Source organism: Streptomyces sp. NBC_01803, assembly GCF_035917415.1.
In the GTDB taxonomy this organism is placed as follows: Bacteria; Actinomycetota; Actinomycetes; order Streptomycetales; family Streptomycetaceae; genus Streptomyces.
In genome coordinates this window covers 225891-280736 of sequence record NZ_CP109073.1, presented here as the reverse complement: position 1 = coordinate 280736, position 54846 = coordinate 225891, and the positions used below count along the sequence as shown (strand labels likewise).

Genomic DNA, 54846 nt, shown 5'->3' with positions numbered 1-54846 from the left:
GGCCAACGAGGTCATGATCAGCGAGCTCAGCCGTCACCGGCTCACGCTGGTCGACGAGAACCCGCCGACCAATGGATCGCTCTCCATCCGCAGCCTCTCCAAGCTGCGGGTGGCGTTCGAGAAGAGCGCGTAGGACCGCGCGCGGGAAGGGCCGGGGCCCCGGACGGCTGCCCGGTGGGACGGCAGCGTTCGGGGCCGGGGCGTACCCCCGTCTGCCCCGGAACAAGGGCTGGTGCACGCCGAGCACGGCAAGGGCGTCTTGTCCGGCCGGTTCCCGAGACGCTCTCCGAGCGGTGCGCCGCGCGGCTCGACGAAGACGTGTACACGGCGCAGCTCGAGCAGTTCGCCACCGATTCCGGGGAGCTCTCCGTCGAGACCTTCAGCGTGGACGAGATGGTCGGCGACACGGCCCACGTCATCTCCACCGTGGGCATCCCGATGATCGACGGCGGCCTGGGCCCGCATCCTGAAAGAATTCCAGGTCAGGGTGGACGCGGAAGGCTTCATCGAGTGGGAGGTGTCGGTGGACTCCACGATCTGCCGGGCCCATCAGCACGCTGCCGGGGCGGGGAAAGGGGGCTGACCGTCCGGGCCGGCCGGGTGCGGACGGCCTTGCGGCCGAGCCGGAGGACCACGCGCTGGGCCGCTCGCGCGGCGGCCTGACCACCAAGCGCCACCAAGCTCCACCAAGTCCCACTTGGCCGCCGACGCCTCCGGGCATGTCCTGGCGGTGGTGGTCACCGGCGGACAGCGCGGCGACGCGCCACAGCTCACCGAGGTCATGAACGCATCCGCGTGGCTCGTCCGGAGGCGGGCACCCGCGCACCCGCCCGGCTCACGTGATCGCCGACCGGGCGTACTCCTCCCGGGAGATCCGCGCCTACCTGCGCCGACGGCAGATCCCGCACACCATCCCGGAGGAACGCGACCAGGCCGGGCACCGCCTGCGCCGTGGCTCGGCCGGCGGCCGCCCGCCCGGCTTCGACACCGAGCGCTACAAGAACCGCCACAAGGCCGAATGCCGGATCGGCCGCCTCAAGCAGGCCCGCGGTGTGGCCCCCCCCGATACGACAAGCTCGCCGTCCGCTATGAGGCCACTGTCCAACTCACCCTGATACGCCAGTCACTGTGACACCTTGATCAACATTCCAAACGCTGCCCAGATGTCCTCGCAACGCGTCGGTCATGACGGACGGTGCCGCGCCGGCGTGGACCGCTGGCCACCCGCGACGGCGCCTGGCCACTGGCGAGTCGCGATGCCTGATGTTTCGTCGGACGCATCCCCTCCCGGTGGTCCCGGGGGGCCAGTGGTTCGCGGCACGGGGGCGGCCAGCAGATCGACCAGGCGGCTTGGGCTTCCCGGGAAGGGAGGGGGCGCGGAACCGCTCGCGGGCGACGGTGGCCGCCTCCGGCCGGCATGGATACCGCCATGGTGGCCGGGCTGTCGTGGATCCAGCGCCGACGCACTTCAGCGGCCCACACCTGCCCACCGGATGACGGGCGACCAGCCATCCGTTCGCCTCGCGGCACGGCCACCCCGGTTACGCGGCACCTCGCGGACTGGACTTGCCGGTCCACTTTTTCCGGCGCACAGTTGGTCTCGCGGTTCAGCGCGCTGGACCGCCGTCCAGAGCCGGTCGGCTTTTCCGGCCGCAGAGAGCGAGACAAGGGATCGCGCCATGGGTGAACGTCTGCAGAACAAGACCGCGCTGGTAACGGGATCGACGAGCAATATCGGACAGGCGATTGCCGAGCTGTTCGCCGCCGAGGGGGCCCATGTCATCGTGTCAGGGCGAAGCCGGGAGCGGGGGGCGCGGGTCGCCGAGGGGATCCGCTTGAGCGCCGGGCGTGCCGATTTCTTGGTGGCGGACCTCGACGGCAGTGCGGAGGCATCCCGGGACCTGGCCGAACGGGCACGCGGGGCCTTGGGCGGGCGCATCGACATTCTGGTCAACAGCGCCGGCATCTACCCGGCCCCCGGTACCACCGCCACGGACGAGAAGACTTTCGATCAGGTCTACGCGGTGAACGTCAAGGCGCCGTTCTTCCTCACCGCTGCCGTCGCCCCGGCCATGGCACAGTCCGGTGGCGGTGCCATCATCAATCTCGGGTCATGGGTCGCGCGCCTCGGCATTCCGATCGGCGCGCTCTACAGTTCCACCAAGGGGGCTGTGGAGACCCTCACCCGGGCATGGGCTGCGGAGTTCGGGCCGATGGGGGTGCGGGTGAACGCCATCTCGCCGGGTGTGATCGTTCCCCGAGCTGCGGAAGGGAGCGGACCTCATCCGGGCGAGATCATGATGAAGGGGACCCCCGCCGGTGAGATCGGCAGCCCGGACGCCGTCGCACACGCCGCCGTCTGGTTGGCCAGCGACGAAGCCGCCTTTGTGCATGGAACGGTGGTGGACGTCGACGGGGGCCGCACGGGCGCAGCCGTCATCGCCGCGTAAGTCGCCGTGTTGCGACTGTCGGTGCTACTGCCCGGGCTCGACCTGACGGGTCAGAGCTCAGAAGCAGGGAGTCCGGCTGTAGGCCGGGTACTCAATACTACTTCAGCACGGAGCGGGGCCGGCTCGGACTGGAAAACGAGCAGTACCGGCACGACCTGGCCAGGATCGTCTGGGAGTTCAACTCCCCGACCTGGCACTTCGACGACGCCGTCTTCGACCGCACCGCGACCGCCTTCGACAACCCGGACTACGTCAGCATCGTGATCCACAACCATCGCCGGCGCCTGGGCCTGGCCGACGGCGACCCCCGATACACCGCATTCGAGCAGCAGTTGGCCGCGGGCCTCGCCATCGCCGTGCCCACCGTCGCCCTCGACGGCGAGAAGGACCCCTTCACGCCTGCCGGAGACGGCTCCTCCTACCGCGCCAAGTTCACCGGTCCCTACGCGCACCACACCCTGACTGGTATCGGCCACAACGTGCCCCAGGAAGACCCGGACGCTTTCGCCGAGGTCTGTTCTCGAAGCGAACGGACTCAGCCTCTAGTCCACATGCGGTGGCCCCCAATCCACCGCCTGCAGTAACTTCTCGGCCTTGCCTCCAGGGCCGAGAAGTTGACTGCATCGAGGTCCTGCGCGTGGCGTGCGCCGGGCGACCCGGTCGTCGACGGCGGCCTTGGTCACGCCGTCGCCGAGCGCGCTGCCCCAGCCGGTCCCTTCCACGCCCGGGACGAACGAAGCCCACCCATCCGCCGGTCCGAGCTGACGCGCCGCCTGCCTTGGGCCTCGCCGGGACCGGGCCCCGGAGTCGCGAGCTCCGCGATCCGCGACTTCTCCGGCTCTCCCGGCTCTACAACAACGATCGCTCATGTGGTCCGGCACCCCTCTCTCGATCGGCACCCCACACTCATCCCGCATAATGGACCCCAGAGTCCAGAAACCGGGAGGCTGCCCATGCCGACAGCCAAGAGAACTCCATCTCGACTGACCGACAAAGGCGCCGCGACCCGAAACCGCATCATCGATGGCGCGGTGGCCGAGATCCGGGAGCGAGGAGCCGCCACCACCACGTTGGACGACATTCGCGCCCGCACTTCAACCAGTAAGAGCCAGATCTTCCACTACTTCCCCGGCGGCAAAGAGGAGCTCCTGCTCGCCGTCACCGCCCGGGAAGCCGACCGCGTCCTGGAGGACCAGCAACCCCACCTCGGAGACCTGGCCACCTGGCAGGCGTGGCAGGACTGGCGCGACGCGGTCGTTCGGCGCTACGCAGAGCAGGGAATCCACTGCCCCCTCGGTGTACTGATCAACGAATTGGGCCGCAGCACTCCCGCGGCCCGGACGCTCACCGCGCAACTGATCGAGCAATGGCAAGCCGCCCTGCGGGCCGGTGTCCAACGCATGCAGGAGACCGGCGAGGTCGACCAGCAGCTTGACGCCGACCGCACGGCGGCCGCACTCGTCGCTGCGGTGCAGGGTGGCGTGACCATTCTCATGTCCACTGGAAGGATCGCCTACCTCGAAGCAGCGCTGGACACCTCTCTGACGCTCCTGCGCGCCACTGCCCAGCCAAGAGACTTGCGCGCTGACGCCCCCTCACCTGATTAACGACCTCGTGCATGGTTGGGGTGGAGTCGTCTCGGTCGAGGACTTGGCCGACGGTTCATTCCGGTTGTCCGGGCGGGAGTGCGGCGGCAGTGCGGGTGGTTGCCTGCTGACTGGACAGAAGTGCGGCGACGGCTCGGATGGTGTCGGGCAGTTGCTCTCGCCGTCCGTGGTGGCGGGCTGGGGATCGCCAGTTTTTCAGATGCGCGATGCCGTGCTCGACGGGGATGCGGGCGGAGGAGTGGGCGAAAGCGTGCTGCTTGGTGGTGGGCCATGAGCTACTGAAGATGTTCGAGGTGCTTGCCTCGGCGTTCGCGTGGCGGGGTGACCACCTGACCGCAGGTCTGGCCGCCAAGCCCTTGATAGCCGGCATCGGCCAGGATCCGCAGGTGGATGGTGTCGGCGAGCAGGTCGACCAGGCCCGCCTGCCGGGCCTGGGTGATGTCGGCGCAACTGCAGGGCCGTGCCTCGCCGCAGAACAGCAGTCGGCCGGAAGTGTCCGTGAGGACCAGGGCTTTCACGGCGTTCTGCTTGCTCTTGCCGGAGACGAAGCGGTTGCGGTCGGGGCTTCCCGCTGCCGGACGGCGGCCCCGGATCTCGGTGGCGTCGATGATCGCCGTCTGTCCGGTGGTGCCCAGAAGGGCGATGACGTCCGCGGTGGCGGCCACGCAGCCCTCGGCCGCCCAGGCAGGCCACAGGCCCGCTCACGGGCCGCACGTTCGTGGTGGATGCCCTGGCCACCACCGGGATCTTCCAAGAGTGGGGCCTACGCTCGCCGCTACCGATCGGAGACCGAACGACGCGATGCCCTTCCCCGACTGGCCGCACTCCTTGGGGAGGCGGGCGATGCCGAGGATGGCGTGGTGGACGCCGTCGCCTTTGAGGCGGCAGTCGCGGAGGAACTTCCAGATCTTCATGCGGGCGAAGGCGCGCTCGACGCGGGCCCGGACCTTGCGGTGGGAGGTGTTGTGTTCCTCCTTCCAGGCGGGGAGTTCGGCCTGGCCGCGTTCGCGGCGGTCGGGGATGACCAGGCCGGTGCCACGGTAGCCGCCGTCCGCGATCACGGCGGCTGTGCCGACAGCGCTCTTCGCTCCGGACAGTTCCCACGCCTCACAGTCGTTGCGGTTGCCGGGCACGGGCCGCCCGGCACCTGAGGTTCGCACGCCAGTGGCCCTGGACCGGGGTGATCATCGACGCCCTGGCACGACTCGAAGCTCTCCCGAACCCCGGCTGACGAGCACGTTCCCATCCCTACAACCAGCGCCGCCCGACCGGAACGGTGGAGCCCGGCGCCCACCCGACGCGACAGCTGGCCATCAGCCTGCCCACAACCAGTCGGAACAACCGAAACGGCCCCGCCGGAGAAACCCATGGACCGTCACGGAAGATCGAGGCCACGGTCAGACTGCGTTGGAACCCGCTCCCTTGCCGGGGGTCCAGTTCCACTCCACGATCTCCTCAGCGAGCCGCTGCAGCCTGCTGTCGCCGGGCGGGACGTCGATGTAAAACAGCGCCTCATCCGAGTGCTGGTCGTCGCCGCCCCAGCGGACCACGTCGGCACACTCGTCGAGGATGTCCCGGATTCCCGTCAACTGCCAAGGGAAGAAGCCCCCGCGCACGTCGGACGGATAGGAGCCGGGGCGGATCTGCACTGCCGTACCAGACGCCTGGTTGGACTCGGCCAAGCCCTCGGGGAGAGTCGACGGGTGGCGCCAGCCGATCACGTCGCCCCGGCGCAACTCCTCGACATCGTAGTGGAAGCGGCGGACCACATGGAGCAACACGGTTTCGACCTCTCCCATGCGGACCTGCACAGCTTCCACCGGGATGCCCGGTACAGGCCTGGTATAGATGTGGCCGCGGGCGTCCGCGGCATTCTCCGTCTCCCAACCGTTGGGTGACGGGATCCCGCTCAGGATGCGCTCTTGCGCCTCGCGGAGCTGATCGGGTTCCGGGCCTTCGGGCTGCGCGAGAGCGGGGGAGGTGAGCAGCTGAGTGCCGAGGACGGCGCCTGTGACCACGAAGGTGGCGCGGTGAAGTATCTGCCGGCGGGACAGGGGGGTGGTCACGTGTGGGTGCCCTTCGTGTGGCGAGCAATGAGGAGTCCGGTCAGGACGAGCGCGCAGATGCCGAACAGGGCGACTGAAGGGTTGACATAGGACGGGATGACCCCCTCAACTACGCGCCCGTCGTCGGTCACGCAGCCGAAGCCCAGCGGCACGAAAGTCGGCTCGTAGCCGCTGAGGCTGCGTCCGACCGCGTCATTGCACGACCTGGATTGGGCGTAGTCGTCGGTAAACATCAAGAGGATGAGTCCCCAGGTGTACACGCCGGCCGTCGCGCTCCACGCCAGCAGGGCAGCGGCCCCCAGTGGCGTCTTGCCCGTAGCGCCAGCTCCAAACAGTCTTTTGATCCCGCTGACCGTCAGCCATACGAAGGCGACGAGGCCAGTCAAGATCAGCAGGACCAGGAGCGCGCCGTCATGGCTAGGGTATGGCTGGTCTCCCGACATGAGCGGTTCTCCTGTTACATGTTGCGAGAGATGGAGTTGTACTTCTCCATCACGTAGTAGAGCCCCATCCGCTTCTTCGCCTCGCTGAACGCCGGTTCGACGGGGCCCTGGTAGCGGCGAAGGACCTCGTAGATCTCCTGGTCGGTGTAGCCCAGCGTTGGGGGACGCAGCGCTGGTGAGTCGTCATCGCCACCGGGTTTCCCGTCGATGTCCCAGCGGTGGATCAGCGCGACACTGGTAAGTGCGTACGTCTCGCTGTCGTATGCCTGCTTCCACGCGTTGTACTTGTCCTCGTCGACGGACACATCTCGTTGGGGCTGACCCGACCCGTACCCCTTGTCGAGCGCGTGATTCCAGGCTCCGATAAGGGTGACCGCCCGCTGTTTGGCGATGCCGGTAGAGGTATCCCTGATGTACTGCCTTGTTGTGTTGAAGGCCAAGATGACCGCAGCCCAGGCCGCCTCATCGTCCGGGGCGATGTGTCGCATCTCCCAGTAGGCGGTGGTCTGTATGAGCGCCTTGCGCATGTTGTGCCGCAGGGATAGTTCGGTGATCAGGTCGTCGTGCGCCCAGACGGTCCGCTCGAAACACTTCCAGTGCTGGTAGGAGCGTGTTCCCCCATCGAGAGGGAAGCCCAGGGACTCCATGTACTTGCCGACATCGGTCTCCATGGCCAGGGTGACGTCGGGGCTCAGGCGTGTGTCCGGCTTGACGGCGCGGGGTGCGTTGAAGGAGCCCTGTCCGGTGTCCCGCCCGGAGGCGATGTTGACGTCGATGTTTATCGCTCCGCTTCCGGAGCCGACGGTCTTGGTGACGATCTGGTCGTAGGCCCAGTTCGCGGGAAGCGGGTAGCCGAAGTTGCCAGAGAACCCGGACGACATGTCGGACACGAACGACGCCGAAGCATGGCCGGCCTCCGACACGCGGGTGCACACGTTGCGCGGTCCATAGACACCGACTGAATAGCGGCCGCCGTCGTCCCTGATCGCATCCTCGATGCCCTTGAAGTGCGGAAGGATGTTGTCGGTGACCTCGTAGTCGTATGCGTCGAAGTCGACGGCGAAGAAGATCCTTGCGCCCGACTTGAACCCGTGATCGAGAGCGGCATTGATAGCAGCCTGGCCTGCGGCGCGGCCCAGAGGGTAGCTGAAGTCGTCTGCGCCACGGCCGAAAGTTTGGTAGATGGGGAAACAACGCATGCCCTGATCGGCGATGGTCTGCAGCTCCCCGGACTGGATCTCCTTCTCCGGAACGTTGCCACCACCGGGGACCGGATTGGTGAGGTAGCGCCCAACGACGGTGATTCCCTCTGCTTTGAGGCTCGCGGCCCGGTCTGGGGTGATCCGGGTGACGCCGTCGCATGCGGAGCCCTGGCGGTCCTGGTCGCCGTACGATACCAGGAGCGAGGCCCAGGTGGAGAAGTCGCCCTCTCCCGTTACCGGCAGCTTGACGAACGACTGGAACGAGCGGACAGCGTCAGCCAGGGCGGAGGTGAAGGTACCGCTGAACGATACGGACCGCTGGTTGAGGAGCATGCCGGCGGTGAACAACTGCACCCAGGTACCGGACGATCCCACGGATAGCGGGTGTGCCCTGATGCCGGACTTCGTGCCGGGGCCGAAGTTTCCGTTAGCGACGCCGTCGGCCATGCCGATCGCGTACTGGACGGCGTAGAGCATAGCCGTGGCGACAGTCCTGGAGTGGTGGCCGTCACAGGGGACGATGTAGAAGTCGCGGCGGTTGACGAACTTTCCGTTCATCCACTGCTGGACGGCCCTGATCTGCTCGGATCCGCTGTTGACGGTGACGTACGGGTCCATGTTCAACAGGCCCTTGAAGACCTTCGGGACCACGTCGCTGCCAGGATAGGCGATGTCCACGCCCATGTCCGACTTGAGCGAGAGGACCGAGTCCTTAACCCGATCGTGGTACGTGCCGTCGATCCCGCCTCCGTCGTACCCCTTGCAGTACAGACCGGCCTGCACTATCCGGACGATGTTCGCCGGGGCGCTCGACTCATGGATGCTCGGGTACTTCGACTGTAGCGTGGATAATGTCGTGGGGCCGAAGTTGTCCGACAGGCTGGTGATGCCCAGTTCGTACTGAAGGGCTCGGGTGAGGGCGTACATGACGGTCCAGCTCGTCTGGCCGTTCTCGTCCAGCTTCGATATTCCCAGTCTAGCGCCGTCGTCATACGTGGAGTTGATGAAGTGTTGCGCTGCGCGCACCATCTCGTCAGCCATGGAGGTTTCCTCTCGGGCCGGAGGGGCGTCCGTCGTCCAGACCCTCCCCCTAGCAGGTCGGCTTGAGGTCGGGCACGGGTGAGTGCACGCCCGCCGCGCTCGTCTATCGCCGGGATGCTGTTCTGCATGCCTGTGCACCCGCACACTTTGGGCGCATGGCCATCACGCGAACAGAGATCAGTGCAGGGTTGGCTCCAAAGCGATGAGTCACTGACGGTAACAGTGTTCGAATCGCTCCGGGGCAGTGAGGTTTTCTCAGCGGCGTTCATCGCCATGAGTTATTGAGGACGAGTGCGGCTTTGGCGATGGTGCCGATACGGGTGGGGCTGATCGTGACGTGCTGGAGTGCACGCCAGCGTTGTTTGAGTTCTGCCGCTGCGCGTTCACCCAGAGATCGGGTACTGCGTAGGAGCCGGTTGTGGGTGCGGTTGTCTATGGCGAGTGGAGAGGGCATGTCCGGTTGGGGCCGGAAGGGCGTTCGTATGCCGATGCCCGCGCCGGTGTAGCCCGGGTCGGCCAGGGCCGGCAGGCCATCGCGAGCGGCCACGTACAGCGCTGGCAGGGCATGGATGCGGGCTGCGGTCAGGTCGTGCACGCTGCCGGGCTCGACCTCGGACACCCACAGTGGCATGCCGTCCGGAGCGGCGATGAACCGCACGTTCCCGTCGAAGTGCTTGGCCTTGCCGGAATACCACAGATCGTTGCCGCCGCTGTGCTTGCTGGACCATCTCATCGGCCATGGGGCTCTCCTCCTTCTAGTGGACGTGCGCTTGCGTCATGCAGGATCCGCCAGGGCGAGGCTCCGTCATGAGCACCCCAGACGCTTCTTCGACGCATGGTGACCAGGTGAGACTCGCCTGCGGTTTTCCTTGCGAAGTGTGCACGCCGGATCGGCGAGAAACGATCTGAACTGCGAGGACGCGCTTTAGACTGCGTGACCTTCTTACCTTGGTGATCAGCCATGCGACCGCCACCACGGAGCAGCCCCACAGTCAGCTCGACGCCGAAGCCGCTCACGAGGCCAGCACGATCGACCGGGGGCCTTCCGGGCCGGGTTCACCTCCCCGGCCCTTCACCAGTCTGGTGCCATCGGTGTCGCCGACGTGAAAGGCAGTCAATCATCCGCGTACAAAAGCTCCGTGTCTTCCCCATAGACCGCGACACGCACTGCCTGCTCGGAGTTCGATTCCCACTGAGAGAACGCTTCCGCCACGAGCATAGCCGACCCCTCATCCGTCACGTTCGTGGAGATGAACGCCAGACCGGACGGACTTGACCAGTCCCCAGCAATCAGATTGATGTGTCCTTCCACGGCACGCTGCTGCTCCTCCAAGCCCTCGAGTCGAACCCACGACATGAAACTGACAGCCTGGCTGTGGGCCCAACCCTCATCCGCCACTTCCCCTATGGGAAATTCAGGAGGGGCCGTGCGGACACCTGACGCCTCGGTCGTCGTCAGGGAGCACGCCGCAAGTGCTGGTACTACCGCAGCGATGGGCAGACGTAGTCTCATTCAAAGTTCTCCATGTCACATCGTTAGGGAATCGGCCTTATTGTTCCAGTTTCCTCCGTAGGGGTAGCTGATCTTCCCGAAGTCCTCATAGCAGTAGCCGGCCCCGAGATAGAGACTGGGGTCGGGCTGCAGGGTGCGCCAGTCATCGGCCCGGGCGCCACCTTGATCACGGGAGACACAGGCAGAGGACGCCTGGTCGCGAAAATCCCAGTCACCAAGGTTCTTCGTTCCCGACTGGCTCCATTTGAGCATGCGCCCACCACTGTTGAAGTTGGTCCATTCCCACAGACATACCCAACCCCAAGGACAGTCGGCAATGGACTGTGATGTGCTCTCGCCCGCTCGACCGTCTTCGGATATCAGACCGAGACGTGCGAGCTCTCGATCCGATTCCTCGATGCTGTCGTAACAGCGCACATCATCAGCCGCGATCTCCACGCAGGCCGCAGCCCCCTGCCAGCCATCCGCCAGATTGATTTCACGGCCGTTGTACTGCGCGACGACGCCCACGACTGGCGGCTCTGAGATGTCAGCCGCCCGAACCGGCTCCCCCCACACGGACAGCGCGAGCACGAATAACACCGTGATGACAGCACGATTCTTCATGTGTCCCCTCCCCTGCGCGGCACGAAGAAGCCGCAGCCCTATTCCCCAAGGCGACTTTCCCACGCGGGGACACTTGCCGTCAACGGGCAGATATGCGTAGGCGAGCCGACTGCGCCAAGATCGCGACGTTAATGTGCGAGCATGGACCGCCCCGAAGTGATGGAGATCTTCACGCTTCCGCCGGAACTTCCGCACTGGCGGCGCCAGCTGAGCGACCACGTGCGACTCCCCATCATGTCGCCCTGCCGGCGAGCCGCCTACCAGAAAAATATTTCAGGCCGACCTACCTCTTTTGGGTCGTGATGTCCGCCCGAAATGCATCCGGAGCATGGCCGGATCGCAACTCCGATTCCGGCGATGCGGCGCAAGGGCGCCCTTCCAGGGGAGGGCGTGATTCGGCTCACGCAACAGACTCCCGCCTTTCTGGTCGCGACACTCCTAAGACCGTGTCCTACATGGTGTGTTGGCCGTTGTTTGGGCATGGGGAGTTCGCGGTGGGGATGGATCGTTCCAGACGGCCTGTGGGAGGTCGCGCGGCTTTTGCTGCCGCCGTCGCGGGTGCGCCCGCAGGGTGGCGGGAAGCGGAATACGCCTGATGAGGCGGTGTTCGCGGCGATCGTGTATGTGCTGACCAGTGGGTGCGCCTGGCGGCATCTGCCGCCCTGTTTCGGGATTTCGAAGTCCACCGCGCACCGCCGGTTCCTGATCTGGTCCCGGGCCGGGGTATGGGGCCGGCTGCACCGGGCCGTGCTCGACGAACTCGCCGCCGCGGGCCTTTTCGACCTCTCCCGGATCATTCTCGACACAGCCCACGTACGGGCCAAAAAAGTGCCCCGTCCCTCGCACTCACACGCTCGCGGGAGGGGGCGGCGCCCGACTCCGTGATCGGGAGACCGCCACGCCGCGTCTGCCGTGCCATGGACCTTCCCCTCTCCGGGCGGCCACCCGTCGGTGCCCGCAGCGCCTCGGTCAAGGTGCGGCAAGGGGGGGCTGGTCCCCAAATGGTCCCCAAGAATGATCTTGAAGCCGATCGCACCAGGCGGCGTCGGAAAGCGGAAGGGCCCGCTGAGCTGGGGAAACTTCCCCTTCAGCGGGCCTCGCACCGTGTCGGGACGGCGGGATTTGAACCCACGACCCCTTGACCCCCAGCGGCCGAAAGTTGGGCGGGGGAGTGGCGGTCGGTCCAGCACCGCAGGTCAGGGCCCGTGACCGTTGCTCTCTAGTCCGGGTAGGCCGGGGGTGTTTCCGTGAGTCCGTGAGAGATGCGTGAGAAGCGCCGGATACCCGCGATCCGCTCGGCTCCGCTCCCTGAGGCTGGCGTCGCAGTGAGCTGAGCGCGTGGCTGGGTGGGACCCCCGCTTGCATGCTGCACATGCCGTCCCGCAGTACTGAGGAAAGGACTGATGCTCCATGGCCGAAGGCCCGAACCGCGGACGGGCGCCCATGTCCGAGAGGGAACTGCTCGCCCTCCCGCCCGCCATCGATCTCGAAACGGCGAACCGCGCGCTCGCGTTGAGCCGCAGCACGGGGTACGACCTCGCCCGTCGCGGGGACTACCCCTGCCGGGTTCTACGGCTGGGACGGTCCTACCGCGTGATCACCACTGACCTGCGGCGGTTGCTCGGAGTCGAACTCAGGCAGGCCAACAGCAGCGGACCGGCTCAGGACTGAGGCAGAGGACTGCGAAGGCACGTTGCTCACGTCGGCCGTTGTCCACGGGCTGGCCTGCACCATCGCGGTCCCGTGCTTGGGCAGATCAGGAACGTTGACGCGTATGCAACGAGGGACGCAGCAACCAACTCGTCCGGATCGTCGTTAGCAAGGAAACTCGGTCGGCTCAGCGTCAGACGGTCCGCAGCATGATGGGTTCCGTTGCGATGCGCTTCGTAAGGGATCCTGGGAGGGGAGGTGCTGGCCCGCCGCGGCATCGCCGGACCGGATGGGATTGCCTACTACGTCGCCTACGCACCCGCCGGTACCACCGTCGAGAAGCTGGTTCACGATCGCCGGCGCCCGCTGGGCGATCGAGGAAGCGTTCCAGGCCGCGAAGAACGAGTGCGGCCCGGACGAGTACGAAGTCCGCCGCTGCCCGGGCTGGTACCGCCACATCACACTCGCCATGCTCGCCCATGCCTTCCTCGCCGCCATGGCCGCCCAGGACGCCGGAAGGGGGGACGCGGAAACGGTCCCGGCGCCCTCGTCCCGCTCACCGTGGCAGAAATCCGCAGGCTCCTGGCAGTTTGCCGCACTCCGCCAACGCGCATGCGTCGCCCCGGCCACGCACTGAGCTGGTCAAGATGGCGACGACGACACCGGGCCACCGCCCAAGGCAGCCACTACCGCCGCCGCACCCGAGGTCACGACCTCATTCTACCTGACGGCACGTCAGTCGGACAGGCTCGGAAAACACAGCCCTGACCAGCGGGAATAGCGATCTGCGACTGGAGTACTAGCCGCCGGCGACCGGTGGGATCAACGCGATCTCGGAGTCTTCCTCGAGCGGCAGGGAAAGGTCGCGCACGATCTCGCCGTCGAGCCACACCTGACACGTCGCGCTGACCTGCCGAAAGCGGCTCCCGAGGTCGCGTCGGGCGGCCTCGAGCACTTCCTCGATGGTCGAGCCCGCGCATTCGAAGGTCGCGAGACCAGCCGCCTCTCGGGCTATGGAGAAGAGCAGCATCGTTGCCATTTCATCCTCCGATGTAAGACATCTCGATGCGGCGCGAGGACGTCGGGAGCGTCTCGTCCTGTCGCGTCTGCGAGTACTCGTCGTCGCGGCGACGCCAGCGGCCACCGAGCGCCCGCTCCAGGTCACCAGGGGCTCGGGTGCCGCGCAGCAGCGCCCGCAGGTCGGTCCCTTCAGTGGCGAACAGGCAGGTGTACAGCTTGCCGTCCGCGGCAAGTCGTGCGCGAGTGCAGTCGGTGCAGAACGGCTTGCTCACCGACGAGATGATTCCGATCTCGCCCGCCCCGTCCCGGTACTGGTAACGCCGCGCGACCTCGCCGGGATAGTTCGGCTCGAGCGACCGCAGCGGGTGGTGCCGGCCGATGAGGCCGGCGATGTGGTCAGCATTCTTGACCTGGTCGGCTCGCCACCCATTGGTGGATCCGACATCCATGTACTCGATGAACCGGAGCACGTGACCGGTACCGCGGAAATAATCGGCGAGGTCCAGGATGTCGCTGTCGGGATGGTCGGCGCGGATCACCGCGTTGATCTTGAGGCTGGTGAAGCCTGCTCGTTCCGCGGCTGCGATGCCGTCGAGAACATCGGCGACGCCGGCGCGGGTGTCGCTCATCAACCGGAACCGCTCATCGTCGAGGCTGTCGAGGCTCACGGTGAGCCTCGACAGCCCGGCCTCGGCCAAGGCTGCCGCGTGCCGAGTCAGGCCGACGCCGTTCGTCGTCATCGCGAGGTCGAGTGAACCGATCCGGCGTAGGCGGCCCACGAGTAGCGTGATGTCGCGGCGGAGCAGAGGTTCGCCTCCGGTGAGACGGACCTTCTGAACGCCCAACCGCGCCGCCGCCTCAACGACCTCCACGATCTCGTCGATCGTCAGCAGATCAACAGTGCGCATGAACTCGAATCCCGGGCCGAAGACCTCGCGCGGCATGCAGTATCGACACCGGAAATTGCACCGGTCCGTGACCGAAACCCTGAGATCACGGAGCGGACGTGCGAATAGATCTCTCACCGACGGCGAGTCAGCCATGGACGGTCTCCCTCGGACAGCAGACGGGCCCCTCGTGGCGGTGACGGCGAAGCCAGTCGTCGCTCGCCTCGTCAACCGTGCGGGCTTCGACGCCGGTCAGCGCCCAGCCGGATGCCTCGTCGGCGTTCTCCAACTTCCAGATGGGCAGGGTCTCCTTCACGACGTCGATACAGAATCGAGCAACATCGAACGCGGTGCCGCGATGGGGTGCGGAGGCGCCGACCACGACGGCCCCCTCGCCGAGCGCAACCAGACCGGTTCGGTGCACGATGGCGGCCCGTTCGGTCTCCGGCCACGCGACAATGGCGCGCTCAACGATCCGGGCCAGACGTGGCATGACTGCCTGCGAGTAGGACTCGTACGCAATCGAAGTCACGCCGGAGTGGCCCATCGAGTGATCCCGCACGACGCCCGCGAAGCACACCACGGCGCCACACGCGGGGGTCGTCAGCCAGGTCCGCACCTCCTCGTGGGAGATGGGATCCTCCACCAGGTCGAACCACACTCGATCCGAGATCGACTGCTCAACGTCCTGTGACACGGTGCGTTCCTCCCGGGAGTCATCACACGGGCCGAGCCGGCGCCTCTCCCTTGGGCTGCCGGCGAAGGGTGGAAGCAACCTATGTGCGATGGGCGATTACCTCGTACCTGCACCTGCAGGTAATCGGATCGGGGCCGCGGCGTTTGCCCGGTTCGTCCGAAGCCGGTCGGTTGAGGTCGGCGGTGAGTCCGGGAGCGGGCGAACACGGCCCCTGTGGATCATGGAGTTCTCCACGCTTCAGATCCACCGAAGTGCCGTGTTCACCGGTGAAGCCGGACCCGGCCGTTCCTGGCCGTTCACAGAACTCCCCCTCAGTCGCGTGGGTCTGACTGGCGGCCACCTCGACTACCTGAAGGTGCAGGTGTCGCCACTGGAGGTGATTGAGCACGATCGTCGTGCCGTGATGACGTGCCGTTGCCACGGTTACCACGTGAGGAAAGAGTCAGGAGCCACATGAGCGAGACCCTCGCTTCGGCGTTTGAGCACTCGACTGCCGACGCCGACGCATACGAGCCGTTCGTCGTTGACGGAACCGCGGTCGGGGAGGTGCACTGGATCCGCAAGGAGGGCTCCGGTGGCCGGACCCTCCTGGTGGGTCTGTGGCGGCACACACCCAGCATTTTCCCGTACTTCTTCGGTGAGGATGAGACGATCTACGCACTCGAGGGAGTCCTCGAGGTCGCCATCGAGGGCGGTGAGACAGTGACGCTCCGCCCGGGCGACATCTACTCCTTCGCCCAGAACACCAAGAGCACCTGGACAGTGGTCGAGCCGTTCAAGAAGCTGTTCGTCATCAGCGGCTGAGCCGGCTACTGGGGCCGGTCCGGCCGGCCCCAGCGCCGGGCCGCGGCACCGATTCGCCTGGTTGGCAGTACTGGGTGACGGGGCTGGGTCGCGGTGCAGCCCGAGGGAGAAGCGTCAAGGGAGAGCCGAATGATCCGGGTTCTTGTCGCGGAAGATCACCCGATCGTCCTGCGCGGTATCGTCGAGGCCATCGAAAGACACCGAGGCATGGCGGTTGTCCGCACCTGCCAAGAGGAACACGAGGTCGTCGCCGAGGCAGTGACCGGCATGGTACAGGTCGCCGTCATCGATATCGATCTACGCGGATCGGATGGTGCCCGTGCAGCCCGGGAGCTGGTCTCGATGGGCGCCGGTATCAAGGCCATCCTGATCTCCGCGACGGCTGACCGCGAACTCGTCGAGTCCAACCTCGCGGCCGGCTGCAGCGGCTTCCTTCTCAAGACTGACGGCGACAGCGACATCCCGGCGGCCATCACCCGTGCCCTCGGCGGACGGATCACGATCTCCTCGGGTGTGCGCACTATCTTGAGGCCTACCCCGGCAAGAGGGATCCGAGGCGTGGAACGACCCGTGGGCCAGCCGGTGCTGACTCAGCGCGAGCACGATGTCGTACGTCTGGTCGCCGAAGGAAAAAGCACCGAGGCGATGGCAGACGAACTCCACCTCACCGCCAACACTGTTCGTAGTTATCTCCAGTCCGCGATGCGCAAGCTGAACGTGCACAGCCGGGTCCAGGTCTTACTGGCAGCCCAGCGCAGCGGACTCCTCTGAGCCGCGCCGCCCAGCATGGCGATCCCGTCGCAGTCAGCGTCGACGGTCACGCAAACATCGACAGCGGACTGACCGTCTCTGCGAGACGATGTCGCGCGACCGCGCTGTCCTTTGATCTCCACAAGGATGTGACATGAACGCCCACCCGGCCCACCTGACGGTGGCCATTGTCGGCGCCGGTCCCTCCGGACTGTTCGCGGCGGCAGAGCTCCTCGGAGCACTCCATGACGTCCACGTCGTGATCTATGACCGTCTCCCCACCCCCATGGGTCTGGTGCGCTACGGGATTGCTCCCGACCACCTCCGAATGAAGTCGATCGAGAGCAAGCTGCGGGCGACCTTGGCCGATGACCGCGTGAGCTTCGTCGGCAACGTCGAGTTGGGCAGCACCATCAGCCTTCAGGAACTCGCGTCCCACCACCACGCCACGATCCTGGCACTGGGAGCCTCCGCCGCTCGCAAGCTCGCGATCCCGGGTGCCACCCTGCGGGGGCACCATTCAGCCGGCGAGATCGTCTCCTGGTACAACGGGCACCCGGACGCGGAGCCCCCGCAGCTGGGATCCTCGGTCGTCGTCGCCGGCGCCGGGAATGTCGCACTCGACGTGGCCCGGGTGTTGCTCCGAGGGGCCGACGGCCTTGCCCGGACCGACGTCCCCGAGCAGGTCCTCGATGCCCTCGAGAGGCAGCCGATCTCACGAGTCGACCTGGTCGCGAGACGCGGCCCGACGCACAGCCGCTTCTCCCCGACCGAGCTGCTCGACCTCGATGAGCTCGAGGGGATCCGCATCGAGGTCGATCCGCGGGACCTCGAGCTGACCGAGGAAGAGCAGACGACCGCCGCGTCCAGCCGTGACGTCGAGGCCAATCTGACCATCTTCCGTCGCTGGGCCGACCGCGGCGCCGAGCCGTCGCCCGGCGGCCGCACGCTGCGATTTCGGTTCTGGACCGAACCACTGGAGATAGGGGGCCAGGAGGTGGAGGGCGTGGATCGGGTGTGTCGGCTTGTCGCACGGCAGGTTCGCCACGGTCGGCTTGACGGGCAGCCCACCCTTGTGACACTGGAGACCGACGCCGTGGTCAGTGCCGTGGGGTATGCCGTCAGTCCCGCGGCGGGCATCGGTCTCGGGCCCGGCGGTGGCGTGGAGCATGAACGAGGTCGGCTGATCGTGCCGTCGGACCAGCCGCGGGAGCCGGCGGCCGCGGGCGGCCCCCATGACACGTCGCCGATCTACGCAACCGGCTGGTTCAAGCGCGGGGCACAGGGGGCGCTCGGTACGAACCGGAAGTGTGCGCGAGAAACCATTCAAACGATCCTCGCCGACACCCAGAGCGGTGCCCTGCTCCGGGACCAGGCTCGCGGCGGGCTCGCGGCGGTATGGGCTCTGCTCGCGGACCGGGGCGTGTGCCCGGTGACCCAGCAAGGGTGGGAGAAGATCGACGCCGCGGAGGTCGAACGAGGTGCGCGCCGAGACCGCGCCCGGGCGAAGATCGCGACCAGGGGCGAGCTGCTGGCGATCGCCTCGGAAGGTCTCACGTCGAATGAGATGGCTTGACGCCGGGTGGACTGTTGTGCGGGGTCTGTCTCCGGCTTCGGTGCGTTGATCCGGACCTGGTCGGGTATCGCGGGCGGCACGGGGCGGCGCGCGCAGCGTTCGGGGTGACGTGCGTACGCCTCGGCGAGGGTGAACCGCGCGCTGCTCGCGGACCAGGTCGGCGGTGCCGAAGTGGACGGACGCCGGGGTGTGCAGGCAGCCGCTCGCGCCGCAGGGTCGCGCCCTTCTCGCCGTTCGGGGCCGCGTCGTACCCGGCGACGATCCGCGGGTGGTGCTGGCCATGCCGCGGGTTGCTCCTGTCTCGCGAACGGCGGCCGAACGTTGTCAGACCAGGCGCAGCTCACGCGCCTTCACCACCAGTTCCACGCGGGAGTGGGCGTCCAGCTTCTCCATCAGGGACTGCGTGTACCCGCGGACTGTGCTGTTGGCCAGCCCCAGCTCGCACTCGATCTCACGGGTGCTCAGGCCCGCCGAGAGCAGCCGCAAGACCTTGTGCTCACTGGGTCTGAGTTCCGAGAGCAGGGCGCCGTCCACCGAGAGCACCTGGACGCTCAGGACGGCCTCGGCCACGCTCGGGTCGATCACGCGCTCACCGTCCAGAACGCGCGTGAGCGTGTCCATCAGGTCGAGTTCCCCCGAGGTCTTCAGCAGGACGGCGGACGCGCCTTCGTCCAGGCACGCGCGCAGGATCCTGGCGTCCATGAACGCACTGAACATCACGACTCTGGTCTCAGGCGAATCAGCGAGGATCCGGCGGCAGACGTCCGGTCCCAGCTCATTGTTGGAGAGCCGGACGTCACAGATCACGAGGTCGGGGCGCACTCGGCGGATATGTTCCACGGCGGAGCACGCATCGATGAACGACGCGACTACCTCGAACCTGCTCGCGGTCTCCAGAAGCGACCGCAGTCCGGACAGGACCAGTGGGTGGTCGTCCACCAGAACGATGCGTGAGACCGCCCTGGTCGGGGCCGACTGCCCCATCAGAGACCCCGATCGACCAGCTCCGCCAGACGGGGGTGATCGGTGGAACCGTCCCCGTCGAAGAACTCGGCGTTCACAGCGGTGTAGTCCGCGAGTTCGGCAGGGACCAGCCGCGCGGCGAAGACGGCGTTCTGCGGGCACGCGGGGACGCAGGCTCCGCAATCGATGCAGTCCGCCGGGTTGATGTAGGCCATGCGCTGGCCGGGGACGATCGCATCGACCGGGCACTGCTCCATGCACGCGCGGTCCATGATGTCAGCACAGCCGGCGGTGATCACATAGGTCATCTCACGCTCCTGGTCCGTCTCGGATCAATGCCCTTACCCTGTCGTCGCGAGCCTCACGAGCGAACCCGCAAACGCAGGGGGTTTCAGGCAGCTCGTGGGCATCGGCGACGAGCACGTCTTGGCGTACCGTCGGGTTGGTCGGTACGGAGATCCGGGCCGTCGTCCCGCCGTCCTCGTTGCGTTCCCAGGTGACGCTCCCACCGAGGAGGGCGACCGACTGGGCGACGTTGACCAGGCCGAGGCCACAGCTCGCGTTCGGGATCACCGGTGGCCGGAAGTCGTCGGGTACACCGACGCCGTCATCCTGGACTACCCCGACGAGCATGTCGTCGCGGTAGGTGAGGCTCACGGCGGCTGTCGACGCGTGGGCATGCTTCTCGATGTTGTGGAGGAACTCTCGAACCGCGGTCAGGATGGCCCGTTCAACCTCGTCTTGATGGCTTCGGGGCTCGCCGAGAACGATGAGCTGGGCCGGGATCGCCGAGCGCGCCGAGAACGCCTCGACGAACCGCTGTACCGTGACTACGAGATTCCGTTGCGCTCCGAGCGTCTCGCGGATCGTCTCGCGGAGAAACCTGCTCGCGTTCAGTGCCGACGACTCGATCTCTCCGATCTTTTCACGCACATGCGGCGAGAGGTCGTCCTGAAGCAGAGACTGGGCCGAGAGCCTGATTCCGAAAAGCAGCTGCAAGGAGGTGTCATGCAGCTGCTGGACGACTTGCTGACGTTCCTCGGCCCGCGCTGTCTGCTCGCGTTGGCCGATGTGGGTGACCGAGACCAGCAGGGGGGCAAGAAAGGCGCTGAACTCGCTGAGCATCGCGAGAGGGCCGTGTTCGTGTGACTGGCCGCCGGTATAGCCGGCGTAGATCATCCCCACGACGGTTCCGGCGTGGATGACGGGCTGCGCAACGGCGGCAGTGGTCTCGGACAGGAAGCCCTCGTAGCGGGTGTCCGGCGGCAGCAGACGCCCGAAGACCGGGTCAGCCCTCGGTCCTCCCAGCAAAGTGTTCGTGTCGATGGCGACCTCGTCATCGACCAACAGGGACTCTCCAGCCTTGAGCGCGTTTCCGCCCAGGCCATCGCCTTCGGAGACCGTCTGCCCGACGAGCGAGCGGGAGAAACCGCTCGAGGCAACCACGCGCATCAGGCCCGGCTCATCGACCAGAGCCAGCGCCACACAACCGAAGTCGGTCAGCTCGGCGACGGCGGCACACGTGCGGACGGCCAACAGGCGGGGATCGTTGATGGCAGTCAGCTTCCGCACCGTGGTCGCCAGCGCGTGCAGGTCTTGCACGTCAGTGATGCTGTAGCACATCCCGGCCCCTCGTATGGTGTCGTCTTCTGCCCATCCGATCCGCCCAATGTGACAGGGAAGCGTTTCGGCGTCATTAACGAGTGCCCCTGGCGGATGCGAGGGATACGCCGGGAGTCCTGTGGGCATCCCGGGCGAGCTGCCTTCGTGTGCGGGTTCCTCGGCGCTTCGGCCCCCCGCCTCGGTTCGAGTCCGGCAAGCAGCACCCCGGAGGATCGATGCCGCCGCATGAACGGCCCGCCGTGGATGAGTGGCTCGAGGTCCGGGGGCGCGGGAGAACAATCTCCAGGACCTCACCCTCAGGCTGCCCTTGCGCAAGTTCGTCATGGTCACTGGCGTCTCGGGGTCGGGAAAGTCCTCGCTCGTCTTCGACACGCTCTTCGGCGAGGCACAGCGGCGGCTGCTGACACACGATCTCGCCGTACGCGCGTCGTGTCATCGATCAGGTGGGTCGGCCCAGAGCCCGGTCCATCACCGGCCTGCCGCCTTCGGTAGCGGTTCGCCAGCAGCGTGCTGTACCCGGCAGTCGCTCAACGGTCGGGACGCTATCGATCACGTCAGATGGTCCGCGGCTTCTGATGTCGCGCGCCGGGGACTATCCGGCAGGAACGGAGCATCTCGAGGCCGAGTCGTTCTCGCCGCGAAGCCATGCCGGCGCCTGCCAGGACTGCCGGGGGACCGGACGCCGCTACGGCGTCTCGGAGAGCGGTCTGGCCCCGGACCCTTCACTCAGCATCAGGGACGGTGCCATCGCCGCGTGGCCGGGTGCGTGGCATGGCAAGAATCTGCGCGACATCCTCGACGTCATGGGCATCGACGTCGACGTCCCTTTCGAGCAACTCGACCCGGCGACACGTCAGTGGACCCTGTTCACCGACGAGCAGCCGGTGGTCACCGTGTATCCCACACGCGACGCGACCGAGCAATGCTCAGGACCTGTGGATCAGTCCGGGAGGACGTGCCTTCCCGGGAGATCGATAGGTCACCGAGCAAGGCCGACGTTGCTGCGCCGGCCGGGAAGGCACGTCCGTGCTCAGCGTAGTGAACGACGACGGCGCTCTTCGACCAGCTCAAGAAAGTGGGCGGGGCCAGCGGTCGCGACACGTCCCGAAGGGACACCGCGCGGTTTCGGTCATGTGGCGTGAATGTAAAACAGCAGGTCAAACGCGGTCTAACGAATTGTTTGACACCCTCCATTCGCCGGTTCAACCAGCCGGTGGTCCTTGACACACTATCTCCTAGGTCGAGGTGCGGTCTCCGATGTCGAGGACCTCAGGCACCTGCCCGAGCCAAAGTCCCCGAGCTGTGGAGGTCACCGATGACGGCCACCCTGCGTCCTGAGGTCCCCGAAGGGGCCAAAGCTCTCAAGATCGTGCGTGGAGCCTGCCCCCACGACTGCCCCGACACCTGTGCCATGCTCTACAAGGTCGACGAGGGCCAGCTGGTCGAGGTCGTCGGCGACCGCGAGCACCCGCTCACGCGCGGGGGCCTGTGCGCGAAGACCAACAACTTCGCTGACCACCACTACCACCCCGATCGCCTCCTCTACCCGATGCGTCGCACCGGCCCGAAGGGGTCGGGGACCTTCGAGCGGATCTCGTGGGATGAGGCGCTGACGACCATCGCCGAGCGGTGGAAGGACATCATTGGCGAGTTCGGCAGCCAGGCGATCATGCCTCACGCCTACCTCGGGCATCAGGGCGTCCTCAACGGCCTCACCTCCGGAGACGCCTTCTTCAACAGGCTCGGCTCGACGGTGGCCGAGAAGACCTACTGCGAATCCGGCTCCTCGACCGCCTGGCACATGACCGTGGGCGGTACCGGCGGGCTCGACCCGGAGAGCCTGGAGTTCTCCAAGTACATCATCGTGTGGGGCATGAACATGACCAGCACGAACCTCCACGTCTGGCCGCTGGTCCTCAAGGCGAAGAAGGCCGGTGCCAAAGTCGTCGTCATCGACCCCGTCCGCACGCGCACCGCACACCAGGCCGACTGGCATATCCGGATCCGCCCGGCCACCGACGGCGCCCTGGCCATGGGGCTGATCAACGAGATCATCCAGCAGGACCTGGTCGACGAGGACTACGTGGCGCGCCACACGGTTGGGTTCGACGAACTCGCCGAGCGAGCCGCGCAGTATCCTGCCGAGCGTGTCGCGGAGATCACCGGAATTCCCGCCGAGGACATCCGCACCCTGGCTCGCGAGTACGCCACGACGCAGCCAGCGGCGATCCGGCAGGGCGTCGCCCTCGAACGCAGCTACGGCGGCCCCCAGGCGATCCGCGCGATCACCTGCCTCCCGGCGCTGGTCGGTGCGTGGCGCTACCCCGGCGGCGGAGCCGTCGAAATGCCGATCTGGGAGTTCCCGACCCTCTTCGACCGCATCTGCCGCTCCGACTGGATCCCCGACGGCACCCGAGTCGTCAACGAACTCGACCTCGGCGCGGCACTCACCGGTGAGCTTGCCCTGGATCCCCCGATCCAGTCGCTGTTCGTCTACAACTCCAACCCGGTCTCGCAGGCGCCGGCACAGGCCAAGATCATCCAGGGGCTGGAGCGCGAGGACCTGTTCACCGTGGTGAGCGAGCACTTCATCACCGACACGGCCCGCTACGCCGACATCGTGCTGCCCGCGACGATGCAGGCCGAACAGCTCGATGTCATGGTCACCTGGGGACACTTCTACATCTCGCTCAACCAGCCGGCCATCGAGCCGCCCGGCGAATGCGTCCCCAACGTCGAACTCTTCCGCCGCCTGGCGAAGACGATGGGCTTCGAGGACGACTACTGGGACCGCACCGATGAGGAGATGCTCCGCGATTTCCACGACTGGGACGCGCCCGCCCTGAAAGGCATCACGCTGGAGTCCCTGATGGAGACCGGCTACGCCCGTCTCAACGTCGGCAGTCCCAAGGAGCGCGCCCCGCACGCCGAGGGGAACTTCCCCACCCCGTCAGGGAAGTGCGAGTTCAAGTCGTCCTTGGCCGAGGGCGGAAACTTCGTCATCCCGGTCTGGCGGTCCATGTACGAGGCGATGCAGCCGGGCGATCCGATCGACCCACTGCCCGACTACGTGCCCGCGCTGGAGTCCCCCGCGACCTCGCCCGATCTCGCCGCGACCTACCCGCTGAGCATCGTCTCGCCCAAGCCGCACGCCTTCCTCAACAGCCAGTACGCCAACCAGGACGACAAGCGGGAGATCCAGGGCGACCTGTGCGTCTTCATCCACGCCGACGACGCTGCCGCGCGGGGCATCTCGGAGGGCGACGTGGTGCGCGTGTTCAACGAGCGAGGCTCGTTCCAAGGTCCCGCTGCGATCACCGATGTGGTGCCCCCCGGCCTGGTGATGGCCAACGTCGGCCACTGGGCCAAGTTCAGCCACGGCAGCTCGGTGAATTCGATCACCCAGGACCGTCACGGCACGCTGGGCAACTCCGGGGTCTACTCCGACAACCTGGTCCAGGTGGCTCTCGTCTCGTGAGCCCCCTGACCCGCACGTCGCTCTGCCGCTGGGCGGACGTACGATGGTGGTGCGTGCGTCCGGCGGCGCGGGGCCGCTTCCCCCGGCCCGAGGCAGGCCGCGATGCCTGACGCACTGAGGACGGTGCAAGCCCAGCCGGCCTCCCTTCGCGAGGACGGCGGGGAGGACGAGTCCGTCAGGCGGCGGGGCCGCCGGGGCGGAGGTGGCGGCGGGCCGGTCCATGGGCCGGAGATGCGGCCGGTATCCAGGTCCCGCAGCCGATCGGCCAGGAAGAAGGCATCGCCGGTGGATGAGGTGCCGCTGGAGCGCGCTCGCTCCGAGGATGCGCGCCATCGGCACGAGCACCAGCGACCGATCTCGGCCGAAACCCTTCGCAAGCGCCCGTGTCGGAGCCAAGACCTCCCGGGAACTGGTGGCCGCGGTGCGCTCCAAAGAGGGTGAGGTCATGCATCCGCAGAGGACAGCCAACGTGAACAACGACGGACGCGGACAGACGGCCGTCCCCTTGCCTCGTTCCGCATAATTCGGCGGCCTGGAGTACTGGATCTGGGGGCTGACCTGGGTGGACGTGGGTGTGACCGCCCTGGAGGGCGTTTCTCTAGGCGGTGGGGTTCTAGTGTGATGCGCCAGAAGTGGAGGGCTTAAGTCTGTAGGCCGTTGCCATGTCGCCAGGGCCGAGTGCTGTTGAGGTCGTCTTGTCCGCTGAGGAGTTCGCCGAGCTGAAGCGCTGGGCGGATGGGGCAGTGGGGACCCGTCTTGCTGAGCGGGCGCGCATCGTTTTGGCGTGCGCGGTCGGGACGCCGAATGTGCGTGTGGCGACGGATCTCAAGGTGACCGCGGACACGGTGAGAAAGTGGCGTTCGCGGTTCGTCGCCCATCGGCTGGAGGGCTTGGTGGATATGCCGCGGTCTGGCCGGCGCAAGGCTGAGCTGGTGCTCAGCGATGCCGAGCGGGCCCAGTTGACGCGCTGGGCCAGGCGGGCGAATACTGCTCAGTTCCTGGCGCTGCGGGCGAAGATTGTTCTGCGGTGTGCGGAGGGGGCGGGACGAGGCACTCGCGGCCCGTAGGGCCAGCCCCACCACCTTGACCTGCAACTTCACCCCGCCGTTGCCCCCAGAACCCCCGAATTGCGCGGAACGCGGGAGGGACGGCGACGGCGCGTGGGCGGTGACGATCCGCAGCGCCGAGGTGTGCGACCGTGCGGTGCGTCTCGGCTGCTGAGCGTTATCGTCTCCTGCGCGACCGTGGGGGGAACGCCCCGTGTGCGATTTGCTGCGGATCCGTTACCCGTCGCCTCGGACAAGGCCAGACCATGGGCGCACGCGGGGACGGTTCCGGGCCCTGCGGACGGCCGGTATCCGGGCCACCTGACGCCCGCGCGCGGCAGGGTGCCCCGCCCCATGGCCGCGCGCATCCGCTGCCCGGCACACCCCCGTGGTACCGCGCGTGACGCGCTCTTCCTCAACGACCGTCTCGATGTCCCTCTCGCCCCTCATCTGGGCGATGTCGTCCTGGCTCAACGCCCCCGGCACGCCCGGTCCTCGCCCGGCGAGAATCGGGTCCGTCTGCCAGGCCACCGTGCCCGCAGCGGCCGGCAAGGCGGCCACCGCCGCGGCCAGGCAGCGGAACGCGGCGACGCAGCCGGCGGGCGACCTCCGGGGCATTGGCCGTGCACGCCCGGCGGGCCGGGCCGGTGCCACGGCGTTCCGGTGTGCGGCGGGAATAGCCGGTCCGGCCGGCACTGTTGCACCGCCGAGAGAGCGGCGCCGCGCGGGCGGGGAACCCGGAGAGCAACAGCGTCCCGACGTGATCCAGGGCCCTCGGGTCCCGGAACGCCCGGTCATCCGCATCCGCTAAGGAAGGGCGACCGCTCATACGCCCGCCGCGGACTCGGACCGAGGCCCTGCGGACAGCCCAGGAGGAGCACTTCATGAACGCCCTGCCCTTGACGCTCATGGCGGTACACGCCCACCCCGACGACGAGGCCACGGGAACGGGCGGTGTCCTCGCGCGGTACGCGGCGGAGGGCATGCGTACGGTCCTCGTGACGTGTACCGACGGCGGTTGTGGTGACGGACCCGGGGGCGTCAAGCCGGGCGATCCCGGGCACGATGGGGCGGCCGTGGCCTTGATGCGGCGGCAGGAACTCGAGGCGAGTTGTGAGGTCCTGAGAATCAGTCACCTGGAGACGCTGGACTACGCCGACTCCGGGATGATGGGCTGGCCGACCAATGATGCCCCGGGCTCCTTCTGGCGGACACCCGTGGAGGAGGGTGCTGCCCGACTCGCGGAACTCATGCGGCGCTACCGGCCCGATGTGGTGGTCACCTACGACGAGAACGGCTTCTACGGCCACCCCGACCACATCCAGGCCAACCGCGTCACGATGGCAGCGCTGGCGATGACCGCGCTGACACCGAAGGTGTACTGGACGACGGCGCCCCGCTCGATGATGCAGCGGTTCGGGGAGGTCATGCGCGAGTTCGGTGGGCAGGAACCGGATCCCGCCGAGGCCGCCGCGATGGCCGAGATCGGGCTTCCCGACGAGGAGGTCACCACCTGGGTGGACACCACCGCGTTCGGGGGCCAGAAGTTCGATGCGCTGGCCGCGCACGCCAGCCAGGGCGAGAACATCTTCTTCCTGAGGATGGGCCGGGAGAGGTTCACCGAGTTGATGGGCGTCGAGACCTTCGTCCGTGTCCGGGACACTACCGGCGCGGCCGTGCCCGAGAACGACCTCTTCGCCGGCCTGCGCTGATCCGCCCGCCCACCGGGCGGGCACCCGGGCAGGGTCGTTTTGGGTGGGAACGTCCGACGACGTCGGCGGGGATCAACCGGACGGGCTGGTGGCCGGTGTCCACGCCGGCGGCCGGCCGGGCGCGTGGTCGACGGCTACGCCGGGCAGACCATGTCCGGCGAGGCCTGCGGCCTGGACGCCCCGCTCGGCGTCGGGCCGCGGGCTGAGTGCCCGTGCCGGTCAGTCGAGCTGCGTGGCCCCGCGCCAGACCGTGAGGTCGACGGTCACGTACGCGCTGCGCGAGTCGCCGGGGGCGTAGTCAACGACGGTCACCACGGCGATGTCGCCGGTGGCGGTGGTCACGCAGATCTCCGAGCCGGGGGGCGCGGGTGGTGCGGGTGCGAGGCCGTTCCCGCAGACGGGTGTCCATCCGACTCCAGACGGCGGATCGCCTGGGAGAGCGGCGGCTGGGCCATGGTGCAGCAGCTCCGCGGCCTTCCCGAAATGACATGTTTCGGCAATAGCCGCGAAAGAGCGAAGGCGCCTCAGGACATGACCGCTACGCCCGCGCTCTGAGCAGGCGGATACGGTTCGCCGTGGGGTGTTTGGTGATGCGGGACGGAAGGCGAGACCTCGGGCCGATGACGAGAGGGCCCGGGCAGGCGGCGCCGCGCGCGGCGGTGAGGGTGCTCTTGCCGGCGCCGGGGGCGCCGGCGATGCCGAGGACGGCGTGGCCGGGCCGGTCCATCGGGAGCGGGGTGCGTTCCATAGGGCGGACAGCTCTGTTTCGATGGGGAGTTCGGCGGCGGGGTTGTGCACTTTGGGTCTCGCGCGACTGCCCTCACTGCTGGGCCGGGGTTCGCGCGGCCTCGTGCGCGGGGGCGTCGTGCAGGCCGAGCCGCAGGTGCTCGACGTGGAAGAGGGCCTGATCGAGGAGTTCGGCGACGTGGTGGTCGTAGAGGGTGTACACGATCGAGCGGCCCCGTCGTTCACCGGCCACCAGGCCGAGGTTGCGCAGCAGGCGGAGCTGGTGGGAGCAGGCGGAGGGTTCCATGCCGACGGCCTCGGCGAGTTCTCCCACCGCGCAGGGGCCTTCCTGGAGACGGGCGAGGATCCGCAGCCGGGAAGGTGTGGCCAGGGCCTGAAGCGTCGCGGCGACGTCGGCGGCCCCCACCGCGTCCAGGCGTTCGCGGGGGGTGGCGGTGTACTGGTCGTCGGCTCCGTGACCCATGGCCCCATCCTATCGCTTACACATGAAGATCTGTTCAGATGTTCCTGTATGGTGGGTGCGCTGCCGTCTTCCAGCCGCGAAGGGTTGTGTGGTCATGTCTTCTGTCCTGGTCCAGCGTTCCGGGGCCGTCAAGTGAGCCGCCGGAGCCAGAAGGCCGCCTCCACCCGCAAGCCGGCCAGCCCCACCGTCGCCGTCTGCCGCGGCTGCTGCTGCGGTACCACCAGAATGGTCCCCCGCCTGGACCACGCCGCCCAACTCGTCGACCTGCGCACCGCACTGGCCGGTGTGGCGACGGTGCGCAGTACCGACTGCCTGGGCGTCTGTGAGCGCGCCAACGTCATCGTCATCCAGCCCTCCGCCGAGGGCCGCGAGGCCGGAGGCCGCCCGGTCTGGCTCGGGCAGGTCAACGATCCGGATGCCGTGGCCGACATCACCGCGTGGGTGAACGACGGCGGCCCCGGCCTGGCCGAGGCACCCGAGGTCCTCGACCTCTACGCCTTCGCCCCGTCCCGCCGCATCCGGCACGAACTCGAGGAGTGACCACCGGGCGGACTCGCGCTCCAGTGGCGCACCTCGTTGCGGACGAACGCCGACTTCTCCGCGCTGGTGCGCCACTCCACCGTGCCGGATCCCGAGCTCCGGGCAACGACGCGCGGTGCGCTTTTCCCTTGTCCGGTGGGGAAGCTGAGGATGCCCGAGGGCACCCCTCGCACGTCTCCCCGGGCCACGGCTGACTCGGCGCCGGCGTTCAGCCACTCACCGATCCCGGGCGCTGCGCTCGCCGGTGGCGACCGTGTAGCGGGTGGCGACCTGGTGGTCGTACGTGATGTGGGTAAGGAAGAAGTCCCGGACGTCCTCGGCGAGCAGCTCCGGCACCTCCATCGCGGCGAAGTGGCCACCGCGGTCGAATCCCGACCAGTGCCGGATGTCGTACAGCCGCTCGGCCGGCGGTCGCACCGACTGCGTGATGTCGTGTGCGAACACCGCCACGCCGAGTGGCACCCGGCACGGCTGTGGGTCCCCGCGGGGTGTCGTGGTGGAACCGGCCCGAGGAGACCGCGGTCGCGGTCAGCCAGTACAGCGAGATGTCGGTGAGCATCCGATCGTCGCTGACCGGCGTGGCGGGGTGGGTCCACTGCGCGAACCGCGGCGAGGGTCTGTCCAATGGGTGGCCCTGTCCCGTAATCGACTCTGCCCGGCGTCGGCGCGGCAAGACCGACACCGTCGACGCCGAGGCTGCCGCCCGGGCCGCGCTGTCGGGCATCGCCCGGGCGCTGCCGAAGAGTGGCGACGGGCAGGTGGAAGCGTTGCGCATGCTCCGGTTGGCGAAGCTCCAGGTAGTCGCGGGTGCGTTCGTCCTGCGGTGCAACGCGGCGTTGGCCTGCCTCAGGTGCTGGGCGGTCCGACCGGCAGTGTGAAGGTGCGTATCGTGCGCCCCGTGGGCACGGCCGGCACGGTACTTCCGGTGATCCTGTACGTGCACGGCGCGGGCTGGGTGTTCGGCAACGCGCACACCCACGACCGGCTCGTGCGTGACCTGGCCATCGGGGCGAACGCCGCGGTCGTCTTCCCCGAGTACGACCGTTCGCCCGAGGTCGGCTACCCGGTCGCACTGGAGCAGTCCTACGCGGCCGCGCAGTGGGTGGTCAGCAACGGCGCGGACAAGAACCTGGACGCCAACGCGGATCGCGGTCTCCGGTGACTCGGTGGGCGGCAACATGGCCACCGCGCTGACCCTGCTGGCCAAAGAGCGCGGCGACGTGCGCTTCGTCAAACAGGTGCTGTTCTACCCGGTCACCAACGCCGCGTTCGACACCGACTCCTACGAGCAGTTCGCCGAGGGCTACTTCCTCTCCCGCGAGGGCATGAAGTGGTTCTGGGACCAGTACACGCTCAGTGAGGAGGAGCGCGGCCAGATCACTGTCTCGCCGCTGCGGGCCAGCCTCGAGGAACTCGCCGGTCTCCCGTCGGCCCTGATCATCTCCGCCGAGGCCGACGTGCTGCGGGACGAGGGAGAGGCCTACGCCGCCCCTCTGCGTCAGGCCGGCGTCGCCGCGACCAACGCCCGCTTCGGCGGCATCGTCCACGACTTCCTCATGGTCAACGCCCTGCACGACACCGAAGCCGCCAAGCACGCCGTCCTCCTGGCCGTCGCCAGCCTCAAGGAAGCACTCAGCACCACCGCATGACCCTCCCCGACGGCGGCCGCCCACAACCAACAGGCGGCCGCCGCTGAAGCCGTAAAATACATCGGGAGTGAAGGCAAGCATCCAACTACCCACGGTTAGGACCAGCATGAGTGACTCGCAGACGCGTACTGCACAGATCATCGACAATACAGAGGCAAACAGGTACGAAGCCTTCGTCGACGGTGAGCTTGCTGGTTTCGCCGAGTACATGCGCACCAAGAACCTCATCGCCTTTGTTCACACGGAGGTGAACGCGGGTTACGAAGGCCAGGGCATCGGTGGAGCGCTGGTCCGTTCCTCACTGGACACGGCACGTGCTGCCGGCCTCGCCGTGCTGCCCGTCTGCCCCTTCTACACGGGCTGGATCGCCCGGCACCCCGAATATCGGGAGCTCGTCTACACGAACAGAAGCAAAGTGAACGACTGATGTCCGCGCCACCTTCTGATCCTGGGGATGGCACGTGGCGGCCCGGATCCAAACGCTACGAGGGTGCTGGTATCTCCGTCAGCTATGAGTCCCGGCTCTGCCTTCACCAGGCCGAGTACATCAAAGGCCTACCGACTGTCTTCGACGTCGAACGCAGGCCGTGGATCGATGCCGGCGCCGAGCCGGCCAACGACATAGCCGAAGTAGTGCGGCGCTGCCCCAGCGGAGCCCTGCAGTATCACCTGTCCGGGGAGCGCGATGAGGAACCGTCGCTGCCCACTCAGATACAGCGGCATTCGGACGGGAGCCTGCATATTCGGGGTGACCTGCAGATAACAACAGCGTCGCATGTCCGTCGTGAAACGAGGGTCATACTGTGCGGATGCAGCCTATCTACCAATCAGCCTTTCTGTGACCATGGTGGACGCTGTGCGCACCAGTTTTGAGAATCTTCGGCTAGCGGGACCTTGGGCATCCGTCGTCGTATGGTGGATCCATGGATAACAAAACCAATTCGTTGTCGGCCACCGAAATTCAGGCATGGCGTGGCCTGCTGCAGTTGAACGAACTACTGGTCAGCCGCACGACTCGTCCCATCCAGAACGAGTTCGGGCTATCCGAAGCGGATTGTGCTGCGCTGACAGAATTAACTCGGGGTCCTGAGGGGTGGATTCACATCTCAGACTTGGGCAATAATCTGGGATGGGAAAAAGCAGGCTGACCATCAACTTGGCCGCATGGTGAAACGGGAACTTGTCGTCAGGAGGGAATACGTCGCCGACAGGCGAGGGGCTCTCGTTGCTGCCACCCAGACAGGGCGATCCATTATCGCCATGGCCCTCCCTCGGCACGCCGAGGAATTCGCAAAGCATTCTTCGACCATCTCTCTCCTGAACAAGTAGTTCTGCTTGTGGCGATCACCGATCGCATCATCAAGGTGATTCGCGCCGATATCGAAGCTCCCTGAACGCTCTACCTGCCTTACGGCATGGGGGAAAAATGACACAGGCCACCGAGACGCAGCGGACCGTCATCATGACCGTGGACGATGACCCGGGAGTATCCCGGGCTGTCGCTCGGGACCTGCGACGGCGCTACGGCGCCTCGTACCGGATCGTGCGTGCAGAGTCCGGTGAGTCCGCACTCCAGGCGCTGCGCGAGTTGAAACTGCGCGGTGACCTGGTGGCCGTGCTCATGGCCGACCATCGCATGCCGCAGATGAACGGCATCGAATTCCTCGAGCAGGCCATGGACATATACCCGAGCGCGCGGCGCGTACTGCTGACCGCATATGCCGACACCAACGCGGCGATCGACGCCATCAACCTCGTCGACCTCGACCACTACCTGCTCAAACCCTGGGACCCGCCGGGGGAGAAGCTCTACCCGGTCCTGGACGACCTGCTCCAGGCATGGCGCACCGGCGACCACCGGCCGGTGCCCAGCACCAAACTGATCGGGCACCGCTGGTCGGCACGTTCCTCGGAAGCTCGGGAATTCCTGGCCCGCAACCAGGTGCCCTACCGCTGGTACTCTTCCGACGAGCCCGAGGGACAGCGACTGCTGTCGGCCGCGGGCCAGGACGGACAGCGATTGCCCATAGTGATCACCCCGGACGGCACACCGCTGGTGGAGCCGGAGACTGCCGATCTCGCAGCGCGCGTGGGCCTGGCGACAACCCCGGCCACCGACTTCTACGACCTGGTCGTCATCGGGGGCGGTCCGGCCGGCCTGGGCGCGGCTGTCTACGGCGCGTCGGAGGGGCTGCGCACCGTGCTGGTGGAACGATCGGCGACCGGCGGGCAGGCCGGGCAGAGCTCGCGGATCGAGAACTACCTGGGCTTCCCCGACGGCGTTTCCGGTGGCCAGCTCACCGACCGCGCCCGCAGACAGGCGACGAAGTTCGGTGCCGAGATCCTTACCGCACGCGAGGTGACGGGGCTCGAGGCCAGCGGCGCGTCTCGGATCGTGCGATTCTCCGACGGCTCGGCGATTGCTGCCCACAGCGTGATCCTCGCGACCGGTGTGTCCTACCGCCAGCTTCCCGCCCCGGGCGCCGACGCACTGACCGGCTGCGGCGTTTTCTACGGGGCGGCGCTGACCGAGGCAGCTTCCTGCGAAGACCACGACGTGTACATCGTAGGCGGCGCCAATTCCGCAGGCCAGGCAGCAATGCACCTGGCACGCAACGCCAAGTCGGTAACGCTGCTGGTTAGAGGACCGTCATTGGCAGCATCGATGTCGCATTACCTGATCCAGCAGATTGAGCAGACACCCAACATCCGGCTGCGATGCGGCACAGTCGTCGAGGCCGCACACGGCTCCGGTCACCTGCAGCAGCTCACCCTACGTGACACGCAGACCGGCCACAGCGAACTCGTCGACGCACAGTGGCTGTTTGTGTTCATCGGCGCCGCCCCGCGCACCGACTGGCTGAACGACACCGTGCTGCGCGACAGGCGCGGCTTCATCCTGGCCGGACCCGACCTCACTCCCGACGGCCGCCCCCCGGCCGACTGGGAGTTGGACCGGCCGCCGTATCACCTGGAAACCAGCATCCCCGGCGTCTTCGTGGCAGGCGACGCACGCGCAGAGTCCGCCAAGCGCGTCGCCTCCGCCGTCGGCGAGGGAGCCATGGCCGTCATGCTCGTCCACCGTTACCTGGAGCAGTCATGAGCAGACGCTCCCTGCCGTGCAGCGCACAGGAGATCAAGCAGCTCTTCTTGTTCGAGAAGCTGACGCCCGAGCAACTGGGACGGCTCTGCGCCGACGGCCGGGTGGAGCTGTTCGAGCCCGGACTCGTCTACACCGAGGGCCAGCCCGCGACGTGCTTTTACGTGATGCTCGAGGGCACAGTCGTCCTCTCCCGCCAGGTCGGCGGAGACGACATAGAAGTCAACCGAACCAGCCGGCCCGGGGTGTACGCCGGCGCCATGCAGGCCTACCTCGGGGACCGGACACCGCAGGTCTACAACAACACTCTGCGTACCACCGAGCCCACGCGGTTCTTCGTGCTGCCGGCAGACACGTTCGCGGGCGTCATGCACGAGTGGTTCCCGATGGCCGTCCACCTGCTGGAGGGCCTGTTCTTCGGAGTGAAGAACACGCAACAGGCCATCGGACAGCGAGAACGACTACTGGCCTTGGGGTCGTTGTCAGCAGGGCTCACACACGAGCTGAACAACCCGGCTGCCGCGGCCGCCCGGGCAACCGCCACGCTGCGTGAACGCGTGGCCAAGATGCGCCACGAACTTGCCGTCATCGCCGAGGGCCCTTTCACCCGAGAGGCGCTCGCCGAGCTGATCGAGTTCCAGGAGCAGACGGCCGAACGGGTAGCCAAGGCGCCTTCACTCAGCCCGCTTCAGGCCGCCGACCGGGAGGACGCCCTCACGGAGTGGCTGGAGAACCGAGGCATTGAGCAGAGCTGGCAGATGGCGCCAACCTTCGTCCAGGCCGGCCTGGACAGCGAGTGGCTGGACCAAGCCGCGGCGCTGGTGGACGACCCGACCCTGCCGGCGGCGATCGGCTGGCTCAACTCCACAGTCGAGACCGAACTGCTCATGAACGAGATCACGGGTTCCATTGCTCGCATCTCGCACCTGGTCGACGCCGCCAAGCAGTACTCACAGCTGGACCGAGCGCCCTTCCGTATGGTCGACGTCCACGAGCTGCTCGACAGCACCCTTCTCATGCTGGCGGGCAAGATCGGCTCGCAGATCACTGTCGTCAAGCAGTACGACGAGACCCTGCCGAAGGTCCCCGCATACCCAGCTGAACTCAACCAGGTATGGACCAATCTGATCGATAATGCAGTCGCCACCATGAACAGCGCCGGTGGAGACGGAACACTCACCGTGCGGACCGCACGCGCCAACGACCAGCTGCTCGTGGAAATCCAAGACACCGGCACCGGTATCGACCCTGAAATCCGGGACCGGATCTTCGACCCGTTCTTCACCACCAAACCAGTGGGCGAAGGCACCGGACTCGGTCTGGACATTTCCTGGCGCATCGTTGTCAACAAACACCATGGGAGCCTCCGAGTCGAGTCAATTCCCGGGGACACCCGCTTCCAGGTACTACTTCCACTCACCGCATCCCAACTCGACGTGACCAAGGAGTCAGCATGACCAGCAACACCGAAATCGACCCCACCGTCCCGCCGAGCGGCACCGGCTGCGTCGAGTGCCAAGAGACGAATGGCTGGTGGTTCCACCTAAGGCGCTGCGCGCTCTGTGGGCACGTCGGCTGCTGCGACAGCTCACAAGGGCAGCATGCGACCGCTCACTACCGGGCCACAGGACATCCAGTAGTCCAGAGCTTCGAGCCCGGAGAAGAGTGGTTCTGGGACTATGCCTCGAACGACGTACGTGAGCCCGGACCCGTCCTCGCCGCGCCCAGCAGCCACCCCCAGAACCAGCCCGCACCAGGGCCGGCAGGACGGGTACCTGCGGACTGGGTGCGATTGCTCCACCGCTAGTAGGGCTTGCCAACACAACATTGCCGATGCACGAGTTACCGCCTGCGTCAAGAATCGGCTAGCGCATACCCTGCCCGCTCACCCAGGTCAGCGCGCTGAGGATAAGCGCATCCTGCTGAGATCGCACCAACATGGCCGAGTACAACGCCGAAGACCGAATAGCGATCGCTCGGACGTACTTCGAAAAGGTGGACGCAGGCGATCCCACACTTCTCGATGTGTTCACGGATGCCGTACAGGTCTACTTCCCTAAGATCGGAACCGCTGGCGAAAAGGGAGCGGCTATCGAGTTGATCCGTACGCTCACCACTGCGGTACGCGAGTTCGTCCACGACAAGAACTCGATGATCTTCACATACTCGGGTGACCGCCTTGCCGTCGAAGGCAACGAGGGTGGCGTACTTTCAGACGGGACGGTATGGCCCCAGAACGGTAAAAGCGAGGGCAGTTACTGCAACATTTTGAGTTCAGAGGAAACCTGATCAGTCGGGTGCACATCTATGTCGACCCTGACTTCGCGGACAGGCACGACATTTTCTAGAGTCGATGTTTGAAGCGAGTCTTCGGGACCCGGCCTCGCCGATCATGCCAGGACCCACATGCCCTACCTGGCCCGGATGCCGCAGTGTCCGCGCCGGCGCGTTTCCAGGCGTGGGCGAAGGTGTGCCGCCAGCGGTGGGCGTGGACCCCGCTCAGCCCGGCGGCCAGGCCCCGGCGTTTGAGCATGATCTTGATGCCGTTGGGCTGCAGAGGGCGTCCGCCGCTTTCGGCGAGCCACAGCTGCGGCAGATCAGCGCCATTGTGCCTGTCCCGGGCCCGCAGGTAGCGGGAGACGGCCCGGGCGGTGCGGGGCCCGAACCTCACCCGGCGGTCCTTGCTGCCCTTGCCGTGGTAACGCACCGAGTCGGTGTTCAGGTCGATGTCCTCCACCAGGAGCCGGCCGACTTCGGACAGGCGGGCGCCGGTGTTGCACAGCAGCCGGATGATCGCTTCGTCCCGCAGCTGGGTGAACGCCTTGCCCTTGCAGGTGGCCAGCACCTTGGGGGTGTCCGCCTCGGGCTGACCGGCACGAGCTTGCCGGGGGTCTTGGGCTGTTTGACGCGCTCCATCGGGGAGCGGTCGATCTCTTCCTCCTCGAGCAGCAGCCACTTGAAGAACTGCTGCAGGGCTTTGTGCTTGTTCAGCGCGGTCGACGCCGATCGGGTGTCGATCATCCAGGCCTGGAACGCCTCGATGTGCGCTTTGGACACCGCGGCCGGGTCTTCGGCCGCGTCGTCCGCGTCGGGGTCCGGGGAGTGCTCGGCCAGGTACCGGGCCAGCTGGCACGCGGCCAGCAGATAGTTGTACCGGGTCGTCTGCGGGTAGTTCCCCGCCCGCAGCGACCGCTCCCAGTCCCGCACAAACCCCGACCACACCCGCGACAAACCAACAACCATCTTGTTCAGTTCCAGCAGGGGCATCGGTGAAAAGCCTCCGAGTCAAGGTGTCGATGAAACGGCGTGCTCTTCCTCGAAGGCGGGACCGGAGCGATGAGAAAAGGGCCCCCGCAGGTGTTGACCTGCGAAGACCCTTCACACCGTCGGGACGGCGGGATTTGAACCCACGACCCCTTGACCCCCAGTCAAGTGCGCTACCAAACTGCGCCACGTCCCGGTGCCGGTCTGAACTGGGGTTTGTTCACCCCGTCGCCGTGCATCAGAACCATACCGCATCCGGGGGACCGCTCGCTCAGGGTGGGCCTTGTGGGGGGGAGGTGGTCGCCGACCGGGGCGCGGTGCCACCAGGCGCCCGTCGTGCGGCGTTCCCGCCGGGTCGTGAAGCGGTAGCGGTACAGGCGGGCGCGGATGTGGCGGGGTGGCGTGGTGGGGAAGGGATTCACGCGCAGGAGGCGGAGGGTGGCGGGGTCGCCGGACAGCAGGCGGTCGGTCAGGCGGCGCAGCCAGGGGGACGGGGTGTACGGGGTCAGGGCGGCGAACCACATCAGCCAGTCCAGGCGAAGGTGGAACGGCGCGAACTGCCGGGGCAGGCGGTGGACGTCGCCCGGCTTGCCGTGGAACTCGTACGCCCGCCAGTCGGCGGCCTCGCCCGCCGCCGGGTCGTCGTTCGTGCCCTCCAGGACCACCTCGTGGCGCTGCCGCGTCACGCTGCCGAACGCGCCGTAGGTGTTGACCAGATGGAGGCTGTTGTAGGCGCGGTTCATCTCCTGGGCGGGCGAGAGCAGGTTGCGGACCGGGCGGTAGCTCAGCACCGCGACCAGCGCCGCCGCGGTCACCACCGTCACCGTGAACCATGCGGGCGCGTCCGGCCGGTCGGCGGGTGGGGAGGGAAGGAAGGGCAGGTGGCGGGCGGCCAGGGCGCCGTCCACCGCGGCGACGGCGAGGATCATCGTCAGCCAGTTCAGCCACGCGAAGTTGCCCGAGGCGACCAGCCACAGCTGGGTGACCATGATGACGGCCGCCGCCCAGGTGGCCACTGGTTGGGGCACGAAGAGCAGGAAGGGCACGACGAGCTGCGCCACGTGGTTCGCCGCCGTCTCCACCCGGTGCACCCGGCGCGGCAAGTGGTGGAAGAACCACGACAGCGGGCCGGGCATCGGCTGCGTCTCGTGGTGGTGGTAGAGGCAGGTGAGCTTCCGCCAGCACGAGTCGCCGCGCCACTTGATCAGGCCGGCGCCCAGCTCGACCCGGAAGACGAGCCAGACCATCAGATAGAGGCCGACGGTCGGCGGGGCGATGTCGTCGTTGCCCAGGAAGACCGCCAGAAAGCCGGCCTCCAGCAGCAGCGATTCCCAGCCGAAGGCGTACCAGATCTGCCCGATGTTGACGATGGACAGGTACAGCAGCCACAGCGCGGCCCACAGCGCCATCGATCCCCACAGCGGCACCGCGTCCGCGGCTCCCGCCACCACCGCCGCGGCCAGGGCCGCGCCGAGCCAGGCGACGGTGTCGAAGAGGCGGTCGGAGTACCGCAGGTGGAAGAGGCTGGGGGCCCGGCGGAACGGTATCGCCCGCAGGTACGCGGGCGCGGGCGTCAGGCCGCGCTCCCCGGCCAGGACGCGGAACTCGCGGACGGCCGAGAGGAACGCCATCAGGTACACGAGGGCCAGTCCCCGCTGCAGCACCAGACGGCTCAGCCAGGCGTCGGGGTGGGCGATCCAGTCCATGGTCCATCCGTACCACCGGACGGCGCTCCCGGCGCGGCGGTCAGGCGGTGGCCTTCTCCGAGGCCGCGCAGGCCGCCAGTCCCACCATGATCAGCACCACGCCGGCGAACACCTCGTACCCGTCGAGGAAACCGATCCGGTGCACCATCGTCCACGGCCTGAACCAGTCCGCGAAGTGGTGCGCGACGCTCCCCGCGCCCTGCAGGATCAGCAGGACGCCCGCGGCTTCCAGGATCTTCTTCATGACCACAGGCTAGGAACGGCCCGCCCGCCCGGAGTCGGCCGAAGGCATCGGCCCCTACGACTTCGGTAGCCGATCATCGTCACCCGGCACGTCACCCGGCGCGTCACCCGGACGGGCGGCAGGAGAACACGGCAGGGCCGAGGGCGACTTCCTGCCGCGCGCCTGGCTACCGTGGCCCGCATGACCATCCGCGTGCTCCTCGTAGACGACGATCCCCTGGTCCGCTCCGGGCTGCGCCTCATGCTCGGCGCCGCGGCGGACATCGAGGTCGCCGGGGAGGCCGCCGACGGCGCGGAGGTCCTGCCGCTGGTGCACCGGCACACGCCCGACGTGGTGCTGATGGACATCAGGATGCCCGGCATGGACGGCCTCACCGCCACCGAGCGGCTGCGCGGCCTGGACCGGCCGCCCGAGGTGGTGATGCTGACCACCTTCAACGCCGACGACCACGTGCTGCGGGCGCTGCGCGCCGGGGCCGCCGGGTTCGTGCTGAAGGACACCCCGCCCGGGCAGATCGTCGACGCCGTCCGGCGGGTGGCCGCGGGCGACCCGGTGCTCTCCCCGGCCGTCACCCGGCGGCTGATCGACCACGTCACCGGCGCGGCGCCCGGTGCCCGGGACGCCCGCGCCGCCCGGCGCCGGCTCGACGCGCTCAGCGAGCGGGAACGGGAGGTCGCCCTCGCCATCGGCCACGGCAAGTCCAACGCCGAGATCGCGACCGTGCTCTACATGAGCCTGCCCACGGTCAAGACGCACGTCTCGCGCATCCTGACCAAGCTGAGCCTCAACAACCGGGTGCAGATCGCCCTCCTCGCCTACGAGGCGGGGCTGGCCGGCGGGGAATCCTGAGCGTCCCCCGCTGTTGGCCATGGGGTGAACAGCGACGACAGCCCGAACGGCACGGACGCCGCGGCCCGGCTGCGGTCGGTGCGGTGGTCGATCCTCGACCGCGCGCTGATCCGCCGCGGCCAGTCGCCCGCCGACACCCTGCGGCAGACGGTGCGCTTCGCGCGGGAGGCCGAGACCCTCGGGTTCCAGCGGTTCTGGCTGGCGGAGCATCACGGGGTGCCCGGCGTGGCCGGGTCCGCGCCCACCGTGCTGGCCGCCGCCGTGGCCTCCGCCACCACGCGCATCCGGGTCGGCACGGGCGGGGTGATGCTGCCCAACCACCGGCCGCTGGTCGTCGCCGAGCAGTTCGGCGTGCTGGAATCGCTCTTCCCCGGCCGGGTCGACATGGGCCTGGGCCGCTCGGTCGGCTTCACCGGCGCGGTGCGGGAAGCCCTGGGCGCCGAGAAGGACGCGGCGGACCGTTTCGGCGAGCAGGTGGCCGAGCTGCTGCGCTATTTCGACGGCGCGGGGCCGGTCACCGCCCTGCCCGCCCGCGGGCTGCGCGTGCCCGCGTTCATCCTGGCGGTGGGCGCGGGCGGCGCGATCGCCGCCGGGCACGGCCTGCCCCTGGTGATGGCGCACCTGAACGACGAGGAACGGATGCTGGCCGCTGTCGACGGCTACCGCGCCGCGTTCCGGCCCTCCGCGCACGGCGAGCGGCCCTACGTGGTCCTCGCGGTGAACGCGGCGGTCGCGGAGACGTCCGAGGAGGCAGCGCTGCTCCAGATCCCGGAGGCGTGGGCCACGGCGTACTCCCGCACCCGGGGCGTCTTCCCGCCGCTCGACCCGCCCGAGGAGGTCCTGGCACGCCGGATGACCGAACGCGAGCGCCGCTTCTTCGAGCAGGCCCGCGGCGGCCAACTGCACGGTGACGAGGCCGGGATGACCACAGCGCTGGCCCGGCTGGCCGACCGTACCGGCGCCGACGAACTGCTGCTGACGCTCACCTCGCACGGCGACGCCGGTCGGCTCGACTCCTACCGCCGGCTGGCCCGCCTCGCCGGGCTCGGCGCCGCCGCCGCACCCGCCCCGGCGGCCCGGGGCCGGTCCGCCGCGTAGCCGAGCCGGGCCGAGCCGGGCGGTCGGCGGCGGGCGCCGGACGTCACTCCGCCGGCACGACGCCGCGCGCGATCCCGAGCTCCACCAGGTCCTGCGGCCGGAGCCGGAGCTGTTCGGCCGTCTCGCGTACCTCGTCCGGTCCGCGCTTCAGGATCGAGACGGCCTTCTCGGGCGCGATCACGGAGTAGTAGCTGTCCGCCGTCACCCACGTGTGCCCCGGGGACGTCAGCGCCACCGCGCCGCCGGAGCCGCCCTCGCCGACCAGCAGCGTGGTGACCGGCGTCCGGCAGCCGGCCACGGCGGTGATCGTCTCCGCGATCGCCGCGCCCACGCCGTCGCGCTCCGCCGCCGCGTCGTTGGCCGCGCCGGGCGTGTCCACCAGCGTGAGCACCGGGATCGACAGCCGGTCCGCCAGCCGCAGCAACCGCGTGGCCGCCCGGAATCCGGCCGGGCTGGTCGCCGTTCCGAGCTGCGCCACATAGCCCACGCTCCGGCCGTCCCGGAGGCCGAACCCGCACAGGATGCCCGGGTCGGTGCTGGCCAGCGGCTCGCGGACGGTGAAGTACGCCTCCAGGTACGCCTGGGCGCGCGGCCGGTCCGCGGCCCTGGCCTGCTCGACGGCCCGCCAGCCGGTGTCCGGCAGTGGCGCCGCGCGCAGCGCCCGGGGCGGCGGCACCGGCCCCGTCGCGGGCGCGGTCAGCAACGACAGCCAGCGCGCCACCACCTCCGGCAGCTCGCCGGACGGCACGATCCGGTCGACCTGACCGACATCGAACTGCCCCTCAGCCGTGTAGGCGTAGGGATCGACGCCGTCCGGCCTGACCCGGGAGCCGGCGAAGCCGACCTGGACGCCGGGCAGCGACACCCGGACATCGGAGCCCGCGCCCAGCGTCGCCCAGCCGCCGCCGGTCACCGGCCCGGCCAGCACCGCGACATGCGGCAGGCCGGCCGCCCGCAGCCGCACCATCTGCCGGGCGATGCGCTGGAGCTGGGTCAGGGCGTGCATGCCCTCCTGCATCCGGCTGCCGCCGCTGGCGATCAGCGAGATGACGGGCAGCGACAGATCCCGGGCGGTGATGAAGGCGTTCTCGATGCGCTCGCCGGTGCTCTGGCCGATGGAGCCGCCGAGGAAGCCGAACTCGAACGCGATGAGCACCGCCTCGGTGCCGCCCACATCCCCGATACCGCAGACGACCGACTCCGACTCGCCCGTTCGCTTCCTGGCCCGCGTCCTGCTGTCGGCATACCCGGCCCAGCCGATCGGGCCGTCCGTGGCGGCGCCCGCGTCTCGGTGTGGCAGCTCGGTGAACGTCCCCGTCATCCAGGCGATCATGTCCCGCGCCGGGCCCGCCCAGCCGGGGGCGGCGGCGGCCGTCACACCAGCTCCCGCTTGAGGATCTTGCCCATGTCGTTGCGGGGCAGGGCGGCCAGGAAACGGACCTCGCGCGGGCGCTTGTGCGCGGCGAGCTGGCCCGCGACGTGGTCGGTCAGCTCCTGCGCGGACGGCGGGCTCGTCGCCTCGCGCGGCACGATCCAGGCGATGATGCGCTCGCCCAGATCCGGGTCGGGCGCGGCGGTCACGGCGGCCTCCGCGACGCCGGGGTGTGCCAGTAGCGCGTTCTCGATCTCGCCGGCGCCGATCTTGTAGCCGCCGCTCTTGATCAGGTCGGTGGACTTGCGCCCCACGATCCGGTACCGGCCCGCCGCGTCCCGGGTCGCCATGTCGCCGGTGCGGAACCAGTCGCCGTCGAACGCCTCGGCGGTGGCCTCGGGGCGGTTGAGGTACTCGGTGAAGAGGTTCGGTCCGCGGACCTGGATCTCGCCGACCGTCTCGCCGTCGTCGGCGGTCAGCGGCTGCCCGGCGTCGTCGACCAGCCGCAGCTCGACGCCCGGCAGCGGCACCCCGACCGTGCCGGTCGCGGGCGGCATGTCGGCGCGCACGCTCGTGTTCATCATGGTCTCGGTCATGCCGTACCGCTCGATCACGCGGCGGCCGGTCGCGGCCAGAATCCGCTCGTGGTCGGGCAGCGGCAGCGGCGCGGAGCCGGACACCAGCAGCCTCGCCCCCGCGAGCGCGGCCGCGAGGCCCGCGTCCCGGCCCGCCGCCTCGGCCAGCCGGTGGTACATCGTGGGCACGCCGAAAAGGACCGTGCCGTCCCCGGCGAGCGCTTCGGCCACGCCCTCCGGCGAGAAACGTCCCAGGTGGTGTACGGTGCCGCCGCGCCGCAGCGGGCCGAGCACGCCCAGCACCAGACCGTGCACATGGAACAGCGGCAGCGCGTGCACCACCACGTCCCGCGAGGTCCACGCCCAGGCGTCGGCCAGCGCGTCCAGCGTGCGGGCGATCGCGCGGCGGGAGAGCACCACGCCCTTGGGCGGGCCCGTGGTGCCCGAGGTGTAGACGATGAGGGCCGGACGTTCTTCGTCGGGGTCGGCGTCCCCGGCGGGCGTGTCACCGGTGTCCGTACCCGGCGGCCGGGCGTCGACGTCGATCCGCTCCAGGGTGGCCAGCGCGTCGGGCAGCACCGCGCCGGGCGGCGCCAGCACCAGCGTGGGCGCGCTGTCACCGACGATGTGCGCCAGCTCGCGCGCTCCGATCCCCGGGTTGACCGGCACGGCGGGCACTCGGGCGAGGAGCGCCGCCACCACCGCGACGGCCGTCTCGGGCTCCGGGGTGGCCCACACGGCGACCCGCCGGTGGCCCGCGAGCCGTCGCGCCAGGGCGCCGGCCGCGCCGCGCAGTCCGGCGTAGCTGAGTATCCGGCCGCCGAAACGCAGCGCCGGCCTGGATGGCGCGCTGTCCAGGGCTGGGAACAGAGGGCTCATCTGCCTCATGCTAGAGCCTGGGCAGCCTGCCCCGGAGGGTCAGTCGCCGCTGGTGGTCTGTGGGAAGAATGACAGGTACGCCTCGATTGAGTCGCCGAGACCGTGGGCGAACGGGTCGTCGAAGTACCAGATCAGGAACAGCAGGAACGTGATCAGCGCGCTGAAGAGCCCGGCCAGCACCAGCTCCCGGCCCGAGCGCTGGATCTGCAGCGCGAACACCATGCCGACCGTCACGGTCGCCCCCGCGATCAGTCCCACCCACACCACGCCGGGCATGGTGGGCTGCGCGCTGTTCCCGCGCCCGACGCGTGCCTCGTCCACGATGGCCACCTGGTCCACCAGCCCCTGGTACGCCTGGACTTCGCGCACTGTCTCCGGTTCCGGCGCCAGCACGGTGGTCCGGAGCCGCGCGAGCAGCTCGTCGCCGTGCTCGGTCAGCTCGCCGTGGTCCACCATGTGCGACCACTCCTCGCCCGCCGCGTAGCCGACGTAGGCGGTGATGTCGGCCTGGATGCCGTCCCGGGTCTCCGCCGGGAAGACCTCGGCCCGCTCGTTCATCTCGTGCAGCGCCTGGGCCTCCCGGCTCACCCAGGCGTCCGCCTCGCCGCGGGCCTCCCAGACGCCGGCGATGGCCAGGCCGAGGACGATGGCGTACACCACGCCGATCATCATTGTCATGTACTCGATGACATCGGGCGTCTCGGACGGGTCGTCGTCCTCGCCGGCCCGGCGCTGCCGCACTACCGCGGCGAGCAGCACGACCGCGCAGGTCGCCAGGACGGCGAGAGTCAGCACAAGCCATTCGGACACCGGAACCTCCTAGTCGGTCCCGGGGCGGGAACCGGGGCGGGAACGGGGACGCAGCGCCGCGGCGGCGAGCACGGCGGGGGCGACGATCAACAGCGTGCGGCTGACGAGCGAGCCGCCCCGGTCGGGCGGGTCGCTGTCCGCCGGCAGCCGGACGGCGGCGGGCAGCTCGGACGGCGAGGGCGTCGGCGACGGGCTGGGCGACGGGGACGGCGTCGGCGTGGGGGGCGCGGGCGAGGTCGTCGACGGCTCGGGGTCATCGGGCTCGGGCGGGGGCGACGGCGACGGCTCCTGGGGCGGCGTCGGGGAGGGCTCCGGCTCGGGCGCCGGGGAGTCACCCGGTGACGGTGACGGCGACGGCGACGGGGACGGGGACGGGGACGGGGACGGGCTGGGCGACGGGGACGGCGTCGGCTCCGCGGAAGGGGTGGGGCTGGGGGTGGGTGTGGGCGTCGGCGTGGGCGTCGGCGTGGGGCACGGCGGGGGGGTTGGCCACGGCGGGTGGGGGAACGGCGGCCAGGGGAGGAGCAGGGGCCAGATCGGCTCGGTCGGCGGGGGACACCGGTCGGGCGGCCGGCCGTGCCCCTGGGCCTGGCCGCCCGCGGCGACGGCCACCACGAGCGCGGCGCAGACGGCGGAGGCGGCTATCGCTCCCGTCCGGCGTGCGCGCTGCCTCGGTCTCATCACGGAGCGATCCTGCGCACGCGCCGGGTCCGCCACGACGCGCCGGGCGGATATTCGCCGGATCGGGTGAATTTTGGCCGCAGGAGGATTGGGCACCGGATTCCCGTGCTGTCACACGGCGTTGACGAGGGCCAGTCATGGATCCCAGTCCCACAGCGGGCCCGGGTCGGTGTGCGTCGCGCCGGGCACCTCGTTGTGGCCGGTCATCCGGGACCGGGGCCGGGGGGATGCCGTACACGGCGCAGAGGTGCGCGGTCAGGGCGGCCGACCGCTCGTCCACCGTGTCGGTGAACCACGCGGGCTCGTCCACCCAGCCCTCGTGCTCGATGCCGACGCCGCAGGAGTTGTACGTCCGGTTCCCCGCGTGCCGGCCGATGTCCTCCTCCCGGACGCGCTTGCGATCCGGCCGTTGGAGGCGACGACGTAGTGCGCGGAGACGTCGCGCGCCGGGTTAGGGAAGATCGCGACGGTATCCGCGAACGTCTCCTGCGCGACGTGGACGACGACGCACCGCACCGGATACGTCGCGGGGCGGCTGGAATCCGTGGGATTGGACGGGTCAGCGGGCGCCCACACGACGCCTGGGAAATCGTCGGCGGCGGCCTCCGCGCCCGGCACGGCGGCTCCGGGGTCCGCCGCGCCGGGCCAGCGCGCGGGCGTCGGACGCCGACAGGGCGGTGGCACCGGTCGCCAGCACGCGCCGCCGCGCGGCAGCGCGGCAGCGCGACGGGCGGGGGAGGGGCGGCGGCGAAGGGACCATGGCGTTCCTCCTCGTGGCGGGGCACGGACGGTCGGCCGTTCACCCCGCTCCGCCGCGTGGAAGGCGGGGCGGCGCGCGGCGACCGCTCTCATGCGGACGGCGTGCCCGGCGCCTGCCAAGAAGCAGGCGTCGCCGCCACGGGGCGCACCCGAGGCGGTGTCAGGGGCGCAGCAGCGCGGCCGGGTCGTCCAGCGCCGCGCGCACGGCGTGCCCGGCCGCCCCGAGGAGCGGCCCGTCGGGTCCGAGCGGTGAGACGGTCACCGGCACCGGCGTGCTGCGGCCCCCCGCGGCCACGGTGGTGCGTCGGGCCAGCTCGCGGCTGACCGGCGTCAGCAGCCAGGGCGCCAGCCGGGACAGCGCGCCACCGATCACCACCCGGCGGGGATCCAGCAGGTTGACCGCGCCGGACAACGCGATGCCCAGCGCCGCCCCGGCCTGCCGGACGGCGCGCAGGGCGGTGGGATCGCCCGCCTCGCAGCGGGCGGCCAGGGCGCCGACCCGGACACCCGGACCGGGCCGCAGGCCCGCCGCCCGCAGCAGCGCCTCCTCACCCGCGTACGCCTCCAGGCAGCCGCGTCCGCCGCAGCGGCAGGGGCGGCCCTCGGGACGCACCGGCAGGTGGCCGAGCTCGCCCGCGAACCCGTGGGCGCCGCGCAGCAACTCGCCGTCGATCACGACCGCCGCGCCGATACCGGCCTCGGCCGAGACGTGCAGGAAGCTGTCCCCGGCGCCCCGGCCCGACCACAGCTCGGCCAGCGCGGCGAGGTTGGCCTCGTTCTCCACCGTGACCGGGCCCAGGTCCCGGGGCAGTGGCCCGCCCAGATCGGCGTTCCGCCAGCCGAGATTGGCGGCGTGCAGAACGGTTGCCGTGTTCCGCACCACCAGACCGGGCACGGCCACCGCCAGCCCGGCCGGGCGCAGCCCCGCCTCCGCCGCTTCCGCCACGGCCGTGCGCAGCATCGCCGTCAGCTCCCCGAGCACGGCGTCGGGTCCGGCGCGGTGGCCGTCACGGCGTTGGGTCTCCCGGCGGTCGCGCACCCGCACCTCGCCGCGCAGGTCCATGACGCACACGGCCAGGTGGTCGACTCCGATCTCGGCGCCCACCCCGCACGGGCCGCGGTCGGCGATCAGCAGCCCGGTGCCGGGACGTCCCACGCCGCCGGGACGGCCGGGGGGCGGCTCCCGCTCGGTCAGCAGGCCGCCGCGGAGCAGCTCGTCCACGAGCGTGGACACCGCCGCCCTGGTCAGGCCGATCCTGGCCGCGACCTCGGCGCGCGAGAGCGGCTCCCCGGCGACGAGGGCGTGCAGCACGCGCGCCAGGTTACGGCGCCGGATCTCGGACTGGGACAGGGCGGCGGGCTCGGCCATGATCGGGTCTTCCTGGTCTCTCAGGGCCGCCGCAGAAGCGCGTCGGAGTCGTGCGGGAGCCGCACGGCCCGGGTGGCGGCGGCGGACGCGGGTTCGTTCTCCCGCGGCCAGGCCCACGTGGTGACCGTGCAGGAGGCCGCCGGAACGCTGCCGATCCGCTCCGCCCACGCCGTCGGCGCGCCCAGCTCGGCGACCAGCCGGTCCCGCTGCGGAGCGGAGCGGGTGTCGTTCCACAGCAGCGCGTCGCGCGCCGGGCGGCCCGCGCCGTCCAGCGTCACCAGGCCGTGCCGCTGCCCGGCGACGGCCGCCGCCCGCCCGGCGGCGGGCCCGCAGCGTCCGACGGCCTCCGCCAGGGCTCGCCGCCACTCCTCGGGATCACCGCCGTGCCCGGGCGCCATCCTGTGCGACGCCTGCCTCCGGGCCATGATCGCTCCCGTGGCGGCGTCGACCACCAGGACCTCGGTGGACTGCGTAGAGCTGTCCACTCCGATGACGAGCGGGCCCTCGGGCGTGGCCATGGGCACGGTCCTTCCTCACGGCCGGGGAACGGATCTCCCCGGCGGGCGCGAGGGCATCCTATTTGTCAACGGCCTTGATGAATCCCGCCGACCGGGGACCGGACACCGGGCCGGCGGGCCATCAGCACCAGCAGGCCCAGCACGACGAGCCCCACGCCCGCCCAGGCCGCCCCGGTGAGGCGTTCGCCGACGACCGCCACCCCCAGCGCCGCGGCCACCACCGGCTCGAACAGGCTCAGCGTCGTGGCCGCGCTCGCCCGGACCCGGGCCAGGCCCGTGCCGAAGAGCACATACGCCAGCCACATCGGGATCACCGCCAGATACGCCGCCACCGCCAGCCCGCGCGGCTCGCCGAGCAGCGCGCCGCCCGTGACCGCGAAGAGCGGCAGCAGCACGGTCGCCCCGAGCCCGAACAGCGCGCCCATCACGGCGCGCGAGGAGTGCCCGCACCGGATGAGGCGGGCACCGGAGTACGCGTACGCCGCGTATCCGGCGCTCGCCAGCACGCCCAGGGCGACACCGCCGGTCACCCGCCCGCCCCCGGCGGCGCTCCCGTGTCCGGAAAGCACGAGGAGGGCGCACCCGAACGCGGCGGATCCCGTCGCCGCCAGCCAGCTCCGGGTCAACCGCGTTCCGTCCAGGACCCGTTCGAGCAGCGCGGCGAAGACGGGCGCGCAGCCGAGGCTGACCACCGTGCCGACGGCCACCCCGGCCCAGGCCATGGCCGTGTAGAACGCCAGCGGATAGACGACGACGCCCAGCGCGCCGAACAGCGCGCGGCGGAGCACGGCCGGGCCGCCCCGCAGCACGCCGAACGCCGACCGGCCGGCCAGGGCGAGGGTGAGCAGGCCGCCGACGCCCATGGTGGCCGCCCCGATGGACAGGGCGGAAGCGTCGTCGGGGGCGAAGCTCGCGGCGGTGCCGGTGGTGCCCCACAGCGTGGCGGCGGCCAGGATCAGAACGGGGCCCGCGGTCGGGCGTCGCACGGCGGCCGGCGCGGCGGCCGTCGGGGACGAGGGCGATGAGGCCGATGAGGGGGAGGAAAGCGATGAAGGCATGGTGAGGCGCGTCCTGCTCCGTCGAGGTCCGAGAAGTCGGGATCAGCGGGAGAGGGCGCGCCGGGGGACCGGCCGGGACGGTGGCGTCGGGCCGGTGGGGTGGGTCGGCGTGAGCCGCGCGCCCTCAGCGGGCGGACGGCGGCGGGGTGACGGTGTGCCAGGAGGACGATCGCATGCCGGGCAGCCTAGCGGGCGTGTGCCCGCGAGCGCCGCCGCAGAGCTCAGCGCCGGGGGCGACCGAGCGAGGCAAGTGCCCCCTCCAGGGCGAAGGTGGCCGCGCCCAGGCTCACGGGGGTGGCGGGGAGCGGGCTGAGCACGATCTCGGTGGCGGCCAGCGGGCGGCGCAGCGCGTGCCGGGCGACCGCCTCGCGGGCCAGCTCCAGCAGCGGGGGACCCAGCCGCCTGGCGACCCAGCCGGTGAGCACGATGACCTCGGGATTCAGCAGGTTCACCAGGTCGGCGAGGGCAGCGCCGAGATAGCCCGCCGTGCCCCGCAGCACCTGGTCGGCCACCGGGTCGCCCTCGACGCAGCCCCGGGCCAGCCGGGCTAGGGTGGCGGCCACGTCGCCCGGGGCGAGCAGCGGACTGTCCGGGCTCGTCTCGCGCAGGTTGCGCATGATGCCGGGCGCGCCGATGTACGACTCGACGCAGCCCCGTCGGCCGCAGAGGCAGGGGCGGCCGTCCAGCACCAGCGTGGTGTGCCCCCACTCGCCCGCGCTGTTGGACGCCCCCCGGTGCGGGGTGCCGCCGAGGGCCAGCCCGACGCCGACGCCCGTGTCCAGGCTCACCACCACCGCGTCGTCCCGGCCGCGTGCCGCGCCGAACCAGAGCTCGGCGACCAGACAGGCCCGCAGCGGGGTGTCCAGATGCAGCCGGTACGGAACGCGCTCGGCCAGCAGCCCGAGCAGCGGCACGTCGTGCCAGCCCCAGTCGGCGGCGAAGACGGACACCGCGCCGTCGCGGTCCACCATGCCCGGCACGCTGACGCCGACGCCCAGCACCCGTGGCTCGGCCGCCGCCCGGGCCGCCGCCGACCGCACGGCGGCGGCGATCCGGCCGGCCACTCGGACCGGGGCGCGCTCGCCGCGCCGCAGCTCCTCGTGGCCGCGCGCCAGGACACGCAGCGCCAGGTCGACGACCTCCACGTGCACATGGGTCTCGGCGACGTCCACGCCGATCAGCGCCCCACCGCGCGGGTTGACCGCGAGCAGGCCGCGCGGCCGGCCGCCGCCCGAGTCCTCGAAGCCGGCGTTGACGAGCAAGCCGTGGTCCAGAAGCTCGCCCACCAGCGTGGCGACGGTCGCCAGGCTGAGCCCGGTCGCCGCCGCCAGCCGGGGGCGGGAGACCGGGGACTCCGCGATGGCCTGCCGGACGAGGCGGTAGCGGTTCGCCGTGCGGATGTCGCGCGAGGTGCCCACCTCACTCCCCGCTGCCGTCTTTGCCCTTCCGGCGGAACCATCGGCGCTTCTTCGGCCCGCCGGACCGGCTCCGCCGCCCCGAGCCGTATATCCATCCGGCGGGCGGCTCGTCGGAACGCCATGGCTGGGGGGCGGGCGCGCCGTTCTTCCAGCGCTCGCTCAGCATGCGGGTCCTGGCCGCCGGCTCCCGCACCTCGGCACCGCGCACGAAGCTCTCGTCCAGCACGATGTCGTCCCACTCGTCGCCCTTCGGGTCGTCCCGGCCCGTCGGCTCCGTGCCCATGAGCTGCCTCCCGTCCACCCTCGGTGCGCGACAGTCCCACCACACGGTGAACGCGACGCGCGGCCGGCTGGTTCCTCCCCCAGGCGCGGCACTCCGGGGCGACACCGTACCGAAGGGGTGCCTAGCCCCGCGCGTCCGGTGCCGCCGCGTCCGCCCGCCGCTCCCCGCGCGTCGCGTACAGGCTGGTGGCGGTGGTGACCACCAGCACGGCGCATATGACGCCCAGTGAGACGGGCGTGCTGATCTCGGGGGTGTGCACACCCGATTCGTGCAGGGCATGCAGGACGAGCTTGACGCCGATGAAGCCGAGAATGACGGACAGCCCGTACGACAGGTGCACCAGCTTCTCCAGCAGGCCGCCGATCAGGAAGTACAGCTGGCGCAGGCCCATCAGCGCGAAGGCGTTGGCGGTGAACACGATGTAGGCGTCCTCGGTCAGGCCGAAGATGGCCGGGATCGAGTCCAGGGCGAAGAGGATGTCGGTGCTGCCGATCGCCAGCATCACGATCAGCATGGGGGTGATGAGACGGCGGCCGTTCTCCCGCACGAACAGTCTGGTGCCGTGATACCGGTCGGTGGCGGGGAAGCGGCGCTCGACCATCTTCAGGAAGCGGTTCTCCTCGTACTCCTCCTCGGGCTCCTCGGCCCGGGCCTCCTTGATGAGCTTCCACGCGGTCCAGATGAGGAAGGCGCCGAAGATGTAGAACACCCAGGAGAAGCTCGCGATCAGCGCGGCGCCCGCGGCGATGAAGCCGGCGCGCAGCACCAGCGCGATGAGCACACCGACCATCAGCACCCTGGCCTGATACTGCGTGGGCACGGCGAACTTGGTCATGATCAGCACGAAGACGAACAGGTTGTCCACGCTGAGGGACTTCTCCGTGACATACCCCGCGAAGAACTCACCGGACGGGGTGCCGCCCTCCACGAGCAGCAGCCCGAGGCCGAACAGCACGGCGAGCACGACCCAGATGACAGTCCACGTCCCGGCCTCCCTGAGCGTCACCTCGTGCGGCTTGCGCCCGAAGAAGAAATCCACGGCGATGAGCGCGCTGAGCACCACCACCGTGAGCACCCACATGGTCAACGAGACGTCCACTGTTCCTCCGTCATTCTTCCGCTCCGGGCGTCCGCCCGGTCGGGCAATCCCATGGCGCGGCCGGGCCGGGCGGGGCTAGGGTCCCCGTCCATGACCGCGTCCGCCACCGCACATCCCCGGTTCGCCGCCGCCCTGACTCGCCTGGGGCTGGACGACATCGAGATCCGCGCCTTCCCGGAGGCGACCCGGACGGCCGCGCAGGCGGCCGACGCGATCGGATGCAAGGTTAATCAAATAGTAAAGTCCCTGGTGTTCGAGGCGGATAAAGATCCGGTCCTGGTCCTGATGAACGGCGCCTCGCTGGTGGACACCGACCTGGTGGCGGCCGTGCTGGGCGCAGAGTCGGTGCGCAGGGCGCCCGCCGAGGTCGTCCGATCGGCCACCGGGTACGCCATCGGCGGCATCCCGCCGTTCGGGCATGTGACCGGCATGCGCGCGCTCGCCGACCGGGGGCTGCTGGCCCACGACACGGTCTGGGCGGCGGCCGGCACGCCCCACACGGTCTTCCCGCTCGCCCCCGGCGCACTGATCGCGCACGCCGGTGCCGAGATCGCGGACGTGGCCCGGATCCCCGGCTGATCCCGTCGGCGGCGGCCGGAATGCGCGTGCGCGGCTCCGGCGCCCGGAGGATGATCGGCCCACCAGGGGACGACCTGCCGCCGGACCGCGGATCTACCGTGACCTCTTCCGGATACCGGGCGCCGGGGCGTTCGTCGCGGCCAGTGTCGGGGGCCGTTGGTCCATGGCGATGCCCTCGCTCAGCACGGTCCTCCTCGTCACCGACGTCTCCGACAGCTGTGCCACGGCCGGCGCCGTGGTCGCCGGGGTGGGGCCGCTGTGGGCGATGCCGGGAGTGGCCGGCTGCGGACCTTCTCGCTGTTCTCCGGCATCCTCATCGGCTCGACGATCACCGCCGGTGACAGCCTGGCGCGGGAGGGCGCCCCGGGGAGGCCCTCACCGAGCGCATGGCCTGCCTGTCCACCGCCGTGGGCCTGGGCCGCGCGCTGGGCGTGCCGGCGGCGGGGCTGATCATCGAGGAACACGGCCCGCGCTGGGGCTACGCCTTCACCCTCGCCTGCGGCTGCGTCGCGCTCGTGGTCGGCGTGCTCGGCGCCGGCAGGCTGCGCGTCATGTCCACCGCCCGGCTCGCCCGCGCCGTCTGACGCCCGACGCCTCGCGGCTCACGTCGCTGAATCCCCGTGCCCCCGTGCCCCCTGTGGCTCCCCGTGCCCCCGTGCCCCCTGTGGCTCCCCGCGCTCCGTGCCCCCGCGCTCCGTGCCCCCGCGCTCCCTGCGAGTCCCCGGGCCTGGCTCAGCCCTCCCCGCGGTCCTCCGGCGTCAGGGGCAGGTCCGCCCAGACCACATGCCCCCGGCCGCCCTCGCGCGGACGCACGCCCCACACCGTCGCCAGCGCGCGGACCAGGAACAGCCCGCGACCGCTCTCGTCCTCCTCGGCCGCCGGTCTCGGCGGCTCCTGGGGCCCCATCCCGTCGCCGGTCACCGCGATGCGCAACAGGCCGCCCAGCAGGCGCAGTTCGCAGACGACGGTGTGACTCCCGGTGTGCCGCAGCGCGTTGGTGACCAGCTCCGACATCACCAGCTGGGCGTCGTCGCAGGTCTCGTCCGGCGTCCGCCACTCCGCCAGCTTCAGGCGCGTGCGTCTTCGGGCCTCGGAGGTCGAGGCGTCGACGGCGGGTAGGGCGAAGCGGAGCCGCTCGTCCGTCAGAACAGCGGTCCGGTCCCGTCCGGGTGACTGAGCGTGCGAGGAGAAGGCCACGGATCCACTGTGAGTGCTGGCCATCTCATCCGGCAAGAGCCAACCTGCAAATTTCAGAAGCGCTGATATCAGTCTGTCGCACACGCTGACGGCATGACAGACTGCTTGTGTGTGACCGTAGTTGGAGGGGTGACGCAGTGGCGGTTGGACCGGCGGGCGGCGCGGCGACGGTGCTGCGACTCGTGCTGGGCAAGCGGCTCCAGGACCTCCGGGAGGCCGCGGGGCTCTCCTTCGAGGAAGCGGCCAGGTCGCTGGACGTCACGCACGCCACCATCCGGCGGATGGAGAAGGCACAGGTGGGCCTCAAGGTCCCCTACGTCGAGAAGCTCCTGCGCATCTATGGCGTGACCGGCCAGCGGGAGATCGACGGCTTTCTCGGCCTGGTGCGCGAGGCCAACCAGCCCGGCTGGTGGCACCGGTACCGGGATGTCCTGCCCGAGTGGTTCAGCGCGTTCGTCAGTCTGGAGGCCGAGGCCGACCAGATCCGGGCATATGAGCCGCACTACATCCCCGGGCTGTTGCAGACCGAGGCGTATGCCACGACGGTGCTCCGCGCCGGAATGCCGCACGCCCCGGCCGGCGAGATCGAGCGGCTGGTGGCGCTGCGCCTCACGCGCCAGGAGTTGCTGGTCCGCAAGCAGCCGCCCCTGCTGTGGATCGTCATGGACGAGACGGTCCTGCGCCGGCCGATCGGCCGGCCGCATGTCATGCGCGCCCAGATCTCCCGGCTGATCGAGGCCGCCACCACGATGCCGCAGGTGCGGCTTCAGGTCATGCCGTTCGCCGCGGGGCCCCATCCGGCGATGTACGGGCCCTTCCACCTCTTCCGGTTCCCCCTTCCCGAACTGTCCGACATCGCCTGCGTGGAGAGCCTCGTCGGCGCGGCGTACTTCGACCAGCGCGACGACGTGTCGGCGTTCCGGGAAGCCCTGGACCGGATGTGCGCGCAAGCCGCGCCAGTGAACCGCACCGAGGCCATCCTCGGTGCCATTCGCAAGGAGATCTGAACCATGGATCGCATTTACAACGGCATGCCCGCCAAGCAGCTCGGCACCGAGGGCTGGCACAAGCCCTGGAGCGGCGGCAACGGCGGGAGCTGTGTCGAGGCGATGCGACTGCGGGACGGCCGCGTGGCGCTGCGCCAGTCGGCCGACCCGGACGGCCCCGCGCTGATCTGTTCGCATCACGAGATCGAGAGGTTCATCCAGGGAGTGAAGTCCGGAGAGGCGGACTTCCTCCTCGTCTGACCATCCGCGGGGATGAGGCGCGGTGTCCGCCCACGGGGGGGTGGACACCGCGCCGGCGCGACAGGGACGAGAAGACGGAGTACGCCGTGAGCGACGAGGGATACACCGAAGGATTCACCGCCGAGCAGATCGACACCAGCAGGCCCCATCCGGCGCGGATGTACGACTACTACCTGGGCGGCCAGGACAACTACGAGGTGGACCGCGC

Annotated in this window: 60 protein-coding genes, 1 tRNA gene and 7 pseudogenes (2 of these 68 running past the window's edge); 34 read left to right on the top strand and 34 right to left on the bottom strand. The window is 69.4% G+C overall.

Going from position 1 to position 54846, the window contains the following annotated elements; genetic code table 11:
* From OIE51_RS01400 to OIE51_RS01375, 6 genes and pseudogenes are all read left to right on the top strand, one after another.
* Positions 1-133, top strand: partial view of a cytochrome P450 gene (locus tag OIE51_RS01400; RefSeq protein WP_326594862.1) — the end only. 1103 nt of this gene lie to the left of the window's left edge; 133 of the gene's 1236 nt are visible here — the last part of the coding sequence; its start codon lies beyond the left edge, outside the window; the stop codon is at positions 131-133.
* A gap of 321 nt (positions 134-454) precedes the next feature.
* Positions 455-769: pseudogene (locus OIE51_RS01395) on the top strand (IS5 family transposase); the annotation flags it as partial.
* A 70-nt stretch (positions 770-839) separates the two neighbouring features.
* On the top strand, positions 840-1115 hold the full coding sequence (locus OIE51_RS01390) for a hypothetical protein (protein WP_326600812.1): 276 nt from the start codon (positions 840-842) through the stop codon (positions 1113-1115).
* A 564-nt stretch (positions 1116-1679) separates the two neighbouring features.
* Positions 1680-2450, top strand: coding sequence for an SDR family NAD(P)-dependent oxidoreductase (locus tag OIE51_RS01385; RefSeq protein WP_326594861.1), 771 nt, complete (start codon positions 1680-1682; stop codon positions 2448-2450).
* A gap of 260 nt (positions 2451-2710) precedes the next feature.
* Complete coding sequence (locus OIE51_RS01380; protein WP_442811838.1) at positions 2711-3034, top strand: alpha/beta fold hydrolase; 324 nt, start codon at positions 2711-2713, stop codon at positions 3032-3034.
* 369 nt (positions 3035-3403) lie between these two features.
* Positions 3404-4057 (top strand): TetR/AcrR family transcriptional regulator, encoded by a 654-nt coding sequence (locus OIE51_RS01375; protein ID WP_326594859.1) that lies wholly within the window; start codon positions 3404-3406, stop codon positions 4055-4057.
* A 275-nt stretch (positions 4058-4332) separates the two neighbouring features.
* On the opposite strand, the gene OIE51_RS01370 is transcribed toward OIE51_RS01375, so the two are convergent.
* The 8 genes and pseudogenes from OIE51_RS01370 to OIE51_RS01335 form a co-directional block, all read right to left on the bottom strand.
* Complete coding sequence (locus OIE51_RS01370) at positions 4333-4722, bottom strand: transposase family protein (protein ID WP_326594857.1); 390 nt, start codon at positions 4720-4722, stop codon at positions 4333-4335.
* A 168-nt stretch (positions 4723-4890) separates the two neighbouring features.
* Positions 4891-5199 (bottom strand): annotated as a pseudogene (locus tag OIE51_RS01365) (transposase family protein); the annotation flags it as partial.
* A 255-nt stretch (positions 5200-5454) separates the two neighbouring features.
* Complete coding sequence (locus OIE51_RS01360; RefSeq protein ID WP_326594855.1) at positions 5455-6123, bottom strand: hypothetical protein; 669 nt, start codon at positions 6121-6123, stop codon at positions 5455-5457.
* Positions 6120-6566: a hypothetical protein gene (locus tag OIE51_RS01355; RefSeq protein WP_326594854.1), complete on the bottom strand. Its 447-nt coding sequence runs from the start codon at positions 6564-6566 to the stop codon at positions 6120-6122. The genes OIE51_RS01360 and OIE51_RS01355 overlap by 4 nt, the downstream gene beginning before the upstream one ends.
* 14 nt (positions 6567-6580) lie before the next feature.
* A complete protein-coding gene (locus OIE51_RS01350) occupies positions 6581-8809 on the bottom strand; it encodes a glycoside hydrolase domain-containing protein (RefSeq protein ID WP_326594853.1) in 2229 nt (742 codons plus the stop codon).
* Between the two features lie 265 nt (positions 8810-9074).
* A complete protein-coding gene (locus OIE51_RS01345) occupies positions 9075-9542 on the bottom strand; it encodes a transposase family protein (RefSeq protein WP_326594851.1) in 468 nt (155 codons plus the stop codon).
* 381 nt (positions 9543-9923) lie between these two features.
* Positions 9924-10142, bottom strand: coding sequence for a hypothetical protein (locus OIE51_RS01340; RefSeq protein ID WP_326594850.1), 219 nt, complete (start codon positions 10140-10142; stop codon positions 9924-9926).
* Positions 10143-10337: 195 nt separating this feature from the next.
* Positions 10338-10928: a peptidase inhibitor family I36 protein gene (locus OIE51_RS01335; protein ID WP_326594849.1), complete on the bottom strand. Its 591-nt coding sequence runs from the start codon at positions 10926-10928 to the stop codon at positions 10338-10340.
* 480 nt (positions 10929-11408) lie between these two features.
* Here OIE51_RS01335 and OIE51_RS01330 point away from each other — a divergent pair.
* The 3 genes and pseudogenes from OIE51_RS01330 to OIE51_RS01320 all read left to right on the top strand — a co-directional run.
* Positions 11409-11756, top strand: a pseudogene (locus tag OIE51_RS01330) (transposase); the annotation flags it as partial.
* A gap of 615 nt (positions 11757-12371) precedes the next feature.
* Positions 12372-12599 carry an integrase gene (locus tag OIE51_RS01325; protein ID WP_326594848.1) on the top strand — a complete coding sequence of 76 codons (228 nt, stop codon included), beginning with the start codon at positions 12372-12374 and terminating at the stop codon, positions 12597-12599.
* Positions 12600-12836: 237 nt separating this feature from the next.
* Positions 12837-13215: pseudogene (locus OIE51_RS01320) on the top strand (IS701 family transposase); the annotation flags it as partial.
* Positions 13216-13377: 162 nt separating this feature from the next.
* On the opposite strand, the gene OIE51_RS01315 reads toward OIE51_RS01320, so the two are convergent.
* From OIE51_RS01315 to OIE51_RS01305, 3 genes are read right to left on the bottom strand one after another with little or no spacing between them, the layout of a single operon-like run.
* Positions 13378-13617, bottom strand: a complete 240-nt coding sequence (locus tag OIE51_RS01315; RefSeq protein WP_326594846.1) for a MoaD/ThiS family protein — start codon at positions 13615-13617, stop codon at positions 13378-13380.
* A 1-nt stretch (position 13618) separates the two neighbouring features.
* On the bottom strand, positions 13619-14641 hold the full coding sequence (gene moaA / locus OIE51_RS01310; RefSeq protein WP_326594845.1) for a GTP 3',8-cyclase MoaA: 1023 nt from the start codon (positions 14639-14641) through the stop codon (positions 13619-13621).
* On the bottom strand, positions 14634-15182 hold the full coding sequence (locus OIE51_RS01305) for a molybdenum cofactor biosynthesis protein MoaE (RefSeq protein WP_326594844.1): 549 nt from the start codon (positions 15180-15182) through the stop codon (positions 14634-14636). The genes moaA and OIE51_RS01305 overlap by 8 nt, the downstream gene beginning before the upstream one ends.
* A gap of 453 nt (positions 15183-15635) precedes the next feature.
* On the opposite strand from OIE51_RS01305, the gene OIE51_RS01300 reads away from it, so the two are divergent.
* The 3 genes from OIE51_RS01300 to OIE51_RS01290 all read left to right on the top strand — a co-directional run bounded on the left by OIE51_RS01300 (position 15636) and on the right by OIE51_RS01290 (position 18312).
* Positions 15636-15986 carry a cupin domain-containing protein gene (locus OIE51_RS01300; protein WP_326594842.1) on the top strand — a complete coding sequence of 117 codons (351 nt, stop codon included), beginning with the start codon at positions 15636-15638 and terminating at the stop codon, positions 15984-15986.
* A 129-nt stretch (positions 15987-16115) separates the two neighbouring features.
* Positions 16116-16757: a response regulator transcription factor gene (locus OIE51_RS01295; protein WP_326594841.1), complete on the top strand. Its 642-nt coding sequence runs from the start codon at positions 16116-16118 to the stop codon at positions 16755-16757.
* A 133-nt stretch (positions 16758-16890) separates the two neighbouring features.
* A complete protein-coding gene (locus OIE51_RS01290; protein WP_326594840.1) occupies positions 16891-18312 on the top strand; it encodes an FAD-dependent oxidoreductase in 1422 nt (473 codons plus the stop codon).
* Positions 18313-18636: 324 nt separating this feature from the next.
* Here the strand turns inward: OIE51_RS01290 and OIE51_RS01285 are convergent, their stop codons facing one another.
* The 3 genes from OIE51_RS01285 to OIE51_RS01275 are packed head-to-tail and all read right to left on the bottom strand — an operon-like array spanning position 18637 to position 20877.
* A complete protein-coding gene (locus tag OIE51_RS01285; protein ID WP_326594839.1) occupies positions 18637-19251 on the bottom strand; it encodes a response regulator transcription factor in 615 nt (204 codons plus the stop codon).
* A 44-nt stretch (positions 19252-19295) separates the two neighbouring features.
* Positions 19296-19583: an indolepyruvate ferredoxin oxidoreductase subunit alpha gene (locus OIE51_RS01280; RefSeq protein WP_326594838.1), complete on the bottom strand. Its 288-nt coding sequence runs from the start codon at positions 19581-19583 to the stop codon at positions 19296-19298.
* A 1-nt stretch (position 19584) separates the two neighbouring features.
* Positions 19585-20877, bottom strand: coding sequence for a sensor histidine kinase (locus OIE51_RS01275; protein ID WP_326594836.1), 1293 nt, complete (start codon positions 20875-20877; stop codon positions 19585-19587).
* Between the two features lie 596 nt (positions 20878-21473).
* Between OIE51_RS01275 and OIE51_RS01270 the strand changes: the two genes are divergently transcribed.
* The 4 genes from OIE51_RS01270 to OIE51_RS01255 all read left to right on the top strand — a co-directional run bounded on the left by OIE51_RS01270 (position 21474) and on the right by OIE51_RS01255 (position 27134).
* Positions 21474-22040, top strand: coding sequence for a hypothetical protein (locus tag OIE51_RS01270; RefSeq protein ID WP_326594834.1), 567 nt, complete (start codon positions 21474-21476; stop codon positions 22038-22040).
* Between the two features lie 173 nt (positions 22041-22213).
* Positions 22214-24376: a molybdopterin-containing oxidoreductase family protein gene (locus tag OIE51_RS01265; RefSeq protein WP_326594833.1), complete on the top strand. Its 2163-nt coding sequence runs from the start codon at positions 22214-22216 to the stop codon at positions 24374-24376.
* Positions 24377-25038: 662 nt separating this feature from the next.
* Positions 25039-25443 (top strand): helix-turn-helix domain-containing protein, encoded by a 405-nt coding sequence (locus tag OIE51_RS01260; RefSeq protein ID WP_442811837.1) that lies wholly within the window; start codon positions 25039-25041, stop codon positions 25441-25443.
* An 863-nt stretch (positions 25444-26306) separates the two neighbouring features.
* On the top strand, positions 26307-27134 hold the full coding sequence (locus OIE51_RS01255; RefSeq protein WP_326594831.1) for a PIG-L family deacetylase: 828 nt from the start codon (positions 26307-26309) through the stop codon (positions 27132-27134).
* Between the two features lie 219 nt (positions 27135-27353).
* Here OIE51_RS01255 and OIE51_RS01250 read toward each other — a convergent pair whose 3' ends face one another.
* The 3 genes from OIE51_RS01250 to OIE51_RS01240 form a co-directional block, all read right to left on the bottom strand.
* Entirely contained in the window at positions 27354-27476 is a 123-nt protein-coding gene (locus OIE51_RS01250; RefSeq protein WP_326594829.1) for a hypothetical protein, read from the bottom strand.
* Positions 27477-27672: 196 nt separating this feature from the next.
* Positions 27673-27882: a hypothetical protein gene (locus tag OIE51_RS01245; RefSeq protein WP_326594827.1), complete on the bottom strand. Its 210-nt coding sequence runs from the start codon at positions 27880-27882 to the stop codon at positions 27673-27675.
* A gap of 72 nt (positions 27883-27954) precedes the next feature.
* Positions 27955-28344, bottom strand: coding sequence for an ArsR/SmtB family transcription factor (locus OIE51_RS01240; RefSeq protein WP_326594552.1), 390 nt, complete (start codon positions 28342-28344; stop codon positions 27955-27957).
* A 132-nt stretch (positions 28345-28476) separates the two neighbouring features.
* Between OIE51_RS01240 and OIE51_RS01235 the strand changes: the two genes are divergently transcribed.
* Complete coding sequence (locus OIE51_RS01235) at positions 28477-28884, top strand: (2Fe-2S) ferredoxin domain-containing protein (RefSeq protein WP_326594550.1); 408 nt, start codon at positions 28477-28479, stop codon at positions 28882-28884.
* 216 nt (positions 28885-29100) lie between these two features.
* Here OIE51_RS01235 and OIE51_RS01230 read toward each other — a convergent pair whose 3' ends face one another.
* Positions 29101-29334 (bottom strand): hypothetical protein, encoded by a 234-nt coding sequence (locus OIE51_RS01230; protein ID WP_326594548.1) that lies wholly within the window; start codon positions 29332-29334, stop codon positions 29101-29103.
* Between the two features lie 38 nt (positions 29335-29372).
* Here OIE51_RS01230 and OIE51_RS01225 point away from each other — a divergent pair, with 38 nt between their 5' ends.
* From OIE51_RS01225 to OIE51_RS01185, 9 genes and pseudogenes are all read left to right on the top strand, one after another.
* Positions 29373-29762, top strand: a complete 390-nt coding sequence (locus tag OIE51_RS01225; RefSeq protein ID WP_326600811.1) for a hypothetical protein — start codon at positions 29373-29375, stop codon at positions 29760-29762.
* Positions 29735-30533, top strand: a pseudogene (locus OIE51_RS01220) (alpha/beta hydrolase); the annotation flags it as partial. The gene OIE51_RS01225 and the pseudogene OIE51_RS01220, both read left to right, overlap by 28 nt.
* A 106-nt stretch (positions 30534-30639) precedes the next feature.
* On the top strand, positions 30640-30960 hold the full coding sequence (locus OIE51_RS01215; RefSeq protein ID WP_326594826.1) for a GNAT family N-acetyltransferase: 321 nt from the start codon (positions 30640-30642) through the stop codon (positions 30958-30960).
* Positions 30960-31406 carry a (4Fe-4S)-binding protein gene (locus OIE51_RS01210; protein ID WP_326594825.1) on the top strand — a complete coding sequence of 149 codons (447 nt, stop codon included), beginning with the start codon at positions 30960-30962 and terminating at the stop codon, positions 31404-31406. Before OIE51_RS01215 ends, OIE51_RS01210 begins: the two co-directional genes overlap by 1 nt.
* A 50-nt stretch (positions 31407-31456) precedes the next feature.
* Positions 31457-31681 (top strand): hypothetical protein, encoded by a 225-nt coding sequence (locus tag OIE51_RS01205; RefSeq protein ID WP_326594823.1) that lies wholly within the window; start codon positions 31457-31459, stop codon positions 31679-31681.
* Positions 31682-31959: 278 nt separating this feature from the next.
* Positions 31960-33636 carry an FAD-dependent oxidoreductase gene (locus tag OIE51_RS01200; protein ID WP_326594822.1) on the top strand — a complete coding sequence of 559 codons (1677 nt, stop codon included), beginning with the start codon at positions 31960-31962 and terminating at the stop codon, positions 33634-33636.
* The gene (locus OIE51_RS01195; protein ID WP_326594820.1) at positions 33633-35090 is read left to right on the top strand and encodes an ATP-binding protein; all 1458 of its coding nucleotides are present in this window, start codon (positions 33633-33635) and stop codon (positions 35088-35090) included. Before OIE51_RS01200 ends, OIE51_RS01195 begins: the two co-directional genes overlap by 4 nt.
* Entirely contained in the window at positions 35087-35440 is a 354-nt protein-coding gene (locus OIE51_RS01190) for a UBP-type zinc finger domain-containing protein (protein WP_326594819.1), read from the top strand. Before OIE51_RS01195 ends, OIE51_RS01190 begins: the two co-directional genes overlap by 4 nt.
* A 131-nt stretch (positions 35441-35571) precedes the next feature.
* Positions 35572-35922, top strand: a complete 351-nt coding sequence (locus OIE51_RS01185) for a hypothetical protein (RefSeq protein ID WP_326594817.1) — start codon at positions 35572-35574, stop codon at positions 35920-35922.
* 55 nt (positions 35923-35977) lie between these two features.
* Here OIE51_RS01185 and OIE51_RS26795 read toward each other — a convergent pair whose 3' ends face one another.
* The 5 genes from OIE51_RS26795 to OIE51_RS01165 form a co-directional block, all read right to left on the bottom strand.
* Positions 35978-36427, bottom strand: coding sequence for a tyrosine-type recombinase/integrase (locus OIE51_RS26795; RefSeq protein ID WP_442812030.1), 450 nt, complete (start codon positions 36425-36427; stop codon positions 35978-35980).
* The gene (locus OIE51_RS01180; protein WP_326594816.1) at positions 36352-36900 is read right to left on the bottom strand and encodes a phage integrase N-terminal SAM-like domain-containing protein; all 549 of its coding nucleotides are present in this window, start codon (positions 36898-36900) and stop codon (positions 36352-36354) included. The genes OIE51_RS26795 and OIE51_RS01180 overlap by 76 nt, the downstream gene beginning before the upstream one ends.
* Positions 36901-37019: 119 nt before the next feature.
* Positions 37020-37093 (bottom strand) — tRNA-Pro (locus tag OIE51_RS01175).
* On the bottom strand, positions 37071-38603 hold the full coding sequence (locus tag OIE51_RS01170) for a lipase maturation factor family protein (RefSeq protein WP_326594815.1): 1533 nt from the start codon (positions 38601-38603) through the stop codon (positions 37071-37073). Before OIE51_RS01170 ends, OIE51_RS01175 begins: the two co-directional genes overlap by 23 nt.
* A gap of 40 nt (positions 38604-38643) precedes the next feature.
* Complete coding sequence (locus OIE51_RS01165) at positions 38644-38847, bottom strand: hypothetical protein (RefSeq protein ID WP_326594814.1); 204 nt, start codon at positions 38845-38847, stop codon at positions 38644-38646.
* Positions 38848-39027: 180 nt separating this feature from the next.
* Between OIE51_RS01165 and OIE51_RS01160 the strand changes: the two genes are divergently transcribed.
* The gene (locus OIE51_RS01160) at positions 39028-39696 is read left to right on the top strand and encodes a response regulator transcription factor (protein ID WP_326594813.1); all 669 of its coding nucleotides are present in this window, start codon (positions 39028-39030) and stop codon (positions 39694-39696) included.
* A gap of 78 nt (positions 39697-39774) precedes the next feature.
* Complete coding sequence (locus OIE51_RS01155; RefSeq protein ID WP_326600452.1) at positions 39775-40794, top strand: MsnO8 family LLM class oxidoreductase; 1020 nt, start codon at positions 39775-39777, stop codon at positions 40792-40794.
* A 43-nt stretch (positions 40795-40837) separates the two neighbouring features.
* On the opposite strand, the gene OIE51_RS01150 is transcribed toward OIE51_RS01155, so the two are convergent.
* The 3 genes from OIE51_RS01150 to OIE51_RS01140 are packed head-to-tail and all read right to left on the bottom strand — an operon-like array spanning position 40838 to position 44430.
* Positions 40838-42127: a carboxyl transferase domain-containing protein gene (locus OIE51_RS01150; protein ID WP_326600451.1), complete on the bottom strand. Its 1290-nt coding sequence runs from the start codon at positions 42125-42127 to the stop codon at positions 40838-40840.
* A 41-nt stretch (positions 42128-42168) separates the two neighbouring features.
* Complete coding sequence (locus OIE51_RS01145; protein WP_326594812.1) at positions 42169-43620, bottom strand: acyl-CoA synthetase; 1452 nt, start codon at positions 43618-43620, stop codon at positions 42169-42171.
* Positions 43621-43659: 39 nt separating this feature from the next.
* Positions 43660-44430: a bestrophin-like domain gene (locus tag OIE51_RS01140; RefSeq protein WP_326594810.1), complete on the bottom strand. Its 771-nt coding sequence runs from the start codon at positions 44428-44430 to the stop codon at positions 43660-43662.
* A 94-nt stretch (positions 44431-44524) separates the two neighbouring features.
* Between OIE51_RS01140 and OIE51_RS01135 the strand changes: the two genes are divergently transcribed.
* Entirely contained in the window at positions 44525-45181 is a 657-nt protein-coding gene (locus OIE51_RS01135; RefSeq protein ID WP_326594809.1) for a hypothetical protein, read from the top strand.
* Positions 45182-45246: 65 nt separating this feature from the next.
* On the opposite strand, the pseudogene OIE51_RS01130 reads toward OIE51_RS01135, so the two are convergent.
* From OIE51_RS01130 to OIE51_RS01100, 7 genes and pseudogenes are all read right to left on the bottom strand, one after another.
* A pseudogene (locus OIE51_RS01130) lies at positions 45247-45871 on the bottom strand (N-acetylmuramoyl-L-alanine amidase).
* Positions 45872-46030: 159 nt separating this feature from the next.
* The gene (locus OIE51_RS01125) at positions 46031-47239 is read right to left on the bottom strand and encodes an ROK family transcriptional regulator (RefSeq protein ID WP_326594807.1); all 1209 of its coding nucleotides are present in this window, start codon (positions 47237-47239) and stop codon (positions 46031-46033) included.
* A 47-nt stretch (positions 47240-47286) separates the two neighbouring features.
* Positions 47287-47757 (bottom strand): annotated as a pseudogene (locus tag OIE51_RS01120) (FGGY family carbohydrate kinase); the annotation flags it as partial.
* 65 nt (positions 47758-47822) lie between these two features.
* Positions 47823-48743: a DMT family transporter gene (locus tag OIE51_RS01115; RefSeq protein WP_326594806.1), complete on the bottom strand. Its 921-nt coding sequence runs from the start codon at positions 48741-48743 to the stop codon at positions 47823-47825.
* Between the two features lie 293 nt (positions 48744-49036).
* Entirely contained in the window at positions 49037-50233 is a 1197-nt protein-coding gene (locus OIE51_RS01110) for an ROK family protein (protein WP_326594804.1), read from the bottom strand.
* 1 nt (position 50234) lies between these two features.
* Positions 50235-50516, bottom strand: coding sequence for an SGM_3592 family protein (locus OIE51_RS01105; RefSeq protein ID WP_326594802.1), 282 nt, complete (start codon positions 50514-50516; stop codon positions 50235-50237).
* 121 nt (positions 50517-50637) lie between these two features.
* Entirely contained in the window at positions 50638-51615 is a 978-nt protein-coding gene (locus tag OIE51_RS01100; protein WP_326594800.1) for a TerC family protein, read from the bottom strand.
* Positions 51616-51705: 90 nt separating this feature from the next.
* Between OIE51_RS01100 and OIE51_RS01095 the strand changes: the two genes are divergently transcribed.
* A complete protein-coding gene (locus tag OIE51_RS01095; RefSeq protein ID WP_326594799.1) occupies positions 51706-52194 on the top strand; it encodes a YbaK/EbsC family protein in 489 nt (162 codons plus the stop codon).
* A 386-nt stretch (positions 52195-52580) separates the two neighbouring features.
* Complete coding sequence (locus tag OIE51_RS01090) at positions 52581-52778, top strand: hypothetical protein (protein WP_326594798.1); 198 nt, start codon at positions 52581-52583, stop codon at positions 52776-52778.
* A gap of 148 nt (positions 52779-52926) precedes the next feature.
* Here OIE51_RS01090 and OIE51_RS01085 read toward each other — a convergent pair whose 3' ends face one another.
* Positions 52927-53391, bottom strand: a complete 465-nt coding sequence (locus OIE51_RS01085; protein ID WP_326594797.1) for an ATP-binding protein — start codon at positions 53389-53391, stop codon at positions 52927-52929.
* Positions 53392-53528: 137 nt separating this feature from the next.
* On the opposite strand from OIE51_RS01085, the gene OIE51_RS01080 reads away from it, so the two are divergent.
* From OIE51_RS01080 to OIE51_RS01070, 3 genes are all read left to right on the top strand, one after another.
* Entirely contained in the window at positions 53529-54398 is an 870-nt protein-coding gene (locus OIE51_RS01080; RefSeq protein ID WP_326594796.1) for a helix-turn-helix domain-containing protein, read from the top strand.
* Between the two features lie 3 nt (positions 54399-54401).
* A complete protein-coding gene (locus tag OIE51_RS01075; protein ID WP_326594795.1) occupies positions 54402-54638 on the top strand; it encodes a DUF397 domain-containing protein in 237 nt (78 codons plus the stop codon).
* An 86-nt stretch (positions 54639-54724) separates the two neighbouring features.
* Positions 54725-54846, top strand: partial view of an SAM-dependent methyltransferase gene (locus OIE51_RS01070; protein WP_326594794.1) — the 5' portion only. It continues 703 nt past the right edge of the window; the window shows 122 of its 825 coding nt (coding positions 1-122); the start codon lies at positions 54725-54727; its stop codon lies beyond the right edge, outside the window.

Bases quoted from the DNA above. Each gene is read 5' to 3' on its own strand.
- OIE51_RS01265 (WP_326594833.1), top strand. From the start codon at position 22,214: ATGACGGCCACCCTGCGTCCTGAGGTCCCCGAAGGGGCCAAAGCTCTC.
- OIE51_RS01300 (WP_326594842.1), top strand. From the start codon at position 15,636: ATGAGCGAGACCCTCGCTTCGGCGTTTGAGCACTCGACTGCCGACGCC.
- OIE51_RS01280 (WP_326594838.1), bottom strand. From the start codon at position 19,583: ATGACCTATGTGATCACCGCCGGCTGTGCTGACATCATGGACCGCGCG.
- OIE51_RS01145 (WP_326594812.1), bottom strand. From the start codon at position 43,620: ATGAGCCCTCTGTTCCCAGCCCTGGACAGCGCGCCATCCAGGCCGGCG.
- OIE51_RS01315 (WP_326594846.1), bottom strand. From the start codon at position 13,617: ATGGCAACGATGCTGCTCTTCTCCATAGCCCGAGAGGCGGCTGGTCTC.
- OIE51_RS01345 (WP_326594851.1), bottom strand. From the start codon at position 9,542: ATGAGATGGTCCAGCAAGCACAGCGGCGGCAACGATCTGTGGTATTCC.
- OIE51_RS01180 (WP_326594816.1), bottom strand. From the start codon at position 36,900: ATGCCCCTGCTGGAACTGAACAAGATGGTTGTTGGTTTGTCGCGGGTG.
- OIE51_RS01215 (WP_326594826.1), top strand. From the start codon at position 30,640: ATGAGTGACTCGCAGACGCGTACTGCACAGATCATCGACAATACAGAG.
- OIE51_RS01185 (WP_326594817.1), top strand. From the start codon at position 35,572: ATGGCCGAGTACAACGCCGAAGACCGAATAGCGATCGCTCGGACGTAC.
- OIE51_RS01125 (WP_326594807.1), bottom strand. From the start codon at position 47,239: ATGGCCGAGCCCGCCGCCCTGTCCCAGTCCGAGATCCGGCGCCGTAAC.
- OIE51_RS01375 (WP_326594859.1), top strand. From the start codon at position 3,404: ATGCCGACAGCCAAGAGAACTCCATCTCGACTGACCGACAAAGGCGCC.
- OIE51_RS01270 (WP_326594834.1), top strand. From the start codon at position 21,474: ATGTCGCGCGCCGGGGACTATCCGGCAGGAACGGAGCATCTCGAGGCC.
- OIE51_RS01205 (WP_326594823.1), top strand. From the start codon at position 31,457: ATGGATAACAAAACCAATTCGTTGTCGGCCACCGAAATTCAGGCATGG.
- OIE51_RS01350 (WP_326594853.1), bottom strand. From the start codon at position 8,809: ATGGCTGACGAGATGGTGCGCGCAGCGCAACACTTCATCAACTCCACG.
- OIE51_RS01170 (WP_326594815.1), bottom strand. From the start codon at position 38,603: ATGGACTGGATCGCCCACCCCGACGCCTGGCTGAGCCGTCTGGTGCTG.
- OIE51_RS01325 (WP_326594848.1), top strand. From the start codon at position 12,372: ATGTCCGAGAGGGAACTGCTCGCCCTCCCGCCCGCCATCGATCTCGAA.
- OIE51_RS01245 (WP_326594827.1), bottom strand. From the start codon at position 27,882: ATGGAACGCACCCCGCTCCCGATGGACCGGCCCGGCCACGCCGTCCTC.
- OIE51_RS01290 (WP_326594840.1), top strand. From the start codon at position 16,891: ATGAACGCCCACCCGGCCCACCTGACGGTGGCCATTGTCGGCGCCGGT.
- OIE51_RS01075 (WP_326594795.1), top strand. From the start codon at position 54,402: ATGGATCGCATTTACAACGGCATGCCCGCCAAGCAGCTCGGCACCGAG.
- OIE51_RS01190 (WP_326594819.1), top strand. From the start codon at position 35,087: ATGACCAGCAACACCGAAATCGACCCCACCGTCCCGCCGAGCGGCACC.
- OIE51_RS01335 (WP_326594849.1), bottom strand. From the start codon at position 10,928: ATGAAGAATCGTGCTGTCATCACGGTGTTATTCGTGCTCGCGCTGTCC.
- OIE51_RS01385 (WP_326594861.1), top strand. From the start codon at position 1,680: ATGGGTGAACGTCTGCAGAACAAGACCGCGCTGGTAACGGGATCGACG.
- OIE51_RS01295 (WP_326594841.1), top strand. From the start codon at position 16,116: ATGATCCGGGTTCTTGTCGCGGAAGATCACCCGATCGTCCTGCGCGGT.
- moaA (WP_326594845.1), bottom strand. From the start codon at position 14,641: ATGGCTGACTCGCCGTCGGTGAGAGATCTATTCGCACGTCCGCTCCGT.
- OIE51_RS01255 (WP_326594831.1), top strand. From the start codon at position 26,307: ATGAACGCCCTGCCCTTGACGCTCATGGCGGTACACGCCCACCCCGAC.
- OIE51_RS01210 (WP_326594825.1), top strand. From the start codon at position 30,960: ATGTCCGCGCCACCTTCTGATCCTGGGGATGGCACGTGGCGGCCCGGA.
- OIE51_RS01105 (WP_326594802.1), bottom strand. From the start codon at position 50,516: ATGGGCACGGAGCCGACGGGCCGGGACGACCCGAAGGGCGACGAGTGG.
- OIE51_RS01355 (WP_326594854.1), bottom strand. From the start codon at position 6,566: ATGTCGGGAGACCAGCCATACCCTAGCCATGACGGCGCGCTCCTGGTC.
- OIE51_RS01165 (WP_326594814.1), bottom strand. From the start codon at position 38,847: ATGAAGAAGATCCTGGAAGCCGCGGGCGTCCTGCTGATCCTGCAGGGC.
- OIE51_RS01240 (WP_326594552.1), bottom strand. From the start codon at position 28,344: ATGGGTCACGGAGCCGACGACCAGTACACCGCCACCCCCCGCGAACGC.
- OIE51_RS01160 (WP_326594813.1), top strand. From the start codon at position 39,028: ATGACCATCCGCGTGCTCCTCGTAGACGACGATCCCCTGGTCCGCTCC.
- OIE51_RS01195 (WP_326594820.1), top strand. From the start codon at position 33,633: ATGAGCAGACGCTCCCTGCCGTGCAGCGCACAGGAGATCAAGCAGCTC.
- OIE51_RS01150 (WP_326600451.1), bottom strand. From the start codon at position 42,127: ATGATCGCCTGGATGACGGGGACGTTCACCGAGCTGCCACACCGAGAC.
- OIE51_RS01200 (WP_326594822.1), top strand. From the start codon at position 31,960: ATGACACAGGCCACCGAGACGCAGCGGACCGTCATCATGACCGTGGAC.
- OIE51_RS01260 (WP_442811837.1), top strand. From the start codon at position 25,039: ATGTCGCCAGGGCCGAGTGCTGTTGAGGTCGTCTTGTCCGCTGAGGAG.
- OIE51_RS01095 (WP_326594799.1), top strand. From the start codon at position 51,706: ATGACCGCGTCCGCCACCGCACATCCCCGGTTCGCCGCCGCCCTGACT.
- OIE51_RS01090 (WP_326594798.1), top strand. From the start codon at position 52,581: ATGGCCTGCCTGTCCACCGCCGTGGGCCTGGGCCGCGCGCTGGGCGTG.